Raw genomic sequence first — 57,671 nt, 5'->3', positions numbered from 1 at the left:
AATCAGGTTCAGCATCTCCTGATAGTTGGCAGCCGTCTTGTCGAGCGTAATATCCAGCGAAGCGGTACGTGTACCGTCGAACACCATGTTGTTGATCATGGCATAGTTGTTGATATCGGAAGCAAAGATACCGGCACCGGCACGGATGATGTCCCGATGCTTGTCGTTGATATCCCACGTGAACTGCAAACGCGGCTGAACCTGGAAAGTAGACAGTCCGTTGTCTGTTCTCAGCCCCAGTTCGTCGTATACCGTCTGGTTAAATTCACCCTTGTTGAAATAAGTAGCATTGTCCAGACGCAAGCCGGCAGTCAGTTCAAATCCCGGGAAGAGCTTGGTCTGCAACTGCGCATAAGCTCCTGCGTTCAGGATATTCTGTTTCACACGGTCGTCGGGAGTAAGATACAGTTCACGAACGTAGCGGTACGGTTCCAGATTGTCGAAAGCATCCAGTCCGTTGAAGTAGAAACGTCCGTTCGTTTCACTGCCGTAGCGTGAGTTCATGTGCGTATACATCATGTCCACACCAAACGTATAGTTGATTTTGTTCGTATTATAATAGAAGTTATCGACTGCCTGAAGCACATGGTTGTAGAAGTTTTCAGGGCAGTAGCGCTGACCACCCAACTGGATGCTGGTAGTAGCCGTCTTGCCGTCTATCTGCGATTCCACGTTGCTCACGATGGCACGTGGTATGTTGGCAGCAGGAAGTTCATCCCCCGGCATAGATTTTTCCAGCGTATACAGATGCTGTACCTTCAGCTCGTTGGTACCCCTCGGACCGACTACCGAACGCAAGGTAGCCATGGCACTGTTGTTCAGCGAATGTACGTTACCATACGTTTCGTACAGACAGATAGCCGTATTGTCGCCCAGTCCCAGGTTGTTCATATCGTTTACAAAGTTATCGGTAAACGTCAAGAGGTTGGTCGCATTAATCTGCCAGTCCACACGGGCAAACACTGCATCGGTACTCTGTTTCTTGTCGAATGCTCCGAACTGCGGAGTAGAAGCCACTCCATACTTGTCGCGTGCGATCTGCAAGAAACGGTCGCGCACATCAGTTGTCAGGCTGTAACGCTTCTCGTCGGCAGCACTCTGGATATCGGCGATATACAGCGGACGAGAGTCTGCCTGATGATCCCATGCGATGAAGAAGTGGGCACGGTCTTTTACCAGCGCACCCCCCAGCGAAGCACCGAACTGATAAGTCGAGAAGTCGTTGTCGCGCTTGTTTCCACGGATATCGTACGGGCTGGACAGCCAGTTGGCACGTGCAAAGGTGAACGCACTACCGGTCAGCGTATTGGTACCCGACTTGGTTACTGTGCTCACCGTACCACCTCCGGCACGTCCGTTGGTCACATCGTACTGATTGGTTACCACCTTGAACTCTCGGATAGCCTCCATAGAAATAGCATACGGCACACCGTTTCGGCTTGTGGTACTACCTCCCGAAGTAGGGTTCTTTGCCGTCATGCCGTCGATGGTATAGTTGGTAGACGATGCGAGCTGTCCCGACAGGCTGGAACCCGTGCTGAGCGGAGAAAGATCCACCAGCGAAGTAAAGTTACGTCCGTTCACCGGCAACTTCTCCAGGTCGCGTTCCGTCACGGAAGTAGCCGCACCCGTAGTAGCGATGGTATTCTTCAGCGAGTTTGCCACAACTTCCACAGCCTCCATCACGACACTTTCTTCTTTCAACTGGAAATCCAGACGGAGCAAGTCGCCCTGATTCAGTGTATATCCTGTTTTCTTCTGGTCGCCGTAGCCTACGTAAGTCACCGTCACACTGTACGGCCCGCCCAGCGGCAACTGCTTGATAGTATACTCACCTTTCTCGTTTGTGATAGAGCCGGTATTAAATCCGGTAGATTCATTCTTTACCTGAATAGCAGCTCCGATAACCCCCATTCCGGTTTCATCGGTCACAATACCCGAAATAATGGCACGGTTATCCTGAGCCATCAACTGCCCTGCCGACACCAGCAGAAGCACCAAAAACAATAAGAATTGCTTAAACTTTGTTGTCATCATATACTTTAGTTAAGTGTTTTTAAATTGACGCAACAAAAGTAAAAGCAGGGTATTACACCCACATAACCGCCATGTAAAGAAAGCGTGTGAATTGTATGAAGAAAATATTACAGGCACGACTAACCGCCGTGCCTGTAACTAACAAAACCAACTGGCAGCCAACAATTTCTGCCACAACCTATATCTACAGAAAATATTCCAATGCTATGTAAAAACACAGCATTTTTAACCTACCGTATTCATGCTTGAAATGTGTTAACGGAAAGCTATATACCGGCCTTTTCCAAAAGAATCAGCGCTCATACTGCGGCATATCCGGGTTGAAGTCGAGAACAGTCTGCGGAACCGGCATAATATAGCGCGGGTCGTTGGCAGGCAATGTCCAAGTTTCACCGTTGGCACTGTGAACAATATCCTTGCGGAACCAGTCCTCACGGTTCAGACGTTTCAAGTCAATCAGACGAGGAGCTCCCAGCATGGCAAACTCACGGCGACGTTCGTCGATCACCAAGCGCAATGCTTCCGTACGATTAGGAGCATCGGTAGCCTCTACATAATGTACATTATTCTTAATACGAGCATCACGCAACTTGTCGAGCAACTGCAATGCACGGCTGATAGAACCGATACGTGCTTCACACTCGGCAGCAATCAAATAAATTTCTGGAGTCGTAAATCCGGCATTCTGGTTGATATAGGGAGCATACGTACTATATCCCTTAAAATGCTCCGGCTCAGCAGAAGGATTCATAGTAAAGTTTCCCTCATCGGTAGCAAAAAACAAACGCAGACGCATATCTTCTCCATCAGAAGCCAGATGACTCTTGAATATTTCGAGCAGATCTTGGCTGGCTACAACTGCCCGGTAGAAACCAGAACCGGCTCCTCCTAAGTTACGCATAAAGATATTCTCCACATTATCTACATCTTCCGGGAAGGTTTCATCCGGATTAGACTCCAGTACGATGCGTCCGAAAGTGCTGTATGTAGTAGTGTAGGGCTTCATGTCCAGCAACTGGTCATTCAATTTCAGCGCTTCGTTGGCATTGGTCAGCGCATTCTCATAATCGCCCATGTAGAGGAACATACGTGCCTGAAACGCATAACCGATGGTTCGGTTAGGATGATATACGTTGGTAGCTACTTCCGGCAAGAGCGGAGTGGCAGTCTTCAGGTCAGACATAATCTGATTATACACTTCTGCCACCGTATTGCGCACGTACGAAGCTCCGTCGCCTACCTCTTCACTCAGCAGGATAGGCACTCCGTAATCGGTAGCGGCTGTCGCAGGGTCATAGTGATTACCAAAAATATTGACCAGATTCAGGTATTCGAATGCACGGCCCACCAAAGCTTCGGCATATTTTGCCTCCCGCTGTTCCTTCGTACCGTCGGGCACATTCAGGATGTTGTTGGCTACTGCATTGTATACATAAATATTGGCATAGGCATCATCCCACAAAGGGTCATTGTTTCCCGGCGTGAGCACCTGTCCCGACTTAAACGTATAGAGGTTACGCTCCTGGTCACTGCATCCGGAAAAATTGAATTCGGTATATTCAACCGGATTTCCTCCCGAACTAACATTCATGATTTCTCCATCCGAAGTACGGTAAACATCATCGGTCAAGTAACTGAGCACCGTATTCGACGAACTCATCAGGTAACTGCTGTTCAACAGTTTAGAGTAATCCTCGAATTTTTCGGGGATGGTATATCCTTTCGGCTTGTTTCCTAAAAAATCATCACAACTTTGCAAGGACAAGATACCAAGTCCCAGCAACAGATATTTAGACAGATTCATATTATATCTTAAATTCATGGTTATACATTAAAAATCGAGTGCCACACCCAATGTGTAAGTAGCCGGAATATGCTGTCCTCTGGATGTAGGAGTAGCCACTTCCGGATCGAGGTTCTTCTTATTGGCAGCCCAATAGAAGGCGTTCTGGATCTGCAAGCTCAGACGCAATCCCTGAATGTATGCACTACGCAGCCATTGTTTCGGGAATGTGTAACCCAGTGTAATATCACGCAACTTGATGTAATCGCCCCGTTCGATATGCTTGTCTGCATACTGCCACAAACCACTACAAGTTTTACCATTTCTGTACTGGAATGCCGGATTCATGTCCGGATCGAGTTCATCACCCGGTTTCTGCCAAAATTTCAGACGGTCGCGGTCCATATTGCTGGCATAGTTCAGTACCGGATACATAGTAAACTGGTAGCTGGATGCTACGTCACGCATTACGTTTCCACCATAGTATACAAACATCATGCTCAAGTCGAAGTTCTTGTAACCGAAACGAGCTGTAAGTGATGAAGAGTAAGGAGCAATGGTTGTTCCTTTGTAAACCAAGTCTTCAGCCTCCAGATCGTTTACCGAATTAATCACAGTACCATCGGCTTTGTAAGCAGTCGGGTTACCTTCGCTGTCGAGTCCGGCATATCGGATGGCAAAGATAGAGCTCATCGGATAACCTTCACGGTTCTGGTAAGAACCATAGTAGCTATATGCAGAAGTTCCGGAGTTATCGATTTGTGTCAGCTTGTTCTTGTTGTAGCTGAACATGAAGTCGATGCCGAAGCTGAAATCACGGGTACGTACAATTTCACTCTGCAAAGAAAGTTCTACACCTCGGTTCACCATCGCACCATAGTTCAGCATCAGTGAAGTCCATCCGAAAGTAGAATCAACCAGTCGGTTACCCAGCAAATCGCTGGTTGCCTTGTTATAAAATTCTACACTACCGTTCAAACGGTTACTGAACAAGTTGAAATCAACTCCCACATTTACCAGCTTGGTTTTTTCCCAACGCAATGTAGGGTTAGGAGCACTTACCACATATGCTTGATACTCATTGGTATAGTAGTTCGTACCGTCATCAGCCACAATCATGTACGGGCCTGTATTTTTGGCTACGTTACCATTGATACCATAAGTCAGACGTCCAGCCAGACGATCCAGCACACCTTTGTTTTCCAAGATAATATGCTGCAAACCAACAGACCACAGAGGCTTGTACTGATATTTAGGATCGGTACCGAACAAGTTAGACTGGTCGATACGGATACTTCCGGTCAAGGTAGTACGGTTGTTGTAGGTGTACGATGCATTTCCATAGAACGACACGTAACGGTTATCATCGTATGTAAAGCCATCGGTACCCAGACGGTAAGTACTGAAGTAGAAGCTTCCGCTGGTAGACTGTGTACCACGGATACCCTGTCCCATAGCCAGTTCGTCGATAGCTTTCCAAGAAAGTGAGTTGTCATCGTAACCATATTTATACAACTGAGTAGTCTGATTAACGACCTTACGACGTTCTGCACCGGCTATCACCTGAATAGCGTGTTTTTTCTGGAAATCACGGCTGAAGTTGATCTGCGCACGCAAGGTATACGAATGATCCTTGCCCCAGTACTCGCTCAAGTTACCGCCTTCAGGAATGTAATGTGTGATAGTACCGTCGCTGTTGAGCACCGTAGCGTTGTTGATCATAGATGTTACGCTGTAGTGATTGATGGAGTTATACTGCTTGGTATAACTGTTGGTCATTTCAGTCTGATAACGGACATCGAAAGTTAACCCTTTGATAATCTTGAACGTTGCACCTACGTTGATGTTCCAATACTGCTGTTTATCCTGATAGTGTGCAGTATTTACGCCGTTGACCGGATAGAATGTTTCATCGTACAGTCCCAGTCCGTTCAAACGGTCGATTTCACGCTGCGACTTACCAGTCATGTACCACTGAGCCGGAGAACCATCCTCATTGCGGATCATACGGTACGACGGACCGCTGTACAGATAACTGTATCCTGAGAAACCGTTATCATAATCTTGCGATACGGTACTGTTCAAGATACCCAGATCCACATGCAACCATTTGAAGAAATCGAACTGGTTCTTGAAGTTGAAACCATAACGATTGGTCTTCTGCTCCTTGGCATGCGGCAAGTTCTGCTGGAAGTTGGCAGAAAGAGCATATTTGTAGATATCCGAACCACCCGAGATAGAAAGGTTATGCTGATGAGTGGTATTGGAACGACGAACAAATTCATCCTTGATCTGGTCGTAACGGTCGCGGTTACGGTATACATCCAACTGACTTTCCAGTTCGCTGTCGCTCAACTCTCCGGCTTCGTTACGATACAGCAAGTCGTACACCTCGTTGGTAAAGCTCGGGCTGGTAGGATCGTACGTGTTATGATAACAGTTGAACAACACCTTCTGCAAGTCCACCAGTTCCGCACTCGACATCAGGTTCATGTAATCGCGGTCGGGCAGCGGTTCAAACTTGATACTACCGTTGTAGCGAACCTTCGGTTTACCCTGTTCACCGCTGCGGGTAGTGATGACGATGACACCATTGGCAGACTGAGCACCATAGATAGATGCAGCAGAAGCATCCTTCAACACGGTTACATTGACGATATCGGATGGATTGATAGCATCCAGACTACCTTCGTACGGAATACCATCAACTACATAAAGCGGAGTCTTATTGGCATTCAAGGTAGAAATACCACGAATTTCGGGAGTCGATCCGTTGACCTTCATACCGGCCACCATACCTTCCATACGGTCGAGGATGTTGGTTTGGAGCTTATCCTCCATATCTTTCTGATTGACGATAGAGAACGATCCGGCTGCACGTTCTTTTGAGATGGTCTGATAACCGGTTACGATTACCTCGTCTATCAGCTGAGATTCCGGCTCCAGATCAACCGTATATTGTTTTTTTCCACTAACGGTAATTTCCTGACTTACATAACCGATGAACGACACTACAATGGTTTGTCCCTCGCGTACATTGAGCGAGAATTTACCATTTACATCGGTTACAGTACCATTAGACGTTCCTTTTATTATAACATTGGCCCCCACAACCGGTTCATTGTTCTCATCCAACACGGTTCCTTTTATGTACTGAGAAGCCTGCTGTTCTGTCAGGGCAACAGAGCCCATCACCTTTTCGACCTCCGCCTGCATCGGGACAGTTCCCCAACAGGCAGCCAGGGCCAAAAACAATCCGTTTTTCAGTGTTTGTCTTTTGTTTGTTTTCATACTACTATATTATTAGTGCTTCATTTTCGGTTTCGGTTTCAACTCATTGGAACGCATTGAGTAAGTTTTCTTTCCGTATTTGGGAGTAGAAAGAACGCATGCCGGAATATGCGACTTATCAGTCTGCCGGCGTAACACTTCTTCCAGTGCAGCAGCATAACTCTGATGGATGAAAGCATCATCGCGGTCGTATTGATTGTATGCAATATACTGCAAGTATTCAACGCACTTATTAAACCAAAATTCCGGAATTTTATTGATATTATAGGGAACCAACCGTGCTATAAACTTCAAGCGTTCGATGACCTGCTGCTGATTGACAGTGCTGTCGGCAATCATCGCATCAATCCGTGCGGCAGCCTCTTCGTACTTCTTTTCTCTCAGCTCATCATCTATCAGAATGAACGTGCGGTTGAATGACTTTCCTTCAAAATCGCACAACGAGTCAAGAGTAGCCACATCGCCATTCATCGTTTCCTTGCAAAGCTTGGCATCTACCTGATCTTTTCCAAACAACTTGCAATACTGTGCATAGTTTTCGGATACTTCCTTGATATACTTGTTGTCCATTCCCGTAATGGTACGGCAATACAGTCTCCAGATATCCGGCTCGGTGAGCTTCGCACCTCCCGCTATCAGTTCGTCGAACGCTTTCTTTACGGCATCCGTCTGATAGATAGTCGCGTTATACTCAATGTAATCTTTCAGCAACTGTCTGTCTCTGTTGCCTTTCTGATACTCATCGTACAGGTAGAAAGAACGACGGGCAGGCGTCAGGGCACTCTGACCGGTAGCAATAAATTCCTCTGCAGTCTGTCGGCTGCTACTGAAATGAACAGCCTCGCACGTAGCAGGATCGACAAAAACATACGAAGGATAGAAACGTATCTTGTATTTCTTTGCAAGATCACGTCCTTCGCCATGCTCGGCATCGATTTTCGCATTGACAAAATTCTGATTATAAAATTCACCGACTTCCGGCTGAGTGAAAACATTCTGTGCCATATTCAGACAGGGGCCACACCACTGTGTATAAAAATCGATAAAGATGAGTTTGTTTTCAACTTTTGCCTTATTGACAATTTCAGACCAACTACCATGATTAAATTCTATTCCAGTTGCCCTTAGTGTAAGGTGAGCACTTCCTATACATATCAGCAGAAGAAGTACAAATACTTGTTTTAAATTCATAACAATTTTTCAATAAAGTTTTATCTATAAAAATATTACAATATCAACCCAACCTATTAACGCGCAAAATCATTGAAATATTATCAAAAAGAATCATCAAGCAATCAAAGCCATAATAAGAAAACCAAAATATATCTATTGAAAACTACGCGAGATTTTATCGCCCCCTAAATCGTATGCAATGCCTATATGCCTAAATGATTTGTTCATGAGCTTCAAATATCCCCTGTCCACAAACCTTTTGACAAAATATTCAAAGAACTGATTTTATTTACAGCTAAAGCTATTTTAGAATTACCTGTTTTATACGAATACCCGATAATCATAAATTATTTATTCGCCACCGCAAATATAAATAGATATTTTTATTTTAAACTAAATTTATATAAAAAACGCGCAAGCCAATACAAAAAAATACTCAAAATAACGCCACAGAAAAAAAACAAGCAACAATTAATAAGATTTAACCATATTAAGCCAACATAATGTAAGATAAAATAAACCATACATTTTTTTTTGAAGAAACAAGTAAAAAGAAAAAGACAAATAACATTTTACATATTTTAAGCATAATCATACAACCTGTATGATAAATAAATCATTTTGCCTATGCATATCATTTTACAAAAATCCGATGGAATTTATTGCACAAAATTCACTTGAAGGCAATGGCTATTCCTTCTCAATTATACCCGTTAAAGAAAAGCCTTTTCCACATTCAGTGTTCTTATAGCTTTCAAAAGACCTTTATATCAGGAAAGAATTACCACACGAATTTGTTGTCGGTACAGTTTTTTACTACTTTTGCGCCATGGCATTTTTCCACTTTCTGAATAAGAACAACATATCAAAAGAGAGTTTCGAAGCCATTTACAAGACTTATTACTCTCGTTTGTACTATTATAGTTTTCAGTTTATTGCAGACGAGGAAACTTCGAAAGACATAGTAAACGATGTCTTCGAAAAAATCTGGTTACAACGCGACGAACTGAAAGCCGATACCTTGTCTTCCTATCTTTATACACTTGTCCGCAACCGCTGCCTCGACCATTTACGGCACCAGAAAGTTGAGCAGCAGTACGCAGAGCTTTACAAGCTTATCGCAGAAGAAGATATAGATGACTCCGATTGGTACGAAGAGCGGATGACACGGATTGAACAAATCATCGCAGAGTTAGGAGAACCCACCAAGGGTATTTTTACCCGATGCTACTTTCAGCATAAAAAATATGCCGAAGTTGCTCAGGAGTATCACATCAGCAGCAGTGGCGTAAAGAAACACATCATGAAAGTCTTACGGCTGATAAGAGAAAAATTTGACATAAAGTAACCCCGTACAGGTACCCTGACCGCAAGACATAACGTATAAACAATAAAGTTCCGCATCATGAAACAAGATTCCGACGATAAATTAGCTCGTGTCTTAGAAGCACTGGAGAATCCGTCAGCCTTTACCCAAGAAGAACTCGGCGATTTGTTCTCCGACAAAGAGTGTCTGCAAAATGCACGTGCCATATTATATGCAAAAGAAGCTCTGGCAAGACAACAGACTCCCCTGCCCGACGTCGACAAGGAATGGAATGCCTTCGAACACCGTCATAAAAAAGCCCGGGTTCTTCCATGGGTCATCAGTATAGCGGCAGCAGCCTGCATCGCTTTGTTTTTCATTCTGAATACTCCGACAGCAGACGATAAAGGATTGCAGGTCTTCGAAGCCATACAGACTGTGCAGACTGTAAGACAGGAAACGGTAAACGGAGTAACAACAATTGATGTGCCACGAGGTATGCAGAAGCACGTAAAGCTGCCCGACGGCACATGTGTAACACTCAACGCAGAAAGCAGGCTTTCCTACGAAGTTTCCCGTTTCGGCAAAGAGGTACGCGAGGTTACCCTGCAAGGAGAAGGATTGTTTAATGTAGCCAAAGATTCTCTCCATCCGTTCATTGTCCGGTCCGACAAATTAAGTACTCAGGTTTTAGGAACCGTTTTCAATGTAAGAAACTATGCTACTGAAAAGATGAAGATAACCTTGCTTTCCGGTTCCCTGAAGGTCGTTTCTTTGCAGAAGACAGACAGTCTGCTCATCCGTCCCGGCGAACAGGCTATTCTGACCGGCAGACAGGAACTGCGTGCGGTCCGTACAACCCATACCGACGATATCACTTCGTGGAGTGAAGGCAGTTTTTATTTCGACAATCAGACACTGGTAGAAATATTATGCGAACTGGGACGCTGGTACAACGTGAATGTAATATTCAAGGATAAGGAGTGTATGAACAGCCGCCTGCACTTCAAGGCTTTCAGAAAAGAATCGCTTGCTTCCATTGTAGAACTGCTGAACTACGTCAGCAAGAATCCCGTCGTTCTTAAAGATAAAACCATCTTTGTTGAAAAATAATTCAAAATCGTGGTACCCGCTTTCCGGTGTAATTCGTATTGATAGCAAATACTAATTTAAAAAGGACGATTTTATGAAACTAAGATTAGCACAATCATTCTGCTTCATCTTATGGTGCAGCTCTGCCCTGACTGCACAGACCACGAAGGCTATCGACGTAGAATTACACAATGTTTCTCTGGCAGAAGCACTGAAGGACCTTGAAGACAAAAGCGGCACTCATATTCTGTTCGATTACAAGGATATAGAACCTTATCATGTTACTTGCCATGCAGAGGATCAGCCGTTCGAACGGATCATACATGCAATACTGGCAGAAAAGCCGCTCATCTGCAAAAAGGTGCGTGAGAACACATATGTCATTCAGAAATCCGCTGCCATTCCCGAAAAGCAAGAAACAGACTACATACTGTCCGGACTGGTAACCGACTCGCTGAATCAGCCTGTCGATGCTGCCGTCGTCAGTGTGATGAACGCCCGGACCGGTATTCCCGTCAATCAGGGCATCACCTCCGGCAAAGGGGAGTTCCGTATCAAGGCGAAAGGGTATGTACAGCTATACGTCAGTTGTCTGGGATATACTTCTTTTTTAAGCACTGCCTTTCAGGTACAAAGAGATACCACCTTTCACGTCAGACTACAGTCATCAAGCATCCAGTTGGACAATGTGCTCGTCGTTGGCGAAAAGCAGACTCCGTCTGTACGTGTGGTCAACGGAAACACCATATTTTTTCCCAGAAACAGTGCTTTGCTGGCAGGAAGTTCCGCACTGGACATCCTGAAAAAAACACCCGGCATACTGGTAGACGGCAACGATAACATCAGCATAGGAGGCAGAAACGGCGTACTGATTATCTTTAACGGAAAGCCTACTTACATGAAACAGGAGGAACTTGTATCTCTACTGAAATCCATGTCATCCGAAACTGTTACTTCCGTCGAAATCATCAACAATCCATCGGCACAATACGATGCAGAAGGCTCCGGAGGAGTAATCAACATCAACACACGGCGACAACGTACCGAAGGTTATTCATTTTCCATGAACAACGGTATATCTTACTGGGATAATATCCGGCAGAATACCGAACTGGCATTCAGCTATACACACAACAAGTTCAGTCTGATAGGCAATTATCATCACCAGTTTGGATATTACAACCTCGATTACGGCATGCACCGCATCCAGTCGGGAAAGGAGTATTACAGCCCTACACGTGATACCGACAAGCGGAAAACCATAGCCGGAAATCTGGACGTTGAATATAAGTTCAACGACCGGCATCTTCTGGGCGGACAACTTACCGCTAATGCTCTTTACGGACCTGGACAAACCATCACCACTACCGAAATCCGGAATCAGGAAGACCATCAGCTCGAGCAGATTCTGTACGCCCGAAACGACTATTATATGCAGAAAGGGAACCGATACGGAGCAAACATCTATTATATGGCAACGCCGAAAGAGGGCGTGAAATATACAGTCGATGCAAACTATGCATGGTTCGATGGCGGTTCCGGCAACTTGCAGCCCAACACGTATCGGTCGCCCGACGGAACAATCATAAACGACCATCTGTATAAATCGGTAAACAGCAGAAACATCCATATCTATGCACTGGCATACCATCAGCAGCACAAGGTCGGCAAGGGAGAGCTGAAGTCGGGTATCAAGTTTTCCAGCGTACATGCAGACAACGGGTACAATTTTTCCGAAATCATAGACAACAAGGAGATAACAGACGCCACACAGTCTAACGACTTTATCTACAAAGAACAAATTCTGGCAGCATACCTGCTTTATGCGTACCCCATAAACAACAAACTGAATCTGGAAATCGGTCTGAGAGGAGAGCAGACATGGTCTGACGGAAGATTGTTTACCATAGACGGCTCGAACGACAAAGACAACAAGCGCAGTTATCTCAACGTATTTCCTTCCGTCAGCCTGAATTATCAACTGACGGACGAACAGGCACTGTCCTTCAGCTACGGCAGCCGGATAGACCGCCCTGCTTATCAGGACTTGAATCCGTTTGAGTACTTGCTTGACGAGTTATCGTACTGGAAAGGGAATCCTTTTCTTACTCCGCAAAAGACGCATCGGGTAACGGCGACATACAGCAACAGGCATACGTCGGTAGCCGTGGCATATACGTATATGAAGGATTATAAAGCACAGATTACAGATACCTTGTCTACCAACAAGGTTATTATGACGCCCAGAAACATCGGCAAGCAACAGCAGGTATCCCTGACGATCAATCAGGGAATCCAACCGGTTACATGGTGGGACATAAACCTGAATCTGACTGGATATTATGTAAATAAAGATATTGCTTTCGACAGTTACCGGAAGTTCCCCAAAGATGCTTTTGCCGGTATTTTTACCCTGATGAATACATTCCGGCTTCCCTGGAAACTCCAGTTGGAGGTAAACGGATCGTATGCCACCAAAAGACCGGGAGCTTCAAACGAGAAGATGAACCCCAGCGGTTACGTAGACTTGGCGCTCGGCAAGTCTTTCCTGAATAAGCGTCTGACTGTAAACCTGGCATTGACTGACTTGTTCTGGACGAATAACTGGGATAACTACAGCTCTTTCGAAGGATTTCAGCTCTGGAACTGGGGAAAGGGTGAGTCCAGACAGATTAAGTTCAACATTTCCTACCGCTTCGGTAAAGAAAAGAGCAGTTCACATCAACAGGACTTCAAGGAGATAGACAGACTATAAACTGCCTGTACGCCATCCGAGCCATCACCGTGTCGGGGATTGTCTTCATCGTTCTCGGCATCATCATCGTGCTGTTTCAGTATAAAAAGCATGTGCAAAGGTGCAAGGAGCTGCTGGAACAATTTGAGGAGTGATACAACAGCTAATTGACACGGTAGTAATGTTCAAAGCTGGTGAAACTACTGAAACCGTTTAAAAAGTAACACCCAAACAAGTTTGTCACAATGGTAATGTACAAGGCTGGTGAGTTACTCAAATAAAAAGTAGCCGGTTTCTCTGCTCCCGACGGCAAAGAATCCGACTACTTTTTTATTGCTATCCGAGGGGATAATCCATCCTCCGGCAGTTCCTTACTTTCCTTCTGACAAGATTTTCGACTTTACACAACCGACTGCCCTACGTGCCCGATATGTGCCTAATCTACTAAAAATAAGAAATGGTACGTGTTTCTGTAAATTCCGGTTCCGTCTTGGTAGAAACTCTATCCGCTCCATTTTCAGGGTAGTACGTAGTAACCTCCCACGTACGCTTTACCCTACGCTTAGTCCAGTTACCTTGACTGTCCGTTGCAAGATAGGTGTAGCGGCATATCTCAACATCGATGCCATCTTCATAACTGGCAGAAGATTTCATTGTAGAAGGGTATTTACCGGTTCCTTCATACGTATACGTACGTTCCACCGGCATCATCCCATCAAAATACTTATACCGGACAACCCGTCCGCGACTATCAAATTCATATTCAATGGTACCCTCAATACCCTTTTCATCCACTTCCTTGCGCAAGTTACCCTCGCACGTAATCCGAAAAGGACCTATCACATTATCTATCATATAGCGGTCTGCTCCCCGATAAATATACCGGTTTGCTCCATCAGACACCATATTGCCATTTTTGTCGAAGGTAAGCGTTACTTTGCCAGTGGTCACCGTGCGGACATTTCCATACAATCCATGTCCCTGAACGGCTGTGAAAGCAGAAGATGCACCAGAAACGTTCAAAGTAATTGCCGGACAGCTCAAACGTTGCCTTACCCCTTTGCCTGTATTCCTGTTGCCTCTGAAAAATTCCTCCATCGGATCTTTTACCTTCGATTCGTCCGTCTGTCTTAGGTAAGCATCCACACTAATATCTCCGATACGAAGTTTACCTGCATGCAGCGGATAAAGCAACAGTTGTCTAAATACGATTGTCTGGTATTCTTTCCCGTTCCGGGTTTCCAATTTCCATTGGCTTCCCCGAAGGCTTACCGGTTTCACCTTGAAATCTTTGAGTAAGATCTGTTGTTGAAGATTTGCCAGACTATCCACTTGTGCGGTAGTATACAGTTTACACTCCAACACCACAGGACTATTTACGCGGGGAGAACGATTGGATACATTCATCGTTATAAATGCTTCCGGCTTCGACTCCACACTGCCGTTGGAGGAAGAAGGCAGTTTCCCCACAGGCACTACATGGATAGTAAGCTGTTGCGTACGCAATAACTGTCCCTTTACGGTAAGACTGGTAGAAGGGATCACAAACGTTCCGGTTTCAAATGCCTTCAGTATGTAAGTATAAGAGAACTGATAGGTTGGCGAAGCCACTCCACCTGCTTGCTTTCCGGTAGTGATGCGACTTCGTATCGGCCCCATCAAAACCTCAAAGTCCTTCAACGGAGGTTCCCGAAAATACTGTATATCATTGTCCTGAAACTTTTCGGACGAAAGTACAGCCAGTGTCAGCCGGAACTGTGTACCTATTTCCACATACTCTGGTGCAGAGGCCACAAACACGGGATGCTGGTAGGCCCACATTTCCTTTGGCAAAAGGAACAGCATCAAAAAGAACAGCTTAAAATATAGAAGTGTTTTCATTTTATCATCTGATTTTAAATTCGCTGGAATGATTCTCCTGTTTTTTTGTAAATATGTCCATCGTTTCCATCATAAATATCCCCATTGTTGTACGTCAGTCTTGTAGTGATACCTTCCGGATTGATAATGGTATAGTCACCATCCGCAGTCAGCGTGCCATGCGGATTGGGGTATCCGTCTTTATCGGACAATACACCTCCAGGTGCCATGTTGATTTTCAATGCAATAGCCAATACGATAGCGATAATCACTAATATAATGAGTACAAACACCAGACAAGATGCTAAAATGACAATGGAAACAGAGCCCAGTATATACAGTAAACTGGCTGCCAGTGCTGCAAGGATTCGTTTCTTGGCAATCAACTGAATCAAGATGATGCAAACCTGTATTACCTGACAAACGCCTATAATCAGATAAACATAGGTAGGGTCGTAGCCTCCAATTCCACAAATAACCAATGCGATAATTCCTGCCAGCCAAGTATACAACCCAAACTTCAGACTGACAGAAGTGTGCGCTGTATCGGCAATATCCTTCATGGTCATAAGGAAGAACACAAGCAGGTTGATAAGTACATAGATGAAAAAAATAAAGTTCAAGATGACGAACCACCACGAGTGTACAATGGAAGGCATAAAGAACCATAAGGAATTACTTCCCATCTGCATGACATAGAAAAGGATTGTACCTGAAGTAACTGCCAGCAAGATTCCGTTTATCCAAGCCCATCGGGTATCTCCTCTGCCATTTGCAGTCCGAATACGAAGAGTAAGATGACGTATGAATTTACATTCAAACCACATAAGCAAGGCCAGTCCGCAAATCAGATAAACCATCCAACGGTATCCATCTCCTTCCCAGTCCAGAAGTTTGTACCACTGCTTTGCCTGAGCAGCAGAAGCTTGTTCCGACGTTGGAGTTTCTACTGCCGTCAGATACTTGGCTTGCAAATATCCACTGGTACCCTTATAGTCAACACGTACCCAGTCTGAATTTTCTGTGGTTATACCTAAATCGACCGGACATTCTACTATATCTCCATTATTCAGTTTCAAAAGTATAGCCGACGTTGTCGAGGGTTCACTTCTCAAGTTTAAAGTAGAAGTTACATTCACTTTATAGGGATATCCCCAGAAAGGCAAGGATACCAATAAGGCTATCAGAATAAAAAATAATCTTTTCATACAATTTAGTCTTCGTAAGAGAAATCAAAAGGAAGGAAAAAAGTAATAACAAAAAGTAAGGCCATAAATCCGATTTTGAGAATCCATCTGATAAGCAAAATGAACAGAACAAGCCAGATGACAGCAAATATCAGCATAGCAACAGGATGCTCGGACATCCATTCGGATGCCGACAGAGGCAATACGAAAAGTGTTTCCATAGTAAAAAAATGGCTTTCCAGTTTCTTTCCAGCCTTTAATAAAAACATGAGGCGTGAAACTGCAATGCTATATTCTTGCGTTAATCTAAGAGACTCCTATTTTTGTTTTCACAAGACAAGCACATCGCTCCTTTGAGGGCAAACAAGAAAATTCATTACAAATATAGTAAAATATATTTATCATTTACATAAAATCTTTTTGAAAACAATCAACTCTACTACTATTTTTCGATTTTTATATAAAGAGATATCATTTTTCAGTATCATGTGCAAACAGTTATTCGAAAAAACTCCTACTCACATTTCCCTGAGCAAAAACCTCAGCACGTCCGGATGAAAACATAGATAGGAACCTTTAATATGATATGAAAAATTATTCTTTTTCCAAAAAGAAACCCGCCATTGATGTATATATCTCATCAATGACGGGCAAATTCTATTCTTTGATTTTATATCAAACTCACATTATATATGCCTTTATTTTTGTTGGAAGCCGTAACCATTTGTGAATCCACCTGTCGACAATACATTCGGAGTAAACGGCCACAGGTAAATCGGAGCCTTGACATAATCATAGTCGTAAAACAGATAAGTGTAATACTCATCATAATTATCGACCAAAGTCTTTCCCCAGTCTATTCTCGTATATCCTTCAGCTTCAAGTGCCTGTGCCTCGCTGCCATTCGGATCAATATGCTCAAACAATCCCTTAATAGCCACATTAGTAGCTGGAGTTTCAGTTCCATAACTACATCCATAATCTTCCCATGAGTCATTCTGACCACGCCATCCGGGATACATTATCGGATTATCCTTTTTATCAGCCGGACACTCTGTTGTCAGACGATAACCAATCTCAGAACGTGCATCAACCATCTTGGTCCATACATAATTAGAAATCACATTTCCATTAGCAAATTGATAATAACCATTTGACCTCAATCCATCCATCATAGCCTTCGTCATTTCCTTAATGTTACGGATTGCTTCAGGGAGCATACCTGTACGAATCAGAGTCCAACGGCGGTCTCCCTCACCGGCATATTCAAATCCACGTTCCTGAATAACTGCTTTCAACAAGCTTCCGCATTCGGCTATAAAGGCATCCGTATTTGCATGACCATCAGAGAAAGCACGGTTACGAATCTTATCCAGATAAGTACGAGCTTCGGTATCCTCACCCAAAGCAGCACATGCTTCAGCATAACCTAAATAAACTTCAGACAAACGCATATATGGACCATTGATACCTGATTTGCGCTGTCCAGCAGTATACGGACTGGCCATACGGTTTTCATCCCATTTATTAACAGTAATACCACCACCGTCTGCCTTTGAGTTAGGTACTAATGGAATAAGCTTCTCATTTCCCTTACCATCACTTCCAGTTACACAAGCACTGACATCACGTCGCTTATCATTCGGATTGAATATTCCATAATAAAATGCTGGATTGATTCGACCCTGACCGTAAGATTTACAAGGGTAAGCCTTCGAACTTCCACCACTGGAAACACGACCTAACGCATATGGACGTTCAGAGTTACCAATACCTTGAGTCATAGCATATTCATAAATCGACTCATCTGCAAACTCCAGATTATTCATCTGTTGGAAGAAATACTGATAAGGATTCTCATACATTTGACCATTCTTTCCTTCTCCACGGGGATCTGTTTCATGGAAAGTTGCCGTGCCCGGATTATCAATACATTTTTTGAAATAGGTCTGAGCCAGTTCATAATAGTCTTTCCAATCTGTACGACGTCCATATTGAGCATTGTTATTATCAGTACCTAATGTTTCAAAAGTTAATTGATTACCTTCACCATCTGTATAAAAATCTGTGCCCAAATCCAAACGACGTGTATGATAGCCTCCTGCTTCTAAAGCCATACGACCAATCAGACCCTGTACATAATTACGTGAGAAGAAGTTCTTTTGGACTGTAGTATTCTCTCCCAGTCGATACATAACAGGTTCTACCCGAATCAAATCGTCCAAACACTTATCATAGATAAAATCACGAGGACTAAGTCCATTTGCCGGAATTCCACTCTGAACCTGATAAGGTACATCACCAAAGTTACGAAGCAATTCGCGATATCCGGTAGCACGCAAAGCAACAGCTTCTCCATAAAGTTGGGTCATATCTGTAACATTTCCAGCTTCAATATCAACAGCCACCTCACCTTCCATTGCATTAATTATTGCATTCGCACGACTAATGACACTATACAATTGTGTATAGGCGCCCTCCTCTGTTAAATAAGAAAGCAGACCATAACTTCCGGCATAAGTACCATTCTGATACAACGTTTCAGGATAATGACGTCCAGTCTGATTTGTAAACGGTTCTGGATGTCGCTCTATATCAGATCCCGTCATATCAGCACCATAAAACAGTCCAGCACCAAAAACTTGCGTATTTGCACAAGTACGCCAGTTTTCATAAGCTCCGTCCATAGCAGCACGAGCAGTCTCAATATTAGAAAATACCAGATCACTATCTACTACAGAAGGAGAACTAGTTTCTAAAAAGTCACTACAAGAAGTTAGCGGCAAAACACCAGCTACAATCAATGATAATATGTAAATATGTTTTTTCATAATCGTTATCTCCTATTAGAATGTCAGATTCAAACCAAATGTATAAGTTCTTGCCTTAGGATAAGCATTAAAATCGTAACTCGGTGTTGGGAATCCATCACCACCGGCATCATTATCTACATTGACATCAGGATCGATACCAGAATACCCTGTCAGACAGAACAAATTACTACCAGTAAAGTAAATACGTAAATTATTAATCAATAGTTTTTCCATCCATTTTTTCGGGAAAGTATAACCAATAGTCAAGTTCTGCAAACGTAAATAAGAAGCATCTTCAATAAAATCGGAGGAAACGATGCTATATTCAGAATAGAAAACCGGATATTTAGCATTCATATTCATTTCATTCAAATGGTTCGGATCTGTTACCAGATAAATATCTCCACTTTCATTGATATCATAAAGCTTATAAGTATCTTCTATTAATTTCAAACGATTTCCGCCAAATTTATAGTCCTTACCTCCATTCATAGAGCTCATTGCAGTAGCATTATATACATCTCCACCAATCTGATAAGTAAATCCCAATGTAAAATCGAAACTCTTATAATTACCATTGAATGTAAATCCACCGGTATGTTTCGGCATAGTCTTACCAATAATGGTCACATCATCCTCATTCACAACATCATCACCATTTACATTCTCAAACTTCGCTGCTCCCGGAAATGCATTTTGACCAGCAGGACGCTTAAAGCCAGATATTCCAGAAGGATAATTTGCAATACCTTGGATATCAGGTATACCTTCTTTCAGTGTGTAAACTCCTGTAGTTGCATCGTAATTGAAGTCGTCAACTGTATAGAATCCAACAGACTTGTATCCCTGAATCAGACCGACCGGTTGTCCCGTTATAGTTCATGTGCGTATGTCCGGTAATGAAATGCACCTTGTAGCCGTCCAGCACGTTCAGCAACTGCGTCGTGTTCAGCACGTCGTGATCCACCTTGAAGCCGTCCGTCTGCGAAGGATAGAACAACTGCGCGTGCATCACCACCACCAGCGGCACCGACTTGTCCACGTGCGACAAGTCCTTTGCCAGCCAGCTCAACTGCTCAGCCGACACCCGCTTCTCGTAGTCGCGCGAAGTCGTACCGTCGTAATTGCTGCAATCGATGTCATCCAGCACCACGTAGTGCACCTTACCCAAGTTGAACGAATAATAAGTAGGCGCGATGTAATCCATGAAACGGCTCTCCGCATCCCGGTCGTTCGTCGCCTTATAGTCGTAGTCATGATTTCCGATGGTATGGAAAATCTGAAGCCCCTTCACCTGCGAGTTGATGGTATTCAGGTACTCGGGCAGCGCGTAACTGTTGGAATACCAGTACAGGTCCCAGGTCATGTCGCCCAGCGCGATGGCATACATCTTTTCCTGCTGGTGCAGCGCACGGTAAGCATTCAGGTCGCTGGTAAAGTCCATGAACTGTCCCAGGTCGCCCGTACGGTTTGCCAGATGCATATCGCCCAGCACCAGCACCTTATAGTCATCCTGTCCGTCCACCGCCGTCAGCGAGAAGTCCACCCGCTCGGCAGTAGCAGCGTCGCCCTTCATCATCTTGTAGAACTGAGGGAGCACCCCATCGGCAGGCACCTCGTAACCCGCAGGAACAGAGATGAACACATATCCCCACTCCTTGTCCGACTGGAGCTGGTAGATACCCTGCTCGTCGGTCACGGTCACCTCTACGCCGTCCGAAACCACTACCCCCGGCACCGGTCCGTCGGCAGTCGAAACCACCCCGTACACCGTCGTTCCGGCATCCGGCTTCACGTCCGTGCCCTCTAATACATTAATATAAGTAGTACCAATCTGTTTTTTCCGGTCACCACGCTTGATGAACACCCGGTATGTACCGCTCTCACATTCCTCCGAAAGCTCCACGGTAAAACTGTTATCCGAAACACTCACCAATGTACAGGTGTACAACACGCCGTCTGTCGACTCCAGCACCAGCACATCCGACACCTGCGGCGCCTCTCCGTCTTCCACCTGAAAGGTGTATTCACCTCCTTTGCTCACTTCAATCAGCGACGGGCATTCAAACTTGACATTGAAACTGTCTGCTACAGCCGCTGCCGCCTCATCCTTGCTGCATGCCGTCAACGGCAGAGCAGCACCCAGCACAAACCAAACTAAATACGCTGCAAATTTTCTCATTTTATCTTTTAATTGTGAAATTTACCCAACCTGTCCTTATTTTGCTTATAGCCGATACCCGACTGGATATCAAGAGCTTGCAACTACTTAAAAAACCTTAATTTTCATTGTGCAAAATTAGAAGCAGCGTATTTCAAAAGCGAAACACCGATGTGGCATTCCTGTTTCAAAACGGTTAAGTTTGTGATGCAGCATACACACAAAAAACGGGGTGTGAACCACGCCGCGATACCGCAAACGTGAGGTTCACACCCCGTGTCATTTATTATATAATGGTTTCTTTATCTTACAGCGCCCCTCCGTGACGGGGAAAATGATATTAAAATTAATATCAAAAAGTTTGCAAATGATATTAATATTCGTATCTTTGCATTGTAACACATCGTGTGTTATATATTTATAACTCTTTAAAAAGAAAGGAGGCTGGAATGAAATACAACGAGCTCGAAAGGCTGCTAAAGAAATCTGGTTGTAAACTAATGGACGACAGTGGAAGGCATCCCACATGGTACAGTCCGAAAACAGGAAAATATTTTCAGACAAGCCACCATAAATCAGAAGAGGTAAAACCAGGTACATTGAAAAGTACACCATATATTTTTATTTTCTATATTATTATACTTGATAAATTAATTATCAAGACAAAAGACATTATTATGGCAAACAAAAAAATCAACGTCGTTATTGAACGAGGAGTTGACGGCACCTATTCAGCCTTCATTGCTGACAACAACTGCGAATTCGGTTGCATCGGAGAAGGAAAAAGCGTTGAAGAAACAAAAAGCGATTTTCTGGAAGCCGTTGACGAAATGAAGAAAGTGTATGAAATGAACGGAAAAAAGTTTCCTGCCGTAGAGTTCTATTTTATTTATGATGTAGCATCTTTTCTTAATTATTATGCCTACGCCTTCTCACTGGCAGGTCTGGCACGCATTACAGGCGTCAATCAGGGGCAGTTAAGTCACTACGTCACAGGCAGAAGGAAACCTTCAAAAACAACCGTCGAAAAAATTGAAAAATCTCTGCATGCGTTTGCAAACGAGATTGGCGAAATTAAATTCGTATAAACCTAAGAATAAAACAGAGAATCCCGCTCTTTTGCGGGATTTTTTATTCTATACGATCAAAGCCTCCCACGTAACAGTAACGCACTCACATTCTATCTCTCAGCACAATCATCTCCATCTCCGACTTCAAAAAAATCTGCGATACTAATGCTCACTATACATCTAAAAACAATAAGCATCCAAAATGCTAATTATAGTATGTTGAAAACTAATTAAAGCCTCCATATTTTTGCAAAAAACATACTATGAGTAGCAATTCCATTTTAGAAATATTCGGCAGAAATGTCCAAAAATATCGAAAGGAGCAACATCTTTCGCAAGAAAAACTTGCGGAATATGCTGGACTTCATCGCACCTATATAGGAATGATAGAGCGGGCAGAAAAAAACATAACCCTCATCAACATCGAAAAGATAGCAAAAGCATTAAATATCAGTCTTACTAAACTATTAGAAAACAACAATGAATAAAAAACAAGGAGAAGGTATTGACAGAAACTGGCATCCCGAATTTCAAAAATACACAGAAGCCATTGTTTCAGCTCCCGAATATGAAGGGCTTTATTTTGAAAGAAAAAAAGACATGCAGATTAAATGGGTTGCCACCAAGAAATCTTCCGCCGGACAGAAACGTCTGGCATGGTGGAACAAGAAATGCGAGGAACTGGGTATTCCCGTAAAATCCGGAAACTATGCCGTTGCAGTCAGGGAGATACATCCTACAAAAAAACATGTATGCCAGATCTGTGGAAAGGCGCTCAGCATATATTATGAATACCCCACTAAGCAAACGCTTTCCAAAATCAACCAGAAACTCGGCATCAAGCTGAATCAGACAGATTATACCATAAAGGAAATAATAGAACAGTTCTGCAAGAATACAGATGACCTGAAAAGCATAGCCGGGATATTCAAAATAAAATCGTTTAAGGATTCAGACGACCTGATCCGGCAAATATATGATACACATGTAGCCAAGTGTTCAGGCAAACTCTCTCCGGGAGCCATGTCAAATTGTCCGGACCGTTTCGACGGCTACCATTCCGACGGACTGTGCTGTCGGCAGTTTACCGACAAGGGCAGGCATACAGACAACATGAAGACCTATATGCAGGACCGACGTGCTTATGAAGAATGGTCCGACGGCAACTATAACCTGGCCAACAGACTGATGGGAGAATACCAGAAAGCTCCAAAGTGCACATGTCCGGTCTGCGGAGAAACAGCTAAAATGACGGCCGACCATATAGGTCCGATTTCACTCGGTTTCTGCCACAGTACGAACTTTGCTCCTATGTGCAAAGCGTGTAACAGTGCGAAGAACAATCGCCTTTCCCTGTCGGATGTCCGTAAGCTGCTGACACTGGAGGCAGACGGCAATCAGGTGGTAAGCTGGCATTCCCAATATATCTGGGACAAGTACAAAAATACGATCACTTCCGACGAAGATGCCCGGAAACTCAGTTCCCTCATGCTGAAATGCCACCAGAACGTATTGAAACTATTCTCCCTTATTTACCAAAAAGGAGGGGAAGAATTTCTCCAGACTTATCTGCATCCTGAATACTCCATGTACGACTACCGTTTTTCGGATTTCAACCCGCTGGAACCCGATAAGCTGAAGATACACGAAAGTCCTCTCGACAGTGAAAACAAGCGGAAAAATCAGAAAAGATACCTGCGCATCGCTTTCGAAAGTCTGAAAAAATTTGACATGAAGAAAAACCGTAAAGTAACATTTTACACAGACCAGTTTTCCCAAGAAACAGCAGCTATCATGCAGAGTATCAAAGCCAGAAATTTCACACAAGCCGACCAGGAAGTCAAGAAACTCATCACACTTCTGTGCGACAAGATTATTGCTTCCGAGTCAGAGTAGATTATAAAACTCTCCGAAAGTGAGTTCTCCATACATGAGCCTGTCGTAAGCCGACGGCTGCACAGGCTCATAATCCATTTCCAGACTTCCTCCCCCGTTTTCCAGTTCCGGCAGCGAACCGATAGCATTTCGTACCGAAACAGACGTTGGCAGATTCCACAGATTCGGTGTCTTGACAGATGGCATGTAAAACAAAGGTAACGGCTGAGGAATGGAAACCTCTTCCAGTGAACCGATGATGAAAACCCGCTTTCTACGCTGCGGAACACCAAATTCCTCGGCATTCAGCTTGATGGGTACATTTACATGATAGCCTATTTCTGTAAAAGCCTCAATAATTTCTTTAATGGCATCCCCCTTACGCATAGTCAGAATACCCGGCACATTCTCCATGACGAAAAATTCCGGCCTCAACCGGTTTACCATTTCAACAAAATCCTTGAACAACTGGTTTCTCTTGTCGTTCGGATCTCTCCAACCCGCATACGAAAATCCCTGGCAAGGCGGACCACCAACGACTACATTCACCGGTGTATTTCCGCAAGCTTCCATAATGCGTACCTTGGTTTCTTCCTGAGTGATATCTCCCAAAATGAAATTCTCAGCCGGTGCATACCGCGAGTGATTATATCGGTTGGTAGCCATGATATTCTTGTCTATCTCATTTGCAGCCACCAGTTGGAATCCGCTCATAATGAACCCTTCCGACATACCTCCGCACCCAGCGAACAAATCCACAAAATTCAGCCCTCTTAAATAAGGCATGATCAGTGAAGCGACGAACCTGGCCAGCAAAGGAGGCACTGCGTTTCCTATCTGCTTGTACTGTGAAGCATTGGAACCCTGAAAGATAAAACTGTCGGGAAACGACTGAAGCCTTGCCGCCTCCCTGTTGGAAAGCACACGACATTGTGAAGGATGCAGATTGCACCCGTTCCCTACCCGATTGAAATAAGTGGCGATCGTATAGCTTGGCCTGTCCCAGCACAACCTGCCGTAATAAGTAGTCCGTCCTCCGGTTTCCCTTATTTTATCCAGGCGAGTATCCGATATGCTCAGAGGAATATCCTGCCAGTTTCCGCCTTCAGGAATGTGAGGAGCTATTTCCGCCTCATGCTTCCCCATCTTAAACACAACATGATTATATAATTTCATCGTACTATCCAGTTTATCTCTTCCGGTGTCAAACCATACAGTTCTCCTACATACCTGTCCAGTTCTTCCTGAGAAGAATAAGTAAAGCTTTCATCCACTCTGTCCAGATCAACTACCGGCAAATCGTCTATTTCGTAATTATTTATATGATTATTAGAGCTGGTCACCTTAAACCGCCAGTTCAACAAACTGCTCTTCAGCAAAATATACATCTTCTTCAAGACTATTTCTTCAGCCGATATATAATTGCAACTATTTCCCAATATATCATTTTCCTCACAATACACAAACCTCAGCCTCCGCGATACCCCCATATTGGAAACCTGCTGACAAATCAGCCTCTTCCTGCCAAAATCACATTTCAGAAATTCAGCCGAACGAGTTTCAAGAAACTCGCTCTTCACATATTCATGATTGACATCCTCAATGTGGTCTTCAGCAATCATGTTTCCCCGTACCAGCCGATACGGTGTCTGCTCTTGCGTGATAAAACGCTTATATAAGGTGAGATCCAGTTCCCCCCGCCTGTTCCGTATTTCAGGATATTCCTTCAGCCTCCGTACCTGCGACAGCTTCTCCAGAATCTCCCATCCCCTGTCCGGTATCAGAGGTATCTCCATGTTTTCCCCGAAAATCTTCCGCACACTTCCGATTTCCACTCCAAAACGTTTCCCGTCTACTTCCACATTTATCTTGCCGGTAATACCGTATCGCTGCAGGTAAAATATATTAGTCGACTGCGTTACATTGTCAAACAGCGGAATGCTTTCTCTAAAGTATTTTATTTCACAGACCTTGTTCTTTTCCAACAAATATTTCCGCAATTTTGTTGTTGACAAATCCGCGAATAATGTAGAAGGGCATATTACTCCCAAATAACCATTCCGCTTAAGCATCCGTATCATCTTTTCAATGGAGAGCTGATACAGATTCAACATTCCCTCCAGCGCATAATGATAAGCACCTGAAGTTCTGAACCAGGACACCCACCTTAAAATCCTGTCAGCTTTATTTCCCGAAATCTTCTTCTTGTCCGGTTTCAGAACCAGATAAGGAGGATTTGAAACAATCACATCAAAGCCTCCGTTTACCTTTCCCTCAAAATCAGAGTTTTTCAACGGACATTCATCAGAAAACATTATATTCTCCTGTATCAGTGCATTTCGCCGAATAATATTTTCACATATTTTTTCTATGTCCGAAGCAGAAGGCTCTTTCAGCCTTGCCAAGGCCTTCATACGAGTAATCGCTACAGCTACAGGGTCTATATCCACAGCAAAAATATTATTCAAAATACTTTTTTCCGGTGGTATAGCATATTCTTTATCCAATATATCGACAATGCAATCATAAAAGCGTCCTGTACCACAGGCAAAATCAAGCACAGACACGTCAGCCCCTGCATCACATCGTGACAAGGTATTTTTCACTATTTCATAAGCGACATAAGATTTGGTATAAACCGCTCCCTTATCAATAAGATTATGCTTCGATTTTTTTCTGTAAACAAGTCCGTTCTTACACTCTATCACTGCATTCAGAAATGCGATGTGCAGTTCTTCACATAAAGAAGGGATTGCCTCTGCCGGAAACTGAGTATAAAGAGAATATTCTCCATCAGGCAAAAATCCATAGCTGCCTGAGATTTCCACCGAGTCCAAAAGTTTTTTTTGGTAAAGAAAAGTATATATAAGACTATTTATCAGAAAGGAATGCACATTTTCTGCCAATGTAACAACTGTTTCCGTATTCAAATCTTGTTCCGAAATCCGATTTGACGACTTATATTTTTCACATTCTTCCGCTATCAGATTATTTTCCAATTTAATAAGTCTGTCAATCATTATTCCTTGCTTGATTTAATTATTTCCGGGACAAAATCCAGTATTTTCGTGCAAAGATAATGTTTTTTGCTTCACCAGCCCCGTTCCTGTTCCGAAAAAACAGCCTCTTCTTTATCTTACGGCTCGCCCAGTCCTCTCACGATCACCTCTACTTCCGGCTTCAGGAAAAACTTGCGATGTTTCTCGTGTCCCAGTGCCGCCAGTCCCTCGCGGATGGAAGGACAGCGGTACATCCACCGGTACAAGTTGCGCCGTGCCGTTTCCGGCGAACGGTTCGGAAAATACAGGCAAGCCAGCTCTGCCTTGCCGTAAATACGCAGACGGAATGTTCCGTCGGATTCATCTTTTTTCATCGTACACCTCACTTTTTACGTCGTACCACCTTCTTGTGCGGAGCCACCCGCTCGAAAGTCAAATCGTCCATCATCTCCTTCAGTACGGCGCCCGGACGAAAATGCACCCATACCTTGCCCAGCATCGACGGACGGAAGTCGGCCTCACACTTCACGCCCTCGCTCTTTACACCCACCTGCAGCGAACCGATGTCGCCCAGCCGGATAATCTCTCCGTTGCACAGCCCGCCGCCTATCTCCTCTTCCAGTGCCGTGAGCACCGCCAGCGTGTCCGCCTTGGTTACCGTGCAGCGTTTCTGTATGCGCACCGCCATGTCGACAAGCGATACCACCCCACGCGCCTGCGCCCGCGCATAGTACGTCACTCCTGCCGAAAGGTCCCGCGGATCAACGCGCGGCACCACCGAATATGTCACCGATCTTTCCTTCATCTTTTTTCTCCTTATACGATTTTCCCGGTACAGCCACATGCACGCCCTCGAACTCGCCGATTTTCGTCATGCTGGGATTGTACCCGTAATACACTTTTCCCGTCGCCCCGTTGCGATGCTTGGCAAGCGTGGCGATACCCATTCCCCTGGTCGAGCAGCCCGTGTCGGGGTCCACCCGGATGTGATACCGTTCGGGACGGTGCAGCAGGATCACCAGATCGGCATCCTGCTCTATCGCCCCGCTCTCGCGCAGGTGACGCAGCTCCGGACTGCCTGCCCGGTCTTCCGCCTGACGGTTGAGCTGGCTCGACACGATGACCGGACAGCCCAGCGAGCGTGCCAGTCCCTTCAGCTTGCGACTGCACTCCGCCACCTCCTGCTCGCGCGTGCGCCCCGGGTTCACCGTGGCAAGCAGTTGCAGGTAGTCGACGATGAGCAGCCCCAGCTCCCCCTTCGCCCGCAGCGACTTGGCGATGATGCAGAGCTGGTCGACGTTGATGTACGGCGTATCGTCCACCTGCACCGGCAGCACACTCATCCGTTCCGCCGTGCGATGCACATCCTCCACCTCCTCCGGCGTGAGCTTCCCCTGCCGGATGCGCAGCGGGTCGGCACGGCTCTCCGCCAGCACCATACGCTCGCCCAGCTCCGAAGCCGTCATCTCCAGCGTGAAGAACACCACCGGCACCCCCGCCATCGCCGCCTGACGTGCAAAGAACAGGTCGAGTGCCGTCTTTCCGTCTGCCGGACGCGCCGCCGTGAAAATCAGGTTGCCCGGCTGCCATCCCCCCGTCATCTCGTTCAGACGCTGCAAGCCCGTAGGCACCCCCGTGAGTCCGTTCACCGACAGCTCCTGCCGGCGGTCTACCAGCGCCACCGTGTCCTCCATCACCTCCGGCATGGGGTGCAGGTGATTCTCCAGCGGCGAGTCGTCGAGCAGTGCCCCCAGTTCGCGCTGCGTATCAATCAGCACATCGTACACGTCGCACGTCATGTCGTTTGCCGCCGCCAGCTCGCGCGTCAGCACCTCCACCAGTTGCCTGCGCAGGAAGTACTGGTACAAGATGGCACAGTGATACTCCAGATGCGCCGACGTAGCCACTTCGCCCGCCAGCTTCGCCACTGCAAACGCACCGCCCGCCTCGTCCAGCCGTCCCGAAGCACGCAGCTCCTCGCACACCGTAAGCATGTCCACCGCCGCCCCCTTGGCATAGAGTGCCTTGATTGCCTCGAACACCGCCCGGTGCGCCGTAATGTAAAACATCTCCGCCCGCAGGCTCTTCAGAGCCGTCGACTGAGCCGAGCGTTCCAGCAGGCAAGCCCCCAGAACCGCTCTTTCAATTTCTTCAGCATACATCATACTCCGCAGTCTTTCAGGTGAACATCAGAGGCAGCTTCTTCCACGCGACTTCCGGAGGCTGTTCCGTCCTTGGAGTTCCGGCGGGCCATCGTCCGAAACGCTACCCGCAGCTCCACCTGAACACCAGCCTGCAATGCCGTCGCCTCACTTTCCGGCAGTTTTCCGCCGGCAGACTCCCCGCAAGCCCCTTTTTCCGTTTCCGTACTACACTCTCCGTCGGCCGTGACACACTTCCTGCCCTCGTACTCGCGGGGAACACTCCCCCCGACGTCCGGCACCACCGCCGCCTCACATTTCCGACCTTCCGTACCACACTGTCCGATGCCCAGGCCATACCCCTTGGCATCCGCACCATTTACCCAACATCCTGCAATCAAACGCAGTAATAAATTCTTCATAGTATTCTCTGATTTTCAAAAATAAAAACATTCTTCACTACCGTATCCTTACCCTCCAACATCCGTCAGTTCATTACAAAACTCTTCATCAACAGATAGTTGAGCGCCGACCTTGCCCGGTCGACAGACGGCAGCATACAGAGATACATCTCCATGTTGCCGATAGCCTCCTCACGCTCGGAGAGCGTCAGTTTTCCCCACGCCTTTCGCGAAGCCTCGATGTCGATGGCAGGCTGCTGCGTCAGCTCGTGATACTGCGTCCAGAACAGGTCGAACGACTGGTCGCTCAGGTTCTTGGGGCGTTCGCCCGACTTGCGGTTCACCTTCAGGTGGCACAGTTCCTCGTAATACAGCAGCTTCAGCTTCGAGCCGTGAGGGGTGTGCGCCGTGCTCACCACCCCTTCCAGTTCCAGCCGGGCGATGAAACGCATCACCCTTCTCTTGCTCCATCCGAAACGCATGCTCAGCTCGCGCAACGAATACTCCATCTCCCCCTTCTTCAGCCCATCCGGTCCATTCCCCTGGTCGCTGAAGCATGCCTTCATAAGCAAATACACGTAGGCTTCCGCATCAGTATGCACCTTGCCGTACATTTCGTCGAACATCGTGTTCAACAATCGCCTCGGAAGAGCCATAAATCCCTGTTTTCCAGGACCCTTTAACTCCATACACATTCCATTTTTTACATTTTTCAATGGTTAAAAACTGCGTAAATCCGTAAAGCGGGACACCGATGGCACCGCAGGTGTCACCACCCACTACACTGATTTACAATTACTTATTCTCGAAAGCGGGACACGGGGGTCACCACCAACGGCACCACCCTTTCCTTTTTATATTAATAAACAAAGATATAATCAAAGGAAGTTTTCCGTTCCGAAAAACATTCCGCACGCCGAAGTCTGATTTCGAAGCCCGATTTAGACCGCCCCGCGTGTCCCGCCGACCGGAAGAACCGGAGCAGAACGGCGGCGAGGGAAACCTGCCCGACCGGAGAAATGTCCGACCGCCCCGCGTGTCCCGCCAACCGGAAGAACCGGAGCAGAACGGCAGAGCCGGAACAAAACAGCGGCGACGGAAAGTTTTCCAGTCCGAAAAAACATTTCAATCCAAAGAATATCCTATCTTTGTCAAAGGAAATATCAGAACCTGATTACAGACGCCGCCGTCCGGTCCGTCAGAAAGTCCGCTTTTAAGCCCCTTCCGGCACACGTTACTGCCAGGTAAACCAGTCGGCAGAAAGGCTTAAAAACATGCACGGCAACATCAGCAATCAGGTTGGTACAACCGGTGTATTTCGGTGTTTTTCCTGCTTTCCAAGTGTAAAAATACTCATCGAACCCCAAAAAAACTCTGCCGTAAACGGCAGAAGAAAAAGGGTTATAAGACTATGGAAACATTATGAAATTCACCAAAATTCTCTACAGCTCATGCGAAATGAGCAAAAAACAGAAAAAATACCTGTTGATAACTCTCAAGCGTTTTCTCGACCGACTATACCGGTCGGCACGCGTGTCAAAAAGTGAAATACAGCGCATTACGGGCACAGGCACCCATACCTGTTCCGATAGTCGCAACTACCAGATCAGTACCCTGTATACGTTCTTCCGAGCGATAGAACAGATACACCAGGTAAAGTTCGAATACCTGACACTGCTGAGAATTATTGAAAAAAGTATCAATAGCGGAACCGAGCTTATTATCTCCGAGGTAAAGCCCGGCGAAGAAATTCCGGAAGGAAGCGAGAAGCTGATGAAACGCCAGCCCAGAAAGAAAGGCAGACAGTAATCTTCCCGCTTGCCTGACTTTTTCTGCGGAAAACAGCCGCTCCGGGCGATGGCGCCTACCGCCGGAAACCTGTGACCTGCCGCCGCAAAAAAAATCGGGAAAAAGACTTCACCGAACGGTATTTTTTATGTAGATTTTGTACAGAAAAAATTATTTTTTGTACAAATTTTGGAAAATCCTCCCGACGTTCTTCCTCACGGATGACCACGTCGGGAGGATTCGTCCTTTCAGTCCGTCCCGCTGCCAGCGGCATAGGCGGCAGACACGCTTTTTTCCCTCTGCTAATTCGCACGAATCCACAAATTTACGAATTGACAAATTTTCCGGAACATTTCCGGTCCTTTCTTCCCCCTTCAACCGTCCCGGCCGTTCAATCACCGCCAAACCGATGAAGATTCACAATAAGTGTTAACGTACGCAAGTAAACCTCCACAAAATGAACCTTTTTGCATAGAAAGTGTTATATTTGTATCGAAGAACGACTTCCTATGCGGCTGTGGGAGCAGGCTCCTAGACAGAAGTACGATGTGCGTCATCTTCCATCTTTTGGAGATAACAAACTGATTCATAGTGCTTTCGAGCGCTGGGAAGGAGAGAAAGGTGTGTCAATTCACCTGCAAGAAATCACGAGACGGAAACCAAAAACCACTATTTACTAAACAAACATTCAATCAGAGAGTCAGCAACTACATTATGTAACTATTTTTCTAAAGCACAATTACACGAAAGTTATGGAAAAAGAACCGGTATGGCTACCCCTTCAGACCGTATACAACAAAGAGCTGCTGGTAGCCGATTACCTCAACACACAAGGTCTGGAATACTACATCCCCATGATGTACGAACTCCGCGACACGGAAAACAGCGGAAAATGCTGTCATGTGCTCGTACCCGCCATCCATAACCTGATATTTGTCCGCCATACATACGATGCCAACTGGTGCCGGCAGTTTGCCTCACAGGCTCCCCTGCCCCTGTACTTCCTGAAAAAGGAACGCAACGGGACAGATTACTGCACGGTAAGCGAGCACGACATGCAGAACTTCATGCGCGCCACCGACCCCGAGATACAAGGCACACGGTTCATCGATTCGGAAAAGCTCCGCGGAAAACGCAGCGTACCCGTCCGGGTAGTGCGTCGCGGTCCCCTCTACGGCGTAACCGGCAACTTCCTCCGCTACGGAGGCCGCCACTACATCGCCATCGAAATGCCTCAAAGCACCGCCCTGCTGAAAGTCAGCTTCACCTGGTGCGAACTAATCACTGAAATGAACGAATAACCCAACGACGAACGACATCCGGAGCACGCCCTCACGGATGCGGAAACCTGTTTCCACAACCCTGGCAGACAGACATCTGCAAAAGTTCGTCACCCCAAACGGAACAGCCGGAAACCGTGAAAAGACCGGATTTTACCCACGTAACCAAAAACTACAATAACATAAACTTCAACAGACAAGCATGAAGATAAAAGCATTATCACTTCTTATTTTTATGGCATGTTCGTCCCTGCTCATGGCGCAGTCGGGCATGACCGACCAGCAAGTACTGGAGTATGCCAAAGACGGAGTCAAACAAGGAAAAGACCAGCGTACCATCGCCACCGAACTGGCACGCCGCGGCGTAACCCGTGAACAGGCCGAACGAGTGAAGAAACTCTACGAACAGCAGACCAACACCGACTCGGACAACCTGACCGGTACCGCCAAAGCCGAAGCACGCCTGCGCGAACAGGTACAAGAAGACAACTCCACGATGCTCGACGAAAAGCCACAGGCACAGGAAGTGGCACAGCAGGATGCCGTATTCGGCCGCAACATCTTCAACACCCGCAACCTCACGTTCGAACCGAACGTCAACATAGCCACCCCGCCCAACTACCGACTCGGTCCGGGCGATGAAGTGGTAATCGACATCTGGGGAGCCAGCCAGAACACCATCCGCCAGCAGGTATCACCCGACGGCACTATCAACCTGGAGCAACTGGGCCCTGTCTTCCTGAGCGGCATGACCATCGACCGCGCACAGCAGTACCTCACCGGCGAGCTCCGCAAGATCTATTCCGACCAGAGCAATCAGATCCGCGTCACGCTGGGCAATACCCGCACCATCCAGATCAACGTGATGGGTGAAGTGGTTCAGCCGGGCACCTACGCCCTGTCGGCCTTCTCCACCGTGTTCCATGCCCTCTACCGTGCAGGCGGCGTGAGCGGTATCGGTAGCCTCCGCAACGTGAAAGTATCGCGCGGCGGACAGATCGTGGCTACGGTAGACGTTTACCAGTTCATCATGCAAGGCAAGACCCGCGACGACATCCGTCTGGAGGAAGGCGACGTGATCATCGTTCCCGCCTACGACGCACTGGTACAGATTACCGGCAACGTGAAACGCCCCATGCGCTACGAAATGAAGAAGGGCGAAACCCTCTCCACCCTGCTGAAATATGCCGGCGGATTCACCAGCGACGCCTACACCAAGAGCCTGCGCATCGTACGCCAGAACGGTAAGGAGTATCAGGTGAACACCGTGGATGATACCGACTACAGCGTGTGCAAGATGCACGACGGCGACGTGGTGACTGCCGAAGCCATTCTGGACCGCTTCACCAACAAGCTGGAAGTACGCGGAGCCGTATACCGTCCGGGCATCTACGAACTGGGCGGCAAGCTGAACACCGTGCGCGAACTGGTAGACAAGGCCGACGGACTGATGGCCGACGCCTTTACGGGTCGTGCCGTACTGTACCGTGAGCGTGAGAACAAGACCCGCGAAGTGAAACAGATCGACATCCGCGCCATCATGGACGGCACCCAGCCCGACATCCCCCTGCAGAAGAACGACGTACTCTACATCCCCAGCATCCACGACCTGGAAGACCTGGGTAACGTACAGATATTCGGCGAAGTAACCCATCCGGGCGACTATCCCTATGCCGACAACATGACACTGGAAGACCTTGTCATCACCGCAGGCGGTCTGCGTGAATCGGCCTCCGTGGTACGTGTCGACGTGGCACGCCGCATCAAAGACCCGAAGAGCACCGAAAGCTCGGCTACCATCGGACAGACCTTCTCCTTCGGCCTGAAGGACGGCTTCGTAGTAGACGGCGAACCGGGCTTCACCCTCCAGCCCTACGACCAGGTATTCGTACGCCGCAGTCCGGGCTACAGCGCCCAGCAGAACGTAACCGTGAACGGCGAAGTACTATACGGCGGAACCTACGCCCTGACCAGCAAGAGCGAGCGCATCAGCAGCATCATCGCCAAGGCAGGAGGTGCCACTCCGTTTGCCTACGTAAAAGGCGCCAAACTGACCCGCGTGGCGAACGAGGAAGAAATCCGCCGCATGCAGGACGTAGTCACCCTGCTCCGCCGTCAGGTAGGCGAAGAGATGATGGACTCACTGGGTATCACCGTACAGCGCACCTTCACGGTAGGAATCGACCTGGAAGCCGCCCTGGCCAATCCGGGCAGTGATGCCGACATCGTATTGCGTGAAGGCGACGTGATCAGCGTGCCGGAATACAACAACACCGTGAAGATAGACGGTGCCGTGATGATGCCGAACACCGTATCCTTCAAGAAAGGCGAAAGCGTGAAATACTACATCAGTCAGGCCGGCGGTTACGGTCAGAACGCCAAGAAGAGCAAGAAGTTCATCATCTACATGAACGGCCAGATAGCCGAAGTGAAAGGCAACGGCAAGAAGCAGATCGAGCCGGGCTGCGAGATCATCGTGCCCAGCAAGCGTAAACGGCAGTTCAATCTGAGCAACGTAGTCGGACTGGCAAGCTCCATCACTTCACTCGGCACCATGGCAGCAGCCATCGCCGCACTGGTAAAATAAACGAATTATCTTACAGCCACAGGAAGCACGGTAAGGAACATTTTATATTATAGCAACTTTTCTCACCCACCGAGCCGTACACCCCTGTGGCCATTTTCCCCTTACACATATATGACTGAAAACAAGAACTATCAGAATCCGGACGTACAGGAACCGGACAGCGATGAAATCACGATAGACTGGATGGACATTCTGCGCCGCATCTACGCTATCCGTAAATCTCTTTACAAGGCAGCCGGCGTAGGCGTAATACTGGGTATCCTCATTGCCCTGAGCATTCCCAAGCAATACACCGTAACGGTTACCCTCTCTCCTGAAATGAGCGGAGATAAAGCAAGCGGAGGACTTGCCAGCCTGGCTTCTTCTTTCTTAGGCGGAAGCGTATCCAGCGGTAGTAACGATGCACTGAATGTAACCCTGGCACCGGATATCGTAGCCTCTACTCCGTTTGTACTCGAACTGTTCAATGCCCGTGTACAGACACTCGACGGGAAACTGGATACTACCTTGACAGCCTACATGGACGAGCAGAAAAAGCCCTGGTGGGGATACATCAAGGCAGCTCCCGGTATGGCTATCGGGGCTATCAAGTCACTTTTCTCCGAAAAAACAGACAGCGTTCCAACTGCCATCAATCCATTCCAATTAACTCAAAAAGAAGCTGCCAAAGTTGCAAGCATAAAACAAGCCATCACGGCCGAAGTTGATAAAAAGACAGCTATGACCACCATTACCGTTACTCTGCAGGATTCGAAAGTAACCGCTATCGTGGCCGACAGTGTAGTGGCAAAACTCCAGCAGTACATTGTAGACTACCGGATCAAGAAGGCGAAGGAAGACTGCGACTACCTGGAGCAGCTTTATCACGAACGCCAGCAGGAATACTACGATGCACAAAGCAAGTATGCACACTATTTCGATAGTAACCGTAATATCGCTTTCCAGAGTGTACGTGCCGAACAGGAACGCCTGCAGAACGATATGAGCCTTGCCTATCAGGTATATAGCCAGGTAGCCCAGCAGTTGCAGGTGGCACGGGCTAAGATACAGGAAGAAAAACCGGTATTTGCGGTGGTGGAACCGGCAACAATACCTCTACAACCCTCAGGAACGAGTAGAAAAACAATTTTAGTTGGAGTTGTATTTCTCACTATTTGTTGTGTGGGAGCATGGAAATTATTAGGTATCTATTTATGGAAAAGCTTAAAAAAGAAAGCCTAATAAGCATAAAAAAAGTAAACAAACGAAGTAATTCCCATCATTCTTAATAAGCAATATCAGGATATACGTATATCATAAAATGAGCATATACTTATTCAAAACAATGATATCGAACATAATATGACTATGACACAAACTAAAAAGATTTATAAGCTACTTGAATCTTATAAATATATATCTTTTGACATTTTTGATACATTAATGTTACGTACCGTATCACATTTTGAACTTATCCACCAAATGGTACAGCAGTTATATTATGAATATTATGGTGAGTTTTTAGAAAATTATCCTAAATTTAGAATGCAAGCAGAAATATCCGCTCGTTCTCTACCTGGAATATCTGAGGTCACCATGGATATGATATATCATGAACTTACCCAATATAATAATGAAATCAAAGCTAGGCTACAAGAGCTTGAAGAAAGATGTGAAATAGAAAATTGTATCCCCAACTTACCTATGATTGAGGTCCTCAATTGGTGTAAAATGCAGAGAAAAAAAATAGTAATAATCACCGACATGTATTTATCTAGAGATACTCTAAATAAAATATTGACGAAAATTGGTGTTACTTATGACTATTTGTTCATTTCAAGTGAAGAAGGATGTACAAAACGAACAGGAAATCTTTTTAATGTAGTATTAAAAAAAATGTCAATTTCTCCATCAGAAATTATTCATATAGGAGATGATTTAAACAATGATATAAATATGCCTCAAACAAAAGGTATTTCATCCATATTGCGATTAATCAATCCTATCATAGATTCTCCATATACAAGTTCTAAAAAGAAACTTTCTTTAGAAGCTGATCATTTATACTCATTACTACGCTTAGACTCTTCAACTAACTTAAAAATGGAATCTGAACATCGTATTGGTTATCATGTATTAGGTCCATTAATTGTAAATTTTTGTCAATGGCTACATCAAATAAAAAAAGAACAAAAGTTAGATAAACTATTATTTGTTGCTAGAGAAGGATACTACATTCTAAAAGTTTATCAAGAAATGTATCCAGACGAATGTTCTGATATTAATTACATCCGACTTAATAAGAATATGCTTCGACTACCTCTTTTAAGTCTAGATAATCCTTGCAAATATTTTATGCAAGCAAAATTGGGCCGTCCCGAATATGAATGGAATCTCATTTTTGACCTATTATACATTTCAGATATTCAAAATGCTCAAAAGCATGTTACATTACAAACTGGATTTTCTGATTTTATCACTAAAATTAGTTTGAAAGATTTAGAAAGAGGAAAATATAATCAAGTTTTGCTATCTCTTTTTGACTATCAAAAAGAAATGATTCACAATCAGGCTAATATGCTTCACGAATATATTAATGATTTAGGAATCTATAATAATAAAGTTGGTTTAGTTAACAACAGCATGAACGGAAGTGGACAATCAATGTTACAAGATTTTATCAAAGCGAGTGGTAAACAATGTGATATAATAGGGCTGCAATTTATAAAAACAGAAAAGTGTAATGCTCTTCTTGGCAGCAAATGCCGAGCATGGCTTACAGAAAATAAATCAATCAGCGAATTCCAAAAATCTCATTTCCATTATAATTGCTTATTATTAGAACATTTTATGTTCGAACCACAAGGAACTTCATTATTTTTGGAAACAAAAAATGGTAAAGTTGATGTAAGTTGTGAATCTCCCCGTACAGAACAAAAAGATTTTGAGAAAATAGCCTCTATACAAAAAAGTGGACTACAATTTACTAAAGATTATATAACACATATAAACTTACAACTTAACACAGAAGGGTTTTATAATTATTTCCACATGCTCTGTCATCCTTATTACAATGACGCACTTCTTCTCTGTCACTTAAATGATGATGATTCAGATGGAGATAAAGAAATATCTAATGTGGAAATACCTTTCAAATGGAAATATTTACTATCAAAAAATATTCCATTCGACATCACTTGGAAAGAAGGATATTTCAAATTAAAAAAAATTCCTGAATGGGGAATTAATATATACCTTATCTCTATTAAATACCAATTCGCTAAGAGTTATATAAAAAAACAAATAAAAAAATTAGTACTTTCATAAGATTCATTTTCCTAACGATAAATAATCCCTAAATAAAATAAGCATTATTCATTTATACAAGAGTATTGATAAAAGAATAAAGTCTTCATAAAATAAGGAAAGAAAAATACACATTATTAAGAATAGATAAAGATGCCAAATCAAAAATATAAATTAAATAATAAACAAATTGCCAGGAATACATTTTTTTTATATTTCCGCATGATGTTAATCATGGCGGTATCCCTATATACGTCACGAATCGTACTTAATGCTTTAGGAGTTGTTGATTACGGAATCAATAATGTAGTAGCAGGTATGGTAGTAATGTTCAGTTTTTTAAACTCTGCTTTGGCACAAGCCAGCCAACGATATATTGCTTATGGAATAGAAAAAGACTCTATAGAGAAACAGAGACAAACATTTTCTATGCTACTTAATGTACATATACTTATTGCAATCGTTATATTTACACTATGTGAAACAATCGGGATATGGCTGTTTTATAACAAATTAGTCATACCTGCAGAACGAATGAGTTCAGCATTCTGGGTTATGCAATTCTCCATTCTTTCTCTTATGGTATCCGTCACTCAAGTCCCCTATAATGCATCAATTTTTGGGCACGAACGAATGAATGCATATGCTTATATTAGCATAGCTGAAGTTTTATTAAAACTTGGAGTTGTAATAACTATTAAGTATTTCTTTCAGGACAAACTAATAGCTTACGGTGCCTTAACAATGGGAGTATCTATACTAACGGCTTTCTTATATAGAATTTATTGTATTAAACATTTCTCAAACTGCCAATATATTCGTTATTGGTCTTCTTCCCTTTTTAGGGAACTCTTCAGTTATACTGGATGGAGTCTTATAGGAAATCTCGCATGGACATTTAACAGTCAAGGAATGAATATACTAATTAATATGTTTTTTGGACCCGTTTTTAATGCGGCACGGGGGATTGCTTCATCAATAGAAGCGAATGTATCTTCATTTCTATACAACTTTACAACCCCAACCATTCCGCCTATAATTAAGTCATATGCTACAGGAAATATTGAAGAAATGATAAAACTAGGTATGCGTAGTTCTAAATTCGGTTTCCTCCTATTCATGTGTCTATCTTTACCACTTATTAGTATTCTAAATACAGTGTTAAATATATGGCTTATTTCTCCTCCACCCTATGCTGGAACTTTTTGCTTTCTTTCTTTGATTTATATTCAATGCAATTCATTATGCGGAACATTACAAAATATGGTACAAGCAACCAAACAAATCAAAAGATTTCAATTAACCAATGGAATCATCAAAATTATGGCATTACCAACTGTTTACATAATTTATAAATGCGAAGGAAACGTAACAGCCTATCTATGGACCCTTATAATATTTTCGATATTAGGACTTTTTGCACAACTTGATGCAGTCAAAAGGGTTATCACAAATTTCAAAATAAAAAATTATATAATTATAGTTATACTACCATCTCTATTTGCCTATATTATCCCGTTTATCATTACATTTTATTGCTACAGAACAACTTTTAATATTATCCAAGCTATTGGAATAGCCTTCCTCAATTTAATCATATGTATATGCTCTGTTTGGTTTATAGGACTTTCTAAGCATGAAAAAAACTGGGCTTTTAACATTATAAAATCGAAAATACATAAAAAATGAAAACAATTATTTATTCCATAGAGGATGAGATAGTATTTCAACACTATAAATTTAAATAAGGCTTGTAAAGAAAGTATATATGTTTACACAATAGACTATAATTAACTAAAATTTTATATATAAAGATATTTCAACGCTCTATATCTCTTAATAAAACATTATAAATATCAACAATAATTTAAAATGAAACGTATTGGAATTATTTCGTCTTATGCCTGGATAAAAGTAGCCAATAATTATGGTGCTTTATTACAATATTATGCATTACAACAATATCTCATCTGTAAGGGACATTCTGTGTTTTGGATTAGATTCGTATTATATCACAATTTTAATACATCTCTAACTCTCAACACAATAAAGAGATTTCTTAGACATCCTTTAATTTATTTAAGCACATTAAAATGTCATAAATCATTCTTAAAGTTTTGTGAACATTATCTATATATGTCCAACAAAATATATGATAAAGAATCAAACTCAAACTCATATCCCATAGCCGACTATTATATTACAGGTTCAGATCAAGTTTGGGGAGGAACTCAGCCTGAATACTATTTATCATTTGTAAATGAAAATTCAAAAAAAATTTCATATGCAGCTAGTTTTGGTAAAGGAGAAATATCTGAGGAGCATTTTAACAATGTAGCTCCCCTGATAAAACAATTTGCAAAAGTTTCAGTAAGAGAGGATAAAGGAGTAGAAATTTGTAAGCGAATGGGTGTAGATGCCCAACATCTTCTTGATCCAACTTTACTATTAGATAAAGACTCATATCCGCATACGAAGCCCATATATACCCAATCTTATGTATTCACCTATTTTTTAAATTTAAGACAATTAAATGATGTAAGATGGTGTGATATTAAATCCTTTTGTAAAAAAAACGGATTACATCTAAAAGTTTGTGCAGTACAAGGTTCCCAATATCTATTCAATCATAAAGATTTAGTTTATCTTAATCCTGTGGAATGGCTTACTGCTTACCAATATGCTTCATGTATATTAACTAATACTTTTCATGGAACAGCATTTGCCATTATTCATCAAAGGCCATTTTTATGCATACTCCAAACAGGGGAATCAGCAAATCAAAATAACAGAATGTTATCTCTCTTAAAAACAGTTGGATTAGAAAATCGAATACTAGACCCCAATCAAACGATAGAAGAAGCGATGAATACCCCCATTTCATGGGATAAAGTAGCCATGCAACTAACAAAAATGAGACTTAAAACCGATGATTTCTTTTCTTTCCTTGAATAAAGGCTAAGATAATACAATAAATTATGAAAATCCGAAACAATAGAATTATCAACAAATTATTAGATTTATATGCTAGTAGTTTTTGTAATAAAGAAGAACATTACGAATTAAGATACGATGGATATCAAGATCTAAAAGATCAAGAAGCCAATGATTATGTTTTTGAGTTATTGGCATCGGGAAAACCAGCGATGGTATCAAAGTTTGGATCGGTTGAATTAAGCAATCTCGTATCAAGACATATTGACGAAACTACAGGATTAACCAAAGAAGTGATTCATGATTACCTTCATTTTAAAAACGTACAAATAGCATATTGGGATAAGTTAAAAAGTTTATGTTCTAATGCAGGTTTTTTCCCCTATAATTTAGATTTAGGGCTAAAATGGTATCATTTAATGATGGAGGATATAAAACAGATAGATATACTTGGCAGCTATATATATGAAGAAAAATATATAGCCAACTATATGAACTGTTCCAAAAGAATTAATATCGATGGTTACTTTTCTCCCTTTAGATGGAAAAATCCTTGGACTAGGATTTTGAAAGATAAAAGAGTTCTTATTGTTCATCCTTTTGTAGAGTCTATCAAATACCAATATGAACATAATAGAGAAAAACTTTTTGACAATCCAGATGTATTACCTAAATTTAAAGAACTTATTTTAGTAAAAGCAGTACAAACACAAGCTAATACAAAAGACCCTCGATTCAAAACTTGGTTCGAAGCTCTTCAATATATGAAAGACGAAATAGACAAATATGATTATGATATAGCTTTAATCGGTTGTGGTGCATATGGAATGTGTTTAGCTGCACACGTTAAACGCAGAGGAAAACAAGCAGTCCACTTAGCAAGTATGACCCAAATGTTATTTGGTATTTATGGAAAACGTTGGTTAGATTCAGAACCCGAATGTAGAAAATATATTAATAAATATTGGATACGTCCTAATGAAAACGAAAAGCCAGTAGGTGCGGAAAAAATTGAAGGAGGTTGCTATTGGTAAAATCCTATACGATGGTACAAAAAGAAGAGAAAAACATTCAACATAGCTTGTATTAGTATGATAGGAGTATTCTTAAATCTTAATGGTCACTACACATTATTATTTAGTAAAATGGAAAGTTATACCTTATCATTTTGCCTATTCCATGCTATAATGCTAAGAGCACTTTGTAATGATACATTTATACATTATTTCCATAACACTGCATTTTACCAGTTCTTTAATAATTCTACTTCCTTACATTAGTGTGGTATATTTATTATCTCCACTATCATGACTACAATCTGTTGAAGATTAATATATTTGTAAAAAATGGAAATGGATTAGACTTTTATGCCTAGATAAATAATTATAAAAAAGATGAAAAAAATAGCAATCATAGCAGAAGGTTTCGGTGGATCCACCACATCACTTATTGAATCTTTTTTAAAAAATGGATATCAAATAGATTTCTATCATATAGCTCGAAGAAATAACTACTCAGGATCTTATGAAACATTTGACTACACATGTACATCTAGGGTTGGCGAATTAAAGCGAATTGAATCATTTGATTTTAAAGGATTACGTAGGTTTAAAGACTTTGCGCATAAGGAGTTGTTTTCAATGTACCACATGATAGCCTTAAGTATTAAGACAAAAGGAATAAAACAAATATTCAATCCTATATCTAAATTTTTTTGTAAAAAACTGGTCAATCAAATTATTAGTAAAAACTATGACTTTATAAACGTAATAGGCCAATCTTGGACTACAGCTTATATCTCCAAACAGCTACATGACAGAAGAATGAATATAGCTCACTCCCTACATGAAGTATGTAGCAATCATTTGGAAGGAAATAAATTAGATCCAGTATGTGTGTTTTTAATTAATGAAAAAATTAAAATCAACGTATTTTCAGAAAAATCAGCCTGTGATTTAACAAAACTCTCTCCCCAAAAAGGCTTACAATATAGCATCATACCATTTTCTTTATTCACAGGATATTTAGAATATAAAGATATAGTCATTCCAGAATTATTTGGAGTAGAAGACTATATTTTATTCTATGGATTTCTCAAAGAATATAAAGGACTCGATGTTTTATATAAAGCTTCCCAACACCTCAATAAAAAAATTGTCATTGCAGGTGGTGGCTACGTACATGTATTAGATGATATGAAAAAAGATAATCGTTTTATTGTTATCAACAGATGGTTACAAAATGCTGAAATTTCAACACTAATACGACATTGCCATGTAGTAGTCTGTCCTTATTACTCTTCTTCACAAACAGGTATTACACAAACTGTTTTTTGTTTTAACAAGCCTATTATCGCAACTCGTGTTCCAGCTTTTATAACAAGTATTGATAATCAAAAAACAGGCATATTAGTAGATATAGGAGATGACAAGCAACTCACTAATGCTATCAATCAAACTTTTACGGACAAATCATTATATGATTTGATGTGTAAGAATATAAAAAAAATTAAAGAACGTAAAGATGATTTATGGAAAAAAATTGTCATCATGTATGTAAACGAGTATTTAAAATAAATATAAAATGAACTTAAGAAAAAAACTAAAAGAACAGAAAAAAAATCTTTTCTTGTATACAAAAAATATACTGCAAAATAGCATAGCATCAAATATGTTTATACCGCATCGTTTGAGAAATACTATTTACAGACTATATAATCATAAAATACAGGGAACAGTTTTTCCAAAATGTTTTTTAGGAGCAGGTAAAGGTAAATTAATAATCGGTACAAATTCATTCATTAATTACTCTTGTTTTTTAGATTTAAGCAATGATATTATAATAGGAAATAATGTTTCTATTGGTTTTAAGACAACCTTTATAAATGCATTTCATAACATTGGCAATTCCTCTGCTAGGGCAGGACAAGGAAAAGATCTACCAATATTAATTGAGGATGGATGCTGGATTGGAGCCAATGTAACAATTATGCCAGGTGTGCGTATTGGTAAAGGATGTATTATAGGAGCTGGAAGTTTAGTAACAAAAAGTACAGAACCTGATTGTATATATATAGGGGTTCCAGCCAAAAAACTAAGAGAATTAAAATCACAGCAATAAGTAAATATAAAACATATCTATTAAATATCTAAATAATGACATATAATGAAGAAAATCCTACAGTTGTAAAATTAAATAACAAAAATAAAAAGTTCTGAGAAACCTTTACTCCTCTTATAAAACCAAAGGAGCATCTAAATAACTATTATTAGACGAGCATAAAGGATATCCATCTAAAACAAGTTTTATTAGTTACACATATAAAAAAATGGGAATTATAGTAAAATCATATTTAATAAGGCGAAAAATACGATACTACTTTTATTTAATATGGAATCGCATCGCATTTTATTTGAATAATGTTTCTTATGGTAGAAATCTACGCATATATAACAAATTCTACCTATTAAAACATCCAACTGCATATATAGAGATAGGAAATAATTTTACTTTTACAAGTGGAGAAGCTTTTAATCCATTATGTAGGAATATCAGAGGTTGTATATTTGCAGATCAAAATTCAAAATTAAAAATAGGAAATAATACAGGAATTAGTTCTGCATGTATATGGGTTAAAGAGAGTATTACCATAGGAAATAATGTAAAAATAGGTGGTGATTGTATTCTAATGGATACTGATGCTCATAATTTAGATTACGAAATTAGAAATGGAACTATAACAGATGAAGAAGGTAAATCCATTGATTGCAAAACTGCAAATTCTAAACCTATTATCATTGAAGATGATGTTCTCATTGGTACACGCTGTATAATATTAAAAGGAGTAACAATTGGTGCACGTACCATTATTGGAAGTGGTAGTGTTGTAACTAAAAGTATACCCTCAGATGTCATAGCAGCTGGAAATCCATGTAAAGTAATAAAAATACTAAAATAAAATTCTCATCTTACCAATCAATGTATCAAACTTATAACAATATTGAAAATAATTTGTATATTCATTAGAACATAAAAAGAATAAATCCATTATACATAAAAACTATAAGTAGTCATTCAGGTGTTACTTCTACTAACGACTTATGATACAAAAAAGAATATAACAGATTTCAAGAACATTCCCCCTATAGCTAATATGCAAATAATAATCGTTCAATTTATTAATTTTCAAAGAGTGTATTTTAATGCTTTTAAAAAAAGACATAGCCTAAATTTAGACATTCATATAGCAATCGGAATTCACACTCAATTTTTGATTTATTTAAGAGGCAACTGACATTTAGTAGTTTTTGCAATACGATAAACTTCTATTTGGTGGCTACTGACAAAATTTATTACAATAATGGAAAAGGTCATATGGAACAAAACCGCCATAAGAGAGAATATATTAGATTTTATTTTTCCTCTTATATTTTTCTATTTTTCTCCTATTACATCTTTATGTATATCTTTTTATTTTCTAACAAAAAAGAATAAGAAAGCGACTTTTATAAACTTCGCAATATTAACAGCTCTATACATAGCTCTAATAAATATTTCTAAAAGTACAAACTTAGATGCCGACTTACAATGGTATTCAGAACAATATTTAGATGCCGGGAATCTTTCATATATTGATTATATCTTTTCATTCGGAATAAATGGTAAAGGAAAAGAATTATTCTTTCCAACTTTCAACTACATCATATATTTTTTTATTGGGAAAAACGTAATACTATACCGTGCAATCCATTCTTTTACGTGCTATATTTTAATTTTCTATGCCATTTATCGTTTCACAAAATACTTAAAAATAAGATATACAGATGCAGGAGTTACCATTATTATTGTAAGTTGTTTTCCATGGATATTTACTTATTCTGCAACATTACTCAGACAGTTTTTAGCTGCATCTATATTAATATGGATTATCATTGAACGTTTCTCTTTTAATAAAAAAATGATCATCGCGACAATTTGTATGTTTTTATCACACACTTCATCGCTATTATTTGTTCCATTATTATACTTACCTTTTTTCAGAAAAGAAATTTCTAAAAAAACGTGCTTTTATTATATATTAGGAGCTTTATTTCTAATTTTTATACAACCTATTACAGATATACTGTACAACATTGTTGGTAATAGCATTCCAGCACTTACATATGCTTTAGAAAGGGCTTCAAAAGATACAACATTCAAATTACCTCCTTTAGGATTAAGCAAAATATTATTTCTTTTAGGAGAAATTATTATACCACTATTATTATACTATAAATATAAAATCAAGCCGATCAATATTATGGGCATTATCAATATAGCAATTATACTTAATGTCTTTATTCTAATTAACCTATCTCAATTAGAATTAAGCAATCGGCTTTTTTTATATTCAACATTTTTGCTACCAATTATTTTATGTTATTTATTTACTAAAATTCAATTAGGAAAATCCATTCTATGGAGTATATTCATAACTTTCCACCTCCTTTTAATATTGTATTTTAACACATCAATGTATACTTATAATATAAACTTTGGAATTTTCTTTTTCCCTCAACTATTTATTTAATTACTGCCTATGAATATTGCCATTTTAATGACCGTACATAACAGAAAAAATGTTACATTAGAGTGTATTAAAGCCCTACTAAATTGTAAAGATTTCAATATATATAATATTGATATTTATATGGTTGATGATGGAAGTACAGACGGAACTTCACAATGCATACATCAAAAATATTCATTTGTAACAATAATAAATGGAGATGGTAATTTGTTTTGGAATAGAGGAATGCATTTATGTTGGACTAAAGCCTTAGAAAAACAATACGACTTTTACATTTGGCTAAATAATGATACAATATTGACAACAGATGCTTTAGTTTCATTAATGGATACATATAAAAAAACAAATTCTAATGCCATCATTGTTGGCAGCATCTGTTCATCAAAGAATAAGAATCAGGTAACTTACGGGGGACGAATCAAAAATAAAATACTTTCTGCAGAAGGAAAAATTCAAAAAGTAGAAACTTTTAATGGAAATTTAGTATTAATACCAGCAAAAGTCAGTAATCAAATAGGCATTATAGATCCATATTTCCATCATTCTTTTGGGGATATTGAATACGGTTTAAGAGCAACCAAGAATAATATACCAATCTATATAACTCCTCATTACGTTGGATATTGCGAACGACACGACCAAACGATGAAATGTTTTAATAGCCATTATAAAATAAAAGAAAGATTTATTTTTTTCTATTCACCATTAGGAATAAATCCTAAGGAATTCTTCTATTTAAACAAAAAATATAAAGGAATATTCATCGCTATAAAAACATATATTTCTACACATTTAAGAGTAATATTCCCTTTTTTATGGAAATAGCCACAAAATATCAATATGAATAAAGTTAGTATTATTATACCACATAAGAACTCATCTAAGAAATTAGAAAGACTTATCAAAAGTATTCCTCAAAATAATTTTTTTGAGGTAATTGTAATAGATGACAACAGCCAGATTTCAGAGTTTAAACAAGTTAGTTTGCTATGCCAAACATATAATATACAATTATATAGCAATCCTAAAAAAAATGGAGCCGGTGGTGCTAGAAATGTCGGACTACAGAAAGCAACAGGCAAATGGGTTTTATTTGCTGATGCTGATGATTTTTTCAGTCCTAATATGGAAGCAATATTAACTCCCTATATATCTAGAGAACAAAATGATATTGTATTTTTTCAAACAAATAGCTATTATGAAGATAATTTTCAAATAGCTTACAGACATTTATATTATAATAATTTAATTAATTCATATTGTATAAATCATAATGCAGATCATTTGAAATTTAAATTTCTTGTTCCATGGGCCAAATTAATAAGAAGAGAAATTATAAGTTCTAATAATATATATTTCGATGAAATTCCTGCAGGTAATGACATGTATTTTTCAATTGAATTAGCAAATAAATCTCAAAATATAGCAGTTTGTAATAATATCTTATATAATATAACAGTTTCTAAAGGAAGTATAACGACAACACTAAATAAAACGACATTTGATTCAAGATTTAAAGCAGCCATAAAATGTAATAAATTTCTACGTAAAATAAAAAAAAGTCAATACCAACAATCTCTTTTATATTTTATAGGAAAAGCACATCAATTTGGTCTTTTATACAACATACAAGTAATACTAATGATTATTAAAACTCGATCGAACCCGTTTATAGGTTTTTCTAAAATATTTAAGACAAAAGAAGTTTTACAAGATAGAGAAAACTCATCTTATGTAATCAAGAAAAAAGATTTATAAAAATATCAAAAGCCAAAATCAACATTTTAGATATTTGATTTAGCTATTAAGATTTATGATAAAATAGTTAAATGAGAAAATATTAATAAGTAAATAAAGAACCATATTTTCCATCATAAAACGACAAAATAAGCTTATAATATGACTTCTTTTCTAAATATTAAAATATTAAATATAACTCAAAAAGAATTACTATCTAGATTAAAAAAAGGAGTTGTTATAACTCCGAATGTCGACCATTTAGTAAAATTGCAAAAAGATAAGGAGTTCTACGATGTATATCAACAAGCAGAATGGGTAATATGTGATAGTAAAATATTATATTTACTTTCTAAACTTTTAAAGAATCCCTTACCAGAAGCAATACCAGGTTCCAGTTTTTTTACTGCATTTTACGAATTTCATAAAGACGATCCTAACTGCAAAATATTTTTGTTAGGAGCAGCAGAAGGTATTGCAGTAAAAGCAATGGAAAGAATTAATCAAAAAGTTGGAAGAAACATTGTAATAGGCGCACATTCACCATCTTACGGATTTGAGAAAAATCCAGAAGAATGTGAAGAATTAACTCGCATAGTAAACGAAAGTGAGGCTAACGTTTTGTTAGTTGGTGTAGGTGCTCCCAAACAAGAAAAATGGATCATGAAATACCGTGACCACATGCCCAAGGTAGATATATTTATGGGGTTAGGAGCTACTATAGATTTTGAAGCCGGTACTTTAAAACGCGCTCCAATTTTTTGGCAAAAAATAGGTATGGAATGGTTATACCGTTGTTTAAAAGAGCCTAAACGTTTATTTAAACGTTACTTCATCGATGATATGCAATTTTTCTATTATTTTGGGAAACAACTATTAGGGTGTTATAAAAATCCATTTCAAAAATGAGATATACCAAACATTATGAATAAAAACTTAAATATCGCCGTAGCAGGTACAGGCTATGTAGGTCTGTCCATTGCTACCCTGCTGGCACAGCATCATCACGTGGTGGCCGTAGACGTTATCCCTGAAAAGGTAGAGAAGATAAACAACCGTATCAGTCCGATACAGGATGAATATATCGAGAAGTATCTGGCGGAGAAGGAACTCGACCTGACGGCTACACTCGACGGAGCCTCAGCCTATAAGAATGCGGACTTTGTGGTGATTGCAGCTCCTACAAACTACGATCCGGTGAAGAACTATTTCGATACGTCGCACGTAGAAGAGGTTATCGACTTGGTACTGGAGGTGAATCCGGACGCGGTGATGGTCATCAAGAGTACCATTCCCGTGGGTTACTGCCGCAGCTTGTACGTAAAATACGCAGAGAAATTCAAGAACACTCCTTCCCTCGCCGGAAAGAAATTCAACCTGCTGTTCTCTCCTGAATTCCTGCGTGAAAGCAAGGCTCTGTACGACAATCTTTATCCGAGCCGTATCATCGTGGGATTCCCGAAGCTGATAGAAGGACGTAACGAGGAAAACGAGGCTATCAAGGCTATCGCTGGCGAACACCTGGAAGAGAAGGCGCACGAATTTGCAGCCTTGCTTCAGGAAGGAGCTCTCAAGCCGGATATAGATACCTTGTTCATGGGACTGAAGGAGGCAGAAGCGGTGAAGTTGTTCGCCAATACGTATCTGGCGCTGCGTGTGTCTTACTTCAACGAACTGGATACGTATGCGGAGGTAAAGGGACTGGATACGCAGGCTATCATTCAGGGTATCTGTCTGGATCCGCGTATCGGCATGCATTATAATAATCCGTCGTTCGGCTACGGGGGGTACTGTCTGCCGAAGGATACGAAGCAGTTGCTGGCCAACTATGCGGATGTGCCGGAGAACTTGATTCATGCCATCGTGGAATCGAACCGTACGCGTAAGGATTTCATTGCCGACAGAGTGCTGCACAAGGCAGGATATTATGATTACTTCAATCGTGGGGACTATAATCCGGCTGAAGAAAAAGAATGTGTTATCGGGGTATATCGCCTCACCATGAAGTCGAACAGTGACAATTTCCGTCAGAGCTCTATCCAGGGTGTAATGAAGCGCATCAAGGCAAAAGGTGCTCAGATTATCATTTACGAACCTACACTGGAAGATGGCAGTACGTTCTTCGGCTCAAAGGTGGTAAACAACTTAGAGAAGTTCAAGAAGGAATCGCAGGCTATCATCGCCAACCGTTACGATGCATGCCTGGATGATGTGAAGGAGAAGGTATACACGCGTGATATTTTCCGCAGGGATTAAAAGCAAAAAACAATACAAAAACCAATCATGCAAACCCATGTAGTCATCATGGCGGGCGGCATAGGAAGCCGTTTCTGGCCCATGAGTACCCCACAATACCCCAAACAGTTCATCGACGTGATGGGGGTAGGAAAATCGCTGATACAGCTTACGGTACAGCGTCTGAAAGAGATCTGCCCGATGGAAAACTTCTGGGTGGTGACATCGGAAAAGTATGTAGACATCGTAAAGGAGCAGCTTCCGCAGGTGCCGGAGCAGCATATCCTGGCGGAACCGGAGGCGAGGAATACGGCACCGTGCATCGCGTATGCATGCTGGAAGATCCGCAAGGAGTTCCCGCAGGCGAACATCGTGGTGACTCCCTCGGATGCGCTGGTGATTGACACGACGGAATACGACCGCTGCATCCGGCTGGCTCTGGAAAAGACGGCGCAGTCGAACGCCATCGTGACCTTGGGCATGAGGCCTACCCGACCGGAAACGGGCTACGGGTACATAGCGGCTCTGGGTGAAGCCGACGAAAAGGGTATCTGCAAGGTGGAAGCGTTCAAGGAGAAACCGGACGTGGAAACGGCGAAGAAGTATCTGGCAGCGGGGAATTATTTCTGGAACGCGGGGATATTTGTGTGGAACGTGGAAACGATTACGAATGCCATACGTACGTTCGTGCCGCAGATTGCGGGGGTGATGGACGAGCTGGAGCCTGCCTTGTTTACCGACAGGGAGGCGGAGGAGCTGAAACGCCTCTTCCCTACTTGCGAGAAGATTTCCATCGACTATGCGGTGATGGAGAAGGCGAAGGATATTTATGTGCTGCCGGCAGAGTTCGGATGGAGTGACCTGGGTAGCTGGGGCTCGCTGCACACGCTGTTGCCGCAGGACGAGAATGGCAACGCGACGGTGGGCGACAGCAAGGTGGACTTGTATAACTGCCGCAACTGTGTGGTGCACGTGACGGAAAGCAGACAGGTGGTGCTGGAAGGTCTGGAGAACTACATCGTGGCCGAGAAGGACGGCCGTCTGCTGGTGTGCCGCCTGAGTGAAGAGCAGCGCATCAAGGATTTTTCAGCAGGGAAGTAACTGGACTGCCTGAAATTCCTGACGCAGGTAAAAAACAAAAATTGGCGGGGATTGTTATGATAGTATCCTATACTATTTTTTTCGAATGAAACTGATAAAGACTTTATTACTGACTACACTTTTTAGTCCGCTTTATGCGCAGCAGCCTGCCGACTCGCTGAAGTATAAGGTGGAGGCAGGGGCTACCGTGTCGAACGGAGATTATGCGCCTGTATGGCTGACGGCCAACCGGTATGGGGTGGCGGGCAATGAACCTGACTTTGCGTATCTGCGTGCCGGAGTGGAATGGAACAAGGTGCTGCCGAAGCACTGGCGGATTGACGCGGGACTGGATCTGGCGGGGGGAAAGAATCTCTCGTCGAAGTTCTGGATTCAGCAGGCTTATGCGGATGTGTCGTGGAAGGCGCTGACGCTGAGCATCGGAAGTAAGGAACGGCCGGGGTTCCCACTCGCGAAGAACGAGAAGCTGACCAGCGGCTGGATGGTGGAGGGTACGAACATGAGGCCGATTCCGCAGGTTCGGGTGGAGGTGAAGGATTACCTGAACGTTCCGGGTACGAAGGGCTGGGTGGCCTTTAAGGGGCATCTATGCTACGGCTTTTTTACCGACGGCGGATGGCAGGAGGATTTCGTGGCTCCGGGACAGTTGTATACGACGGGGGTGCTGTATCACAGCAAGTCGCTGATGTTCAGACTGGGTAACCGGGAGAAGCTGCCGGTGGAGTTTGAGTTCGGTCTGCTTACGGGATCTCAGTTCGGAGGCAAGCAAATGCTAAAGAATGCGGACGGAAGTGTAAGCCTGGTAAAGGATATGCCGCAGGGTGTCAAAGATTTCTGGAAAGTGTTCTTCCCCAAGCAGGAAAGTACGATGCTGAACGTGGAGGGGAACCACTGCGGAAGCTGGAACTTCGCTCTGAACTACTATGTAGGCGACTGGAAGTTTAAGGCGTATCTGGAGCATTATTTCGAGGATCACTCGCAGATGTTCTGGCAGTACGGACGGTGGAAGGATGGTCATATCGGACTGGAAGTGGATTTTCCGAAGAACCGCTGGATCAGTGCCGTGGTATGGGAAGGTCTGAATACAAAGGATCAGACGGGATCGATTCTCTACGACGGAATAGCGGGTTCGTTTACCGACTTGCAGATGAGTGGACGCGATAATTATTATACAAATGGAGAATATTTAGGCTGGCAGAATTACGGGAACTCGCTGGGACATCCGTTCCTGCCGGGACCAGCGTATAATACGGATGGTGTGAACGAGGTGAAGGGCTGCCGTGTGAAGGCTCAGCATGTGGGACTGACGGGTGATCCGTCGGAGGAATGGAACTGGAGGCTGTTGCTTTCGTACTCTCGCAACTGGGGATCGTATATAAAGCCTTTCGACGAGGTGAAGAAGCAGTTCAGCAGTCTGGCGGAGGTGACTTATCAGCCTGAGCGACTGAAGGGATGGAGTTTCAGTGCCGCACTGGCGGTTGACCGTGGAAATTATCCGGGAAACAGCACGGGTGGTATGTTGACAATCAGAAAATGTGGAGGATTCGGATTATGAGAAACAAGGTGATGATTTGGGTGGCTCTGGTAGTAACGCTGGTAATGCAGGGTTGCCAGAAGGAGCCTATCAACAACGATATAGAGGGATTCTGGCAGTTGGAGCAGTTCGTGGTGAAGGATACGCGTGAGGTGGTGACGTGTGAACGCCTGTATTACAGCATTACGCGCATGGTGACGGAAGTGGCGGAGAAGCAGGGGCCGAACGGCTACGGCAGTTACATCGGACGTACGGAATACCGCAACAACGAAACGCAGCTGGTGCTGAAGGATTTCAAGGTACGTGCCAACACGAGTGACAACAAGCAGGATGCGCCGGTGGATATGCTGCTACATTTCGGTATCGACAACCAGAAGGAAACGGTGTTCGACGTGAGGTCGTGCGACGGCAAGTACATGACGCTGGAATCGGACTATGCACTGCTGAAACTGAAGAAGTTCTAATAGCCTGTCAGGAAAAGCCGGTTCACCGGATAAGTTATTCCCTTTTTTACCTGTATGCACAATACATAAAAAAAAGCTTAATAAACGAAAAAGAGCGTACATTGTCTCTAAGCTTTTTTTATATCTTTGCTTGAATAATTCTACCAGTGGGTAGCAAATTTCATAAAAGCAACATAGACAATACTAAATACAAAATGGTAAAAACTTATTTTTGCCTGCTGAAAAATATAGTACACTCAATAGGTATTACAAAAGGGAATTACACAAATGGTGTATATAACATAAGGACGGTAAAAGGAGGCAGGCTGCATAAAATTATTGGTATAGAACATGCATTACAGGTAAAAGAGCTTACCGTAACGGGAAAAATCAACGTAATGGACCTTTATTTTATCCTGCACATGGACAATCTGGAGGTGTTGAACCTGAGAAACGCTATTTATCCGAAAAGACAGAGGAAGGATGAGATGGAGAAGAGCCGGCTGAGACGGGAAATGCTCAGAAACAAAAAGCATCTGAAGGAGATATGGTTTCCCAACTCTCTGAAATCGGTGCCCTGCGAGTTGTTCAAGGATTGTATAGCGCTGGAACATGTGATACTGCCCAAATCAGTAAAAACAATCTGTAGCCATGCTTTCAGTAATTCGGGGATTAAGGAGCTGGTTATTCCGGCTTCTGTTGAAGCGGTAGAAGCGTCGGCTTTCGACAATTGCAGAAACCTGAAACAGATTAAGGTGGAGGACTCGGAAAAATTGCTGAAATGGAAAGGGGAACAGTTCAGAAACTGCCCCAACTTGCAGGAAATATACCTGGGAAGAAACTCTGCCATAGAATATGCTCTGATTACGGATGCTCCGGTAAACAGACTGGTGCTGGGGGAAAATATCCATAACATGAATTTTGATATCATCAACACTAAAAATCTGATATGCCTGATGAAGCATCCGCCCAGACTGCCAAACTATATCTCTGCCGAAAATGTATATGTGAAACAGAATTTTGAACACTACTGGCTGCATCCGGAATGGAACAAAAGGAAACTGATAAAAATGAATCATAAGGCTTGATGTACAGCGTTCACCGACACGGACTTGCTTTTCTGACATTTATTTGTTTACTTTGTAACTGTCAATTGTTAAAGGGTCTGTAGGCTTTTGACAATAAGGTCAAGGAGAATTTTATGATGAAAAACTATACTATCGCCGTAGCGGGAACGGGGTATGTGGGCCTGTCTATCGCTACTTTGCTGTCGCAGCATCACCGGGTGGTGGCTGTGGACGTGATTCCTGAAAAGGTGGAGAAAATCAATAACCGTATCAGTCCGATACAGGATGAGTATATCGAAAAGTATCTGGCAGAAAAGGAACTGAACCTGACGGCTACGCTCGACGGGGCTTCGGCTTACCGTGAAGCGGACTTCGTGGTGATTGCGGCTCCTACGAACTATGATCCGGTGAAGAATTATTTCGATACATCGCATGTAGAGGAGGTCATCGACCTGGTGCTGGAGGTGAACCCGGACGCGGTGATGGTCATCAAGAGTACCATTCCGGTGGGATACTGCCGGAGCCTGTATGTGAAGTATGCGGAAAAGTTCCGTACCTCTCCTGCCCTGACGGGAAAGAAGTTCAACCTGCTGTTCTCGCCGGAGTTCCTGCGTGAGAGCAAGGCGCTGTACGATAATCTCTACCCCAGCCGTATCATCGTGGGATTCCCGAAATATATAGCGGGACGTGACGAGGAGAACAGGGCGATTCAGGAGATTGCGGGTGAGCATCTGGACGAGAAGGCACACGAGTTTGCTGCCTTGCTTCGGGAAGGGGCTATCAAGGAAAACATCGATACGCTGTTTATGGGACTGAAGGAGGCAGAGGCGGTGAAGCTGTTTGCCAATACGTACCTGGCGCTGCGTGTAAGTTACTTCAACGAACTGGACACGTATGCGGAGGTGAAGGGACTGGATACGCAGGCTATCATTCAGGGTATCTGTCTGGATCCGCGCATCGGCATGCATTATAACAATCCGTCGTTCGGGTACGGAGGTTACTGTCTGCCGAAGGATACGAAGCAGCTCCTGGCCAACTATCAGGATGTGCCGGAGAATCTGATTCAGGCGATTGTGGAGAGTAACCGTACGCGCAAGGATTTCATTGCCGACCAGGTTCTGAAGAAAGCGGGGTATTACGATTATTACAATCACGGGGACTATAATCCGCAGGAGGAAAAGGTTTGTGTCATCGGGGTATACCGCCTTACGATGAAGTCGAACAGCGATAATTTCCGCCAGAGCTCCATTCAGGGGGTGATGAAGCGTATCAAGGCTAAAGGGGCAACCATCATCATCTACGAGCCTACGCTGGAGGACGGAACGACGTTCTTCGGATCGAAGGTGGTAAACAATCTGGAGGAGTTCAAGAAGGAATCGCAGGCTATCATCGCCAACCGCTACGATGCCTGTCTGGACGACGTGAAGGAGAAGGTGTATACAAGGGATATTTTCCGCAGGGACTAACACCGACACTGCACCGGCAACGATGCTTTGTTCCGACGAACAGCAAGACTGAATACTCAATAAAAGACAAACAGAACGAAACAAATATAACAAAAGACAGCATTTATGAAAAGATATTGTCAGACACTCGACCTCTACGACGACAAGGAACTGATAGAGGCTTACGTGGCAGAACATGCGCACGTGTGGGAGGAAGTGAAAGCGGGCATCCGCGAAGTAGGCATCGTAGATATGCAGATTTATATCTACGGCAACCGACTGTTCATGATTATGGATACGACGGATGAGTTTGATATGGAGCGTGACTATGCACGGCTGGCTACTCTGCCCCGTCAGGCGGAATGGGAAGCGCATATGTCCAAGTACCAGAAGGTGCTTCCGGGACAGACTTCGCAGGAAAAATGGAAGCTGATGGAGCGTATCTTCAAGCTTTAATAATGCGTAAATGAACTTTTTTTCGCGGGTTTAAGAAAAAAATCTTTCTTCGGAAGTATCTTTTTTGAAAGAAGAATATAAGTCATAGGAATACATTGTATTACAGATATTTACAAAAGCCGATTCTAAACAGAGAGTCGGCTTTTTTTATGTCCGGAAGGGAATAAAATCGTTTTTTCTGAAAAAAAATCATTTCAGGCATAGGGGTTTTTCAGGGGGGCCGCGTTATGTAGTCGAAATCACTTAGCTAAGTAACCGAAAAATTAGTATCAACCAATTAAAAAACT

The 57,671-nt window shown here is 42.7% G+C and carries 47 protein-coding genes (1 of these 47 running past the window's edge); 30 read left to right on the top strand and 17 right to left on the bottom strand.

The annotated features are described in order from the left end of the window. The 4 genes from WKT12_RS04760 to WKT12_RS04745 form a co-directional block, all read right to left on the bottom strand. On the bottom strand, positions 1 to 1,968 hold the 5' portion of the coding sequence (locus WKT12_RS04760; RefSeq protein WP_445323122.1) for a carboxypeptidase regulatory-like domain-containing protein. The gene continues 1,164 nt to the left of window position 1, outside the view; the window shows 1,968 of its 3,132 coding nt (coding positions 1-1,968); the start codon lies at positions 1,966 to 1,968; its stop codon lies off the left edge, out of view. Between the two features lie 361 nt (positions 1,969 to 2,329). Further along, positions 2,330 to 3,859: a RagB/SusD family nutrient uptake outer membrane protein gene (locus WKT12_RS04755; protein ID WP_340318954.1), complete on the bottom strand. Its 1,530-nt coding sequence runs from the start codon at positions 3,857 to 3,859 to the stop codon at positions 2,330 to 2,332. A gap of 9 nt (positions 3,860 to 3,868) precedes the next feature. After that, a complete protein-coding gene (locus WKT12_RS04750) occupies positions 3,869 to 7,111 on the bottom strand; it encodes a SusC/RagA family TonB-linked outer membrane protein (RefSeq protein WP_340318953.1) in 3,243 nt (1,080 codons plus the stop codon). A 12-nt stretch (positions 7,112 to 7,123) separates the two neighbouring features. After that, a complete protein-coding gene (locus WKT12_RS04745; RefSeq protein ID WP_340318952.1) occupies positions 7,124 to 8,302 on the bottom strand; it encodes a thioredoxin family protein in 1,179 nt (392 codons plus the stop codon). Between the two features lie 811 nt (positions 8,303 to 9,113). On the opposite strand from WKT12_RS04745, the gene WKT12_RS04740 reads away from it, so the two are divergent. The 3 genes from WKT12_RS04740 (at position 9,114) to WKT12_RS04730 (ending at position 13,437) form a co-directional block, all read left to right on the top strand. Then, positions 9,114 to 9,632: an RNA polymerase sigma-70 factor gene (locus tag WKT12_RS04740; RefSeq protein WP_340318951.1), complete on the top strand. Its 519-nt coding sequence runs from the start codon at positions 9,114 to 9,116 to the stop codon at positions 9,630 to 9,632. Positions 9,633 to 9,689: 57 nt separating this feature from the next. Beyond that, positions 9,690 to 10,703 carry a FecR family protein gene (locus tag WKT12_RS04735; RefSeq protein WP_340318950.1) on the top strand — a complete coding sequence of 338 codons (1,014 nt, stop codon included), beginning with the start codon at positions 9,690 to 9,692 and terminating at the stop codon, positions 10,701 to 10,703. A 73-nt stretch (positions 10,704 to 10,776) separates the two neighbouring features. Then, entirely contained in the window at positions 10,777 to 13,437 is a 2,661-nt protein-coding gene (locus WKT12_RS04730; protein ID WP_340318949.1) for a TonB-dependent receptor, read from the top strand. 423 nt (positions 13,438 to 13,860) lie between these two features. Here the strand turns inward: WKT12_RS04730 and WKT12_RS04725 are convergent, their stop codons facing one another. From WKT12_RS04725 to WKT12_RS04700, 6 genes are all read right to left on the bottom strand, one after another. Continuing rightward, positions 13,861 to 15,297 carry a BatD family protein gene (locus WKT12_RS04725; protein ID WP_340318948.1) on the bottom strand — a complete coding sequence of 479 codons (1,437 nt, stop codon included), beginning with the start codon at positions 15,295 to 15,297 and terminating at the stop codon, positions 13,861 to 13,863. 14 nt (positions 15,298 to 15,311) lie between these two features. Then, entirely contained in the window at positions 15,312 to 16,484 is a 1,173-nt protein-coding gene (locus tag WKT12_RS04720; RefSeq protein ID WP_340318947.1) for an SH3 domain-containing protein, read from the bottom strand. Positions 16,485 to 16,489: 5 nt separating this feature from the next. Further along, complete coding sequence (locus tag WKT12_RS04715; protein ID WP_340318946.1) at positions 16,490 to 16,684, bottom strand: hypothetical protein; 195 nt, start codon at positions 16,682 to 16,684, stop codon at positions 16,490 to 16,492. Positions 16,685 to 17,161: 477 nt separating this feature from the next. Continuing rightward, positions 17,162 to 19,294: a RagB/SusD family nutrient uptake outer membrane protein gene (locus tag WKT12_RS04710; RefSeq protein WP_340318945.1), complete on the bottom strand. Its 2,133-nt coding sequence runs from the start codon at positions 19,292 to 19,294 to the stop codon at positions 17,162 to 17,164. Positions 19,295 to 19,309: 15 nt separating this feature from the next. After that, positions 19,310 to 19,921 carry a hypothetical protein gene (locus tag WKT12_RS04705; RefSeq protein ID WP_340318944.1) on the bottom strand — a complete coding sequence of 204 codons (612 nt, stop codon included), beginning with the start codon at positions 19,919 to 19,921 and terminating at the stop codon, positions 19,310 to 19,312. A gap of 169 nt (positions 19,922 to 20,090) precedes the next feature. Next, positions 20,091 to 21,458, bottom strand: a complete 1,368-nt coding sequence (locus WKT12_RS04700; protein WP_340318943.1) for a metallophosphoesterase N-terminal domain-containing protein — start codon at positions 21,456 to 21,458, stop codon at positions 20,091 to 20,093. 386 nt (positions 21,459 to 21,844) lie between these two features. Between WKT12_RS04700 and WKT12_RS04695 the strand changes: the two genes are divergently transcribed. From WKT12_RS04695 to WKT12_RS04685, 3 genes are all read left to right on the top strand, one after another. Next, the gene (locus tag WKT12_RS04695; RefSeq protein WP_340318942.1) at positions 21,845 to 22,525 is read left to right on the top strand and encodes a type II toxin-antitoxin system HicA family toxin; all 681 of its coding nucleotides are present in this window, start codon (positions 21,845 to 21,847) and stop codon (positions 22,523 to 22,525) included. 245 nt (positions 22,526 to 22,770) lie between these two features. Next, positions 22,771 to 22,995: a helix-turn-helix domain-containing protein gene (locus tag WKT12_RS04690; RefSeq protein ID WP_340318941.1), complete on the top strand. Its 225-nt coding sequence runs from the start codon at positions 22,771 to 22,773 to the stop codon at positions 22,993 to 22,995. Then, on the top strand, positions 22,988 to 24,403 hold the full coding sequence (locus WKT12_RS04685) for a restriction endonuclease (protein ID WP_340318940.1): 1,416 nt from the start codon (positions 22,988 to 22,990) through the stop codon (positions 24,401 to 24,403). Before WKT12_RS04690 ends, WKT12_RS04685 begins: the two co-directional genes overlap by 8 nt. Here WKT12_RS04685 and dcm read toward each other — a convergent pair. From dcm to WKT12_RS04650, 7 genes are all read right to left on the bottom strand, one after another. After that, positions 24,395 to 25,558, bottom strand: a complete 1,164-nt coding sequence (dcm, locus tag WKT12_RS04680; protein WP_340318939.1) for a DNA (cytosine-5-)-methyltransferase — start codon at positions 25,556 to 25,558, stop codon at positions 24,395 to 24,397. The two genes, WKT12_RS04685 and dcm, sit on opposite strands and share 9 nt — an antisense overlap. Continuing rightward, positions 25,555 to 27,402, bottom strand: coding sequence for an Eco57I restriction-modification methylase domain-containing protein (locus WKT12_RS04675; protein WP_340318938.1), 1,848 nt, complete (start codon positions 27,400 to 27,402; stop codon positions 25,555 to 25,557). The genes dcm and WKT12_RS04675 overlap by 4 nt, the downstream gene beginning before the upstream one ends. A 116-nt stretch (positions 27,403 to 27,518) precedes the next feature. Continuing rightward, entirely contained in the window at positions 27,519 to 27,755 is a 237-nt protein-coding gene (locus tag WKT12_RS04670; protein ID WP_340318937.1) for a DUF4248 domain-containing protein, read from the bottom strand. Between the two features lie 8 nt (positions 27,756 to 27,763). After that, positions 27,764 to 28,186 (bottom strand): HU family DNA-binding protein, encoded by a 423-nt coding sequence (locus WKT12_RS04665; protein ID WP_340318936.1) that lies wholly within the window; start codon positions 28,184 to 28,186, stop codon positions 27,764 to 27,766. Then, complete coding sequence (locus tag WKT12_RS04660) at positions 28,143 to 29,546, bottom strand: replicative DNA helicase (protein ID WP_340318935.1); 1,404 nt, start codon at positions 29,544 to 29,546, stop codon at positions 28,143 to 28,145. Before WKT12_RS04660 ends, WKT12_RS04665 begins: the two co-directional genes overlap by 44 nt. Further along, a complete protein-coding gene (locus tag WKT12_RS04655) occupies positions 29,543 to 29,944 on the bottom strand; it encodes a hypothetical protein (protein WP_340318934.1) in 402 nt (133 codons plus the stop codon). Before WKT12_RS04655 ends, WKT12_RS04660 begins: the two co-directional genes overlap by 4 nt. A 65-nt stretch (positions 29,945 to 30,009) precedes the next feature. Further along, positions 30,010 to 30,612 (bottom strand): hypothetical protein, encoded by a 603-nt coding sequence (locus WKT12_RS04650; protein WP_340318933.1) that lies wholly within the window; start codon positions 30,610 to 30,612, stop codon positions 30,010 to 30,012. Positions 30,613 to 30,677: 65 nt separating this feature from the next. Between WKT12_RS04650 and WKT12_RS04645 the strand changes: the two genes are divergently transcribed. The 24 genes from WKT12_RS04645 to WKT12_RS04530 all read left to right on the top strand — a co-directional run bounded on the left by WKT12_RS04645 (position 30,678) and on the right by WKT12_RS04530 (position 57,384). Continuing rightward, positions 30,678 to 31,097 carry a hypothetical protein gene (locus tag WKT12_RS04645; RefSeq protein ID WP_340318932.1) on the top strand — a complete coding sequence of 140 codons (420 nt, stop codon included), beginning with the start codon at positions 30,678 to 30,680 and terminating at the stop codon, positions 31,095 to 31,097. 248 nt (positions 31,098 to 31,345) lie between these two features. After that, entirely contained in the window at positions 31,346 to 31,732 is a 387-nt protein-coding gene (locus WKT12_RS04640; protein WP_340318931.1) for a hypothetical protein, read from the top strand. A 488-nt stretch (positions 31,733 to 32,220) separates the two neighbouring features. Continuing rightward, positions 32,221 to 32,391: a hypothetical protein gene (locus tag WKT12_RS04635; protein ID WP_340318930.1), complete on the top strand. Its 171-nt coding sequence runs from the start codon at positions 32,221 to 32,223 to the stop codon at positions 32,389 to 32,391. Positions 32,392 to 32,463: 72 nt separating this feature from the next. Next, complete coding sequence (locus WKT12_RS04630) at positions 32,464 to 33,012, top strand: UpxY family transcription antiterminator (RefSeq protein ID WP_340318929.1); 549 nt, start codon at positions 32,464 to 32,466, stop codon at positions 33,010 to 33,012. A gap of 181 nt (positions 33,013 to 33,193) precedes the next feature. Further along, the gene (locus tag WKT12_RS04625) at positions 33,194 to 35,578 is read left to right on the top strand and encodes an SLBB domain-containing protein (RefSeq protein ID WP_340318928.1); all 2,385 of its coding nucleotides are present in this window, start codon (positions 33,194 to 33,196) and stop codon (positions 35,576 to 35,578) included. A 111-nt stretch (positions 35,579 to 35,689) separates the two neighbouring features. Continuing rightward, positions 35,690 to 36,799 (top strand): chain-length determining protein, encoded by a 1,110-nt coding sequence (locus tag WKT12_RS04620; protein ID WP_340318927.1) that lies wholly within the window; start codon positions 35,690 to 35,692, stop codon positions 36,797 to 36,799. A 126-nt stretch (positions 36,800 to 36,925) separates the two neighbouring features. Then, positions 36,926 to 38,884, top strand: coding sequence for an HAD-IA family hydrolase (locus WKT12_RS04615; protein WP_340318926.1), 1,959 nt, complete (start codon positions 36,926 to 36,928; stop codon positions 38,882 to 38,884). Between the two features lie 132 nt (positions 38,885 to 39,016). Beyond that, positions 39,017 to 40,552 carry a lipopolysaccharide biosynthesis protein gene (locus tag WKT12_RS04610; RefSeq protein ID WP_340318925.1) on the top strand — a complete coding sequence of 512 codons (1,536 nt, stop codon included), beginning with the start codon at positions 39,017 to 39,019 and terminating at the stop codon, positions 40,550 to 40,552. A gap of 183 nt (positions 40,553 to 40,735) precedes the next feature. Beyond that, positions 40,736 to 41,818, top strand: coding sequence for a polysaccharide pyruvyl transferase family protein (locus WKT12_RS04605; RefSeq protein WP_321584828.1), 1,083 nt, complete (start codon positions 40,736 to 40,738; stop codon positions 41,816 to 41,818). 23 nt (positions 41,819 to 41,841) lie between these two features. Then, the gene (locus WKT12_RS04600; RefSeq protein ID WP_340318924.1) at positions 41,842 to 42,831 is read left to right on the top strand and encodes a hypothetical protein; all 990 of its coding nucleotides are present in this window, start codon (positions 41,842 to 41,844) and stop codon (positions 42,829 to 42,831) included. 360 nt (positions 42,832 to 43,191) lie between these two features. After that, positions 43,192 to 44,373: a glycosyltransferase gene (locus tag WKT12_RS04595; protein ID WP_340318923.1), complete on the top strand. Its 1,182-nt coding sequence runs from the start codon at positions 43,192 to 43,194 to the stop codon at positions 44,371 to 44,373. Positions 44,374 to 44,380: 7 nt separating this feature from the next. Continuing rightward, positions 44,381 to 44,917 carry an acyltransferase gene (locus WKT12_RS04590; RefSeq protein WP_340318922.1) on the top strand — a complete coding sequence of 179 codons (537 nt, stop codon included), beginning with the start codon at positions 44,381 to 44,383 and terminating at the stop codon, positions 44,915 to 44,917. A gap of 208 nt (positions 44,918 to 45,125) precedes the next feature. Beyond that, on the top strand, positions 45,126 to 45,755 hold the full coding sequence (locus tag WKT12_RS04585; RefSeq protein WP_340318921.1) for an acyltransferase: 630 nt from the start codon (positions 45,126 to 45,128) through the stop codon (positions 45,753 to 45,755). A 402-nt stretch (positions 45,756 to 46,157) separates the two neighbouring features. After that, positions 46,158 to 47,366: an EpsG family protein gene (locus WKT12_RS04580; RefSeq protein WP_340318920.1), complete on the top strand. Its 1,209-nt coding sequence runs from the start codon at positions 46,158 to 46,160 to the stop codon at positions 47,364 to 47,366. A gap of 9 nt (positions 47,367 to 47,375) precedes the next feature. Then, entirely contained in the window at positions 47,376 to 48,191 is an 816-nt protein-coding gene (locus WKT12_RS04575; protein WP_340318919.1) for a glycosyltransferase family 2 protein, read from the top strand. Positions 48,192 to 48,206: 15 nt separating this feature from the next. Then, positions 48,207 to 49,124, top strand: coding sequence for a glycosyltransferase family 2 protein (locus tag WKT12_RS04570; protein ID WP_340318918.1), 918 nt, complete (start codon positions 48,207 to 48,209; stop codon positions 49,122 to 49,124). A 141-nt stretch (positions 49,125 to 49,265) separates the two neighbouring features. Continuing rightward, complete coding sequence (locus WKT12_RS04565; RefSeq protein ID WP_340318917.1) at positions 49,266 to 50,012, top strand: WecB/TagA/CpsF family glycosyltransferase; 747 nt, start codon at positions 49,266 to 49,268, stop codon at positions 50,010 to 50,012. Positions 50,013 to 50,027: 15 nt separating this feature from the next. Then, on the top strand, positions 50,028 to 51,359 hold the full coding sequence (locus tag WKT12_RS04560; RefSeq protein WP_340318916.1) for a nucleotide sugar dehydrogenase: 1,332 nt from the start codon (positions 50,028 to 50,030) through the stop codon (positions 51,357 to 51,359). 27 nt (positions 51,360 to 51,386) lie between these two features. Next, the gene (locus WKT12_RS04555) at positions 51,387 to 52,439 is read left to right on the top strand and encodes a mannose-1-phosphate guanylyltransferase (RefSeq protein WP_340318915.1); all 1,053 of its coding nucleotides are present in this window, start codon (positions 51,387 to 51,389) and stop codon (positions 52,437 to 52,439) included. Positions 52,440 to 52,524: 85 nt separating this feature from the next. Further along, complete coding sequence (locus WKT12_RS04550) at positions 52,525 to 53,994, top strand: capsule assembly Wzi family protein (RefSeq protein WP_340318914.1); 1,470 nt, start codon at positions 52,525 to 52,527, stop codon at positions 53,992 to 53,994. Then, the gene (locus WKT12_RS04545; protein WP_340318913.1) at positions 53,991 to 54,437 is read left to right on the top strand and encodes a lipocalin-like domain-containing protein; all 447 of its coding nucleotides are present in this window, start codon (positions 53,991 to 53,993) and stop codon (positions 54,435 to 54,437) included. The genes WKT12_RS04550 and WKT12_RS04545 overlap by 4 nt, the downstream gene beginning before the upstream one ends. A 194-nt stretch (positions 54,438 to 54,631) precedes the next feature. Further along, entirely contained in the window at positions 54,632 to 55,504 is an 873-nt protein-coding gene (locus tag WKT12_RS04540; RefSeq protein WP_340318912.1) for a leucine-rich repeat domain-containing protein, read from the top strand. 116 nt (positions 55,505 to 55,620) lie between these two features. Beyond that, on the top strand, positions 55,621 to 56,949 hold the full coding sequence (locus WKT12_RS04535; RefSeq protein ID WP_340319014.1) for a nucleotide sugar dehydrogenase: 1,329 nt from the start codon (positions 55,621 to 55,623) through the stop codon (positions 56,947 to 56,949). A 105-nt stretch (positions 56,950 to 57,054) separates the two neighbouring features. Next, complete coding sequence (locus WKT12_RS04530) at positions 57,055 to 57,384, top strand: L-rhamnose mutarotase (RefSeq protein WP_021970338.1); 330 nt, start codon at positions 57,055 to 57,057, stop codon at positions 57,382 to 57,384. Positions 57,385 to 57,671 lie beyond the last annotated feature (287 nt).

It is taken from the genome of Phocaeicola sp. HCN-6420, from assembly GCF_037890145.1.
Lineage (GTDB): Bacteria > Bacteroidota > Bacteroidia > Bacteroidales > Bacteroidaceae > Phocaeicola.
Note: the sequence above shows the minus strand (reverse complement) of the source record. Positions and strands in the feature narration are given on the sequence as shown.

Bases quoted from the DNA above. Each gene is read 5' to 3' on its own strand.
- WKT12_RS04600 (WP_340318924.1), top strand. From the start codon at position 41,842: ATGAAAATCCGAAACAATAGAATTATCAACAAATTATTAGATTTATAT.
- WKT12_RS04580 (WP_340318920.1), top strand. From the start codon at position 46,158: ATGGAAAAGGTCATATGGAACAAAACCGCCATAAGAGAGAATATATTA.
- WKT12_RS04725 (WP_340318948.1), bottom strand. From the start codon at position 15,297: ATGAAAACACTTCTATATTTTAAGCTGTTCTTTTTGATGCTGTTCCTT.
- WKT12_RS04565 (WP_340318917.1), top strand. From the start codon at position 49,266: ATGACTTCTTTTCTAAATATTAAAATATTAAATATAACTCAAAAAGAA.
- WKT12_RS04625 (WP_340318928.1), top strand. From the start codon at position 33,194: ATGAAGATAAAAGCATTATCACTTCTTATTTTTATGGCATGTTCGTCC.
- WKT12_RS04720 (WP_340318947.1), bottom strand. From the start codon at position 16,484: ATGAAAAGATTATTTTTTATTCTGATAGCCTTATTGGTATCCTTGCCT.
- WKT12_RS04605 (WP_321584828.1), top strand. From the start codon at position 40,736: ATGAAACGTATTGGAATTATTTCGTCTTATGCCTGGATAAAAGTAGCC.
- WKT12_RS04685 (WP_340318940.1), top strand. From the start codon at position 22,988: ATGAATAAAAAACAAGGAGAAGGTATTGACAGAAACTGGCATCCCGAA.
- WKT12_RS04560 (WP_340318916.1), top strand. From the start codon at position 50,028: ATGAATAAAAACTTAAATATCGCCGTAGCAGGTACAGGCTATGTAGGT.
- WKT12_RS04550 (WP_340318914.1), top strand. From the start codon at position 52,525: ATGAAACTGATAAAGACTTTATTACTGACTACACTTTTTAGTCCGCTT.
- WKT12_RS04750 (WP_340318953.1), bottom strand. From the start codon at position 7,111: ATGAAAACAAACAAAAGACAAACACTGAAAAACGGATTGTTTTTGGCC.
- WKT12_RS04530 (WP_021970338.1), top strand. From the start codon at position 57,055: ATGAAAAGATATTGTCAGACACTCGACCTCTACGACGACAAGGAACTG.
- WKT12_RS04585 (WP_340318921.1), top strand. From the start codon at position 45,126: ATGGGAATTATAGTAAAATCATATTTAATAAGGCGAAAAATACGATAC.
- WKT12_RS04540 (WP_340318912.1), top strand. From the start codon at position 54,632: ATGGTAAAAACTTATTTTTGCCTGCTGAAAAATATAGTACACTCAATA.
- WKT12_RS04670 (WP_340318937.1), bottom strand. From the start codon at position 27,755: ATGAAAAAAGATGAATCCGACGGAACATTCCGTCTGCGTATTTACGGC.
- WKT12_RS04575 (WP_340318919.1), top strand. From the start codon at position 47,376: ATGAATATTGCCATTTTAATGACCGTACATAACAGAAAAAATGTTACA.
- WKT12_RS04590 (WP_340318922.1), top strand. From the start codon at position 44,381: ATGAACTTAAGAAAAAAACTAAAAGAACAGAAAAAAAATCTTTTCTTG.
- WKT12_RS04615 (WP_340318926.1), top strand. From the start codon at position 36,926: ATGACACAAACTAAAAAGATTTATAAGCTACTTGAATCTTATAAATAT.
- WKT12_RS04755 (WP_340318954.1), bottom strand. From the start codon at position 3,859: ATGAATTTAAGATATAATATGAATCTGTCTAAATATCTGTTGCTGGGA.
- WKT12_RS04640 (WP_340318931.1), top strand. From the start codon at position 31,346: ATGAAATTCACCAAAATTCTCTACAGCTCATGCGAAATGAGCAAAAAA.
- WKT12_RS04665 (WP_340318936.1), bottom strand. From the start codon at position 28,186: ATGAAGGAAAGATCGGTGACATATTCGGTGGTGCCGCGCGTTGATCCG.
- WKT12_RS04735 (WP_340318950.1), top strand. From the start codon at position 9,690: ATGAAACAAGATTCCGACGATAAATTAGCTCGTGTCTTAGAAGCACTG.
- WKT12_RS04635 (WP_340318930.1), top strand. From the start codon at position 32,221: ATGCGGCTGTGGGAGCAGGCTCCTAGACAGAAGTACGATGTGCGTCAT.
- WKT12_RS04690 (WP_340318941.1), top strand. From the start codon at position 22,771: ATGAGTAGCAATTCCATTTTAGAAATATTCGGCAGAAATGTCCAAAAA.
- WKT12_RS04570 (WP_340318918.1), top strand. From the start codon at position 48,207: ATGAATAAAGTTAGTATTATTATACCACATAAGAACTCATCTAAGAAA.
- WKT12_RS04710 (WP_340318945.1), bottom strand. From the start codon at position 19,294: ATGAAAAAACATATTTACATATTATCATTGATTGTAGCTGGTGTTTTG.
- WKT12_RS04630 (WP_340318929.1), top strand. From the start codon at position 32,464: ATGGAAAAAGAACCGGTATGGCTACCCCTTCAGACCGTATACAACAAA.
- WKT12_RS04745 (WP_340318952.1), bottom strand. From the start codon at position 8,302: ATGAATTTAAAACAAGTATTTGTACTTCTTCTGCTGATATGTATAGGA.
- WKT12_RS04645 (WP_340318932.1), top strand. From the start codon at position 30,678: ATGGCACCGCAGGTGTCACCACCCACTACACTGATTTACAATTACTTA.
- WKT12_RS04715 (WP_340318946.1), bottom strand. From the start codon at position 16,684: ATGGAAACACTTTTCGTATTGCCTCTGTCGGCATCCGAATGGATGTCC.
- WKT12_RS04545 (WP_340318913.1), top strand. From the start codon at position 53,991: ATGAGAAACAAGGTGATGATTTGGGTGGCTCTGGTAGTAACGCTGGTA.
- WKT12_RS04730 (WP_340318949.1), top strand. From the start codon at position 10,777: ATGAAACTAAGATTAGCACAATCATTCTGCTTCATCTTATGGTGCAGC.
- WKT12_RS04675 (WP_340318938.1), bottom strand. From the start codon at position 27,402: ATGATTGACAGACTTATTAAATTGGAAAATAATCTGATAGCGGAAGAA.
- dcm (WP_340318939.1), bottom strand. From the start codon at position 25,558: ATGAAATTATATAATCATGTTGTGTTTAAGATGGGGAAGCATGAGGCG.
- WKT12_RS04650 (WP_340318933.1), bottom strand. From the start codon at position 30,612: ATGGAGTTAAAGGGTCCTGGAAAACAGGGATTTATGGCTCTTCCGAGG.
- WKT12_RS04655 (WP_340318934.1), bottom strand. From the start codon at position 29,944: ATGAAGAATTTATTACTGCGTTTGATTGCAGGATGTTGGGTAAATGGT.
- WKT12_RS04660 (WP_340318935.1), bottom strand. From the start codon at position 29,546: ATGATGTATGCTGAAGAAATTGAAAGAGCGGTTCTGGGGGCTTGCCTG.
- WKT12_RS04535 (WP_340319014.1), top strand. From the start codon at position 55,621: ATGAAAAACTATACTATCGCCGTAGCGGGAACGGGGTATGTGGGCCTG.
- WKT12_RS04700 (WP_340318943.1), bottom strand. From the start codon at position 21,458: ATGAGAAAATTTGCAGCGTATTTAGTTTGGTTTGTGCTGGGTGCTGCT.
- WKT12_RS04740 (WP_340318951.1), top strand. From the start codon at position 9,114: ATGGCATTTTTCCACTTTCTGAATAAGAACAACATATCAAAAGAGAGT.
- WKT12_RS04555 (WP_340318915.1), top strand. From the start codon at position 51,387: ATGCAAACCCATGTAGTCATCATGGCGGGCGGCATAGGAAGCCGTTTC.
- WKT12_RS04610 (WP_340318925.1), top strand. From the start codon at position 39,017: ATGCCAAATCAAAAATATAAATTAAATAATAAACAAATTGCCAGGAAT.
- WKT12_RS04595 (WP_340318923.1), top strand. From the start codon at position 43,192: ATGAAAAAAATAGCAATCATAGCAGAAGGTTTCGGTGGATCCACCACA.
- WKT12_RS04620 (WP_340318927.1), top strand. From the start codon at position 35,690: ATGACTGAAAACAAGAACTATCAGAATCCGGACGTACAGGAACCGGAC.